Annotated in this window: 54 protein-coding genes (1 of these 54 running past the window's edge); 23 read left to right on the top strand and 31 right to left on the bottom strand. The window is 41.7% G+C overall.

The genetic code is table 11. The annotated features are described in order from the left end of the window. Positions 1-475: the 3' end of a TonB-dependent receptor gene (locus tag SJY38_RS01070; protein ID WP_377109127.1), read on the top strand. It extends 1,670 nt beyond the left edge of the window; 475 of the gene's 2,145 nt are visible here — the last part of the coding sequence; its start codon lies beyond the left edge, outside the window; it ends in the stop codon at positions 473-475. Positions 476-588: 113 nt separating this feature from the next. Beyond that, positions 589-1,695: a DUF917 domain-containing protein gene (locus SJY38_RS01065; protein WP_377109126.1), complete on the top strand. Its 1,107-nt coding sequence runs from the start codon at positions 589-591 to the stop codon at positions 1,693-1,695. Here SJY38_RS01065 and SJY38_RS01060 read toward each other — a convergent pair. Continuing rightward, positions 1,692-2,603 (bottom strand): tetratricopeptide repeat protein, encoded by a 912-nt coding sequence (locus SJY38_RS01060; protein WP_377109125.1) that lies wholly within the window; start codon positions 2,601-2,603, stop codon positions 1,692-1,694. The two genes, SJY38_RS01065 and SJY38_RS01060, sit on opposite strands and share 4 nt — an antisense overlap. A gap of 77 nt (positions 2,604-2,680) precedes the next feature. Beyond that, positions 2,681-3,865 (bottom strand): NAD(P)/FAD-dependent oxidoreductase, encoded by a 1,185-nt coding sequence (locus SJY38_RS01055; RefSeq protein ID WP_377109124.1) that lies wholly within the window; start codon positions 3,863-3,865, stop codon positions 2,681-2,683. Positions 3,866-4,193: 328 nt separating this feature from the next. Between SJY38_RS01055 and SJY38_RS01050 the strand changes: the two genes are divergently transcribed. Then, positions 4,194-6,320: a S8 family peptidase gene (locus SJY38_RS01050; RefSeq protein ID WP_138611225.1), complete on the top strand. Its 2,127-nt coding sequence runs from the start codon at positions 4,194-4,196 to the stop codon at positions 6,318-6,320. A 44-nt stretch (positions 6,321-6,364) separates the two neighbouring features. Here the strand turns inward: SJY38_RS01050 and SJY38_RS01045 are convergent, their stop codons facing one another. The 7 genes from SJY38_RS01045 to rplU form a co-directional block, all read right to left on the bottom strand. Then, complete coding sequence (locus SJY38_RS01045; RefSeq protein WP_377109122.1) at positions 6,365-6,838, bottom strand: peroxiredoxin; 474 nt, start codon at positions 6,836-6,838, stop codon at positions 6,365-6,367. A gap of 70 nt (positions 6,839-6,908) precedes the next feature. After that, positions 6,909-8,834, bottom strand: coding sequence for a methyl-accepting chemotaxis protein (locus SJY38_RS01040; protein WP_377109121.1), 1,926 nt, complete (start codon positions 8,832-8,834; stop codon positions 6,909-6,911). A gap of 324 nt (positions 8,835-9,158) precedes the next feature. Then, positions 9,159-9,536, bottom strand: a complete 378-nt coding sequence (locus SJY38_RS01035; protein WP_004587925.1) for a DUF3718 domain-containing protein — start codon at positions 9,534-9,536, stop codon at positions 9,159-9,161. 78 nt (positions 9,537-9,614) lie between these two features. After that, complete coding sequence (folA, locus tag SJY38_RS01030; protein ID WP_377109120.1) at positions 9,615-10,106, bottom strand: type 3 dihydrofolate reductase; 492 nt, start codon at positions 10,104-10,106, stop codon at positions 9,615-9,617. 72 nt (positions 10,107-10,178) lie between these two features. Next, entirely contained in the window at positions 10,179-11,330 is a 1,152-nt protein-coding gene (cgtA, locus tag SJY38_RS01025) for an Obg family GTPase CgtA (protein ID WP_004587923.1), read from the bottom strand. A gap of 136 nt (positions 11,331-11,466) precedes the next feature. Then, positions 11,467-11,724, bottom strand: coding sequence for a 50S ribosomal protein L27 (rpmA, locus tag SJY38_RS01020; protein WP_004587922.1), 258 nt, complete (start codon positions 11,722-11,724; stop codon positions 11,467-11,469). Between the two features lie 16 nt (positions 11,725-11,740). Beyond that, positions 11,741-12,052, bottom strand: coding sequence for a 50S ribosomal protein L21 (gene rplU, locus SJY38_RS01015; protein WP_004587921.1), 312 nt, complete (start codon positions 12,050-12,052; stop codon positions 11,741-11,743). A gap of 421 nt (positions 12,053-12,473) precedes the next feature. On the opposite strand from rplU, the gene ispB reads away from it, so the two are divergent. Beyond that, entirely contained in the window at positions 12,474-13,445 is a 972-nt protein-coding gene (ispB, locus tag SJY38_RS01010) for an octaprenyl diphosphate synthase (RefSeq protein ID WP_054982281.1), read from the top strand. Positions 13,446-13,539: 94 nt separating this feature from the next. Here ispB and mdh read toward each other — a convergent pair whose 3' ends face one another. Then, positions 13,540-14,472 (bottom strand): malate dehydrogenase, encoded by a 933-nt coding sequence (gene mdh, locus SJY38_RS01005; protein ID WP_004587919.1) that lies wholly within the window; start codon positions 14,470-14,472, stop codon positions 13,540-13,542. A 225-nt stretch (positions 14,473-14,697) separates the two neighbouring features. Here mdh and argR point away from each other — a divergent pair, with 225 nt between their 5' ends. Further along, entirely contained in the window at positions 14,698-15,165 is a 468-nt protein-coding gene (argR, locus tag SJY38_RS01000; protein WP_004587918.1) for a transcriptional regulator ArgR, read from the top strand. Here argR and SJY38_RS00995 read toward each other — a convergent pair. The 11 genes from SJY38_RS00995 to ampD form a co-directional block, all read right to left on the bottom strand. Then, the gene (locus SJY38_RS00995) at positions 15,162-16,061 is read right to left on the bottom strand and encodes a Dyp-type peroxidase (protein WP_377109119.1); all 900 of its coding nucleotides are present in this window, start codon (positions 16,059-16,061) and stop codon (positions 15,162-15,164) included. The genes argR and SJY38_RS00995 overlap by 4 nt on opposite strands. 43 nt (positions 16,062-16,104) lie before the next feature. Then, the gene (locus tag SJY38_RS00990) at positions 16,105-17,151 is read right to left on the bottom strand and encodes an ABC transporter ATP-binding protein (RefSeq protein ID WP_377109118.1); all 1,047 of its coding nucleotides are present in this window, start codon (positions 17,149-17,151) and stop codon (positions 16,105-16,107) included. Then, positions 17,152-18,783 carry an ABC transporter permease gene (locus SJY38_RS00985; RefSeq protein ID WP_377109117.1) on the bottom strand — a complete coding sequence of 544 codons (1,632 nt, stop codon included), beginning with the start codon at positions 18,781-18,783 and terminating at the stop codon, positions 17,152-17,154. Continuing rightward, positions 18,783-19,787 carry an extracellular solute-binding protein gene (locus tag SJY38_RS00980; RefSeq protein WP_264390570.1) on the bottom strand — a complete coding sequence of 335 codons (1,005 nt, stop codon included), beginning with the start codon at positions 19,785-19,787 and terminating at the stop codon, positions 18,783-18,785. The genes SJY38_RS00985 and SJY38_RS00980 overlap by 1 nt, the downstream gene beginning before the upstream one ends. A gap of 775 nt (positions 19,788-20,562) precedes the next feature. Then, on the bottom strand, positions 20,563-21,249 hold the full coding sequence (locus SJY38_RS00975; protein WP_029773351.1) for a tRNA-uridine aminocarboxypropyltransferase: 687 nt from the start codon (positions 21,247-21,249) through the stop codon (positions 20,563-20,565). Positions 21,250-21,627: 378 nt separating this feature from the next. Then, positions 21,628-23,055 carry a dihydrolipoyl dehydrogenase gene (lpdA, locus tag SJY38_RS00970; RefSeq protein ID WP_377109116.1) on the bottom strand — a complete coding sequence of 476 codons (1,428 nt, stop codon included), beginning with the start codon at positions 23,053-23,055 and terminating at the stop codon, positions 21,628-21,630. Positions 23,056-23,230: 175 nt separating this feature from the next. Next, the gene (gene aceF / locus SJY38_RS00965; RefSeq protein WP_377109115.1) at positions 23,231-25,141 is read right to left on the bottom strand and encodes a pyruvate dehydrogenase complex dihydrolipoyllysine-residue acetyltransferase; all 1,911 of its coding nucleotides are present in this window, start codon (positions 25,139-25,141) and stop codon (positions 23,231-23,233) included. A 10-nt stretch (positions 25,142-25,151) separates the two neighbouring features. Next, positions 25,152-27,818: a pyruvate dehydrogenase (acetyl-transferring), homodimeric type gene (gene aceE / locus SJY38_RS00960; protein WP_377109114.1), complete on the bottom strand. Its 2,667-nt coding sequence runs from the start codon at positions 27,816-27,818 to the stop codon at positions 25,152-25,154. A 90-nt stretch (positions 27,819-27,908) separates the two neighbouring features. Then, a complete protein-coding gene (gene pdhR / locus SJY38_RS00955) occupies positions 27,909-28,658 on the bottom strand; it encodes a pyruvate dehydrogenase complex transcriptional repressor PdhR (RefSeq protein WP_004588597.1) in 750 nt (249 codons plus the stop codon). A 404-nt stretch (positions 28,659-29,062) separates the two neighbouring features. After that, positions 29,063-29,914: a beta-lactamase regulator AmpE gene (gene ampE / locus SJY38_RS00950; protein ID WP_273606790.1), complete on the bottom strand. Its 852-nt coding sequence runs from the start codon at positions 29,912-29,914 to the stop codon at positions 29,063-29,065. Between the two features lie 13 nt (positions 29,915-29,927). After that, positions 29,928-30,482 carry a 1,6-anhydro-N-acetylmuramyl-L-alanine amidase AmpD gene (gene ampD, locus SJY38_RS00945; protein WP_377109113.1) on the bottom strand — a complete coding sequence of 185 codons (555 nt, stop codon included), beginning with the start codon at positions 30,480-30,482 and terminating at the stop codon, positions 29,928-29,930. A 215-nt stretch (positions 30,483-30,697) separates the two neighbouring features. Between ampD and nadC the strand changes: the two genes are divergently transcribed. From nadC to yacG, 7 genes are all read left to right on the top strand, one after another. Further along, a complete protein-coding gene (gene nadC, locus SJY38_RS00940) occupies positions 30,698-31,543 on the top strand; it encodes a carboxylating nicotinate-nucleotide diphosphorylase (protein WP_377109112.1) in 846 nt (281 codons plus the stop codon). Positions 31,544-32,017: 474 nt separating this feature from the next. After that, positions 32,018-32,464 (top strand): prepilin-type N-terminal cleavage/methylation domain-containing protein, encoded by a 447-nt coding sequence (locus SJY38_RS00935; protein WP_377109110.1) that lies wholly within the window; start codon positions 32,018-32,020, stop codon positions 32,462-32,464. Between the two features lie 46 nt (positions 32,465-32,510). After that, positions 32,511-33,731: a type II secretion system F family protein gene (locus SJY38_RS00930; protein ID WP_377109109.1), complete on the top strand. Its 1,221-nt coding sequence runs from the start codon at positions 32,511-32,513 to the stop codon at positions 33,729-33,731. Between the two features lie 130 nt (positions 33,732-33,861). Further along, positions 33,862-34,764, top strand: a complete 903-nt coding sequence (locus tag SJY38_RS00925) for a prepilin peptidase (RefSeq protein WP_377109108.1) — start codon at positions 33,862-33,864, stop codon at positions 34,762-34,764. Between the two features lies 1 nt (position 34,765). Then, on the top strand, positions 34,766-35,386 hold the full coding sequence (coaE, locus tag SJY38_RS00920) for a dephospho-CoA kinase (protein WP_377109107.1): 621 nt from the start codon (positions 34,766-34,768) through the stop codon (positions 35,384-35,386). 146 nt (positions 35,387-35,532) lie between these two features. After that, positions 35,533-37,209, top strand: a complete 1,677-nt coding sequence (gene pilB, locus SJY38_RS00915; protein WP_029773362.1) for a type IV-A pilus assembly ATPase PilB — start codon at positions 35,533-35,535, stop codon at positions 37,207-37,209. Positions 37,210-37,256: 47 nt separating this feature from the next. Further along, the gene (gene yacG, locus SJY38_RS00910) at positions 37,257-37,487 is read left to right on the top strand and encodes a DNA gyrase inhibitor YacG (protein WP_024031401.1); all 231 of its coding nucleotides are present in this window, start codon (positions 37,257-37,259) and stop codon (positions 37,485-37,487) included. Between the two features lie 67 nt (positions 37,488-37,554). Here the strand turns inward: yacG and SJY38_RS00905 are convergent, their stop codons facing one another. Continuing rightward, on the bottom strand, positions 37,555-38,046 hold the full coding sequence (locus SJY38_RS00905) for a Spy/CpxP family protein refolding chaperone (protein ID WP_004588607.1): 492 nt from the start codon (positions 38,044-38,046) through the stop codon (positions 37,555-37,557). Positions 38,047-38,221: 175 nt separating this feature from the next. Between SJY38_RS00905 and SJY38_RS00900 the strand changes: the two genes are divergently transcribed. Genes SJY38_RS00900 through SJY38_RS00890 form a run of 3 tightly spaced genes read left to right on the top strand, consistent with a single transcriptional unit; the run spans position 38,222 to position 41,254 of the window. After that, a complete protein-coding gene (locus SJY38_RS00900) occupies positions 38,222-38,911 on the top strand; it encodes a response regulator (protein ID WP_004588608.1) in 690 nt (229 codons plus the stop codon). Beyond that, complete coding sequence (locus tag SJY38_RS00895; RefSeq protein ID WP_377109106.1) at positions 38,889-40,304, top strand: ATP-binding protein; 1,416 nt, start codon at positions 38,889-38,891, stop codon at positions 40,302-40,304. Before SJY38_RS00900 ends, SJY38_RS00895 begins: the two co-directional genes overlap by 23 nt. 2 nt (positions 40,305-40,306) lie before the next feature. Further along, positions 40,307-41,254 (top strand): alpha/beta fold hydrolase, encoded by a 948-nt coding sequence (locus SJY38_RS00890; RefSeq protein WP_273610087.1) that lies wholly within the window; start codon positions 40,307-40,309, stop codon positions 41,252-41,254. Here SJY38_RS00890 and SJY38_RS00885 read toward each other — a convergent pair. Beyond that, positions 41,214-42,131 carry a cation diffusion facilitator family transporter gene (locus SJY38_RS00885; RefSeq protein WP_029773365.1) on the bottom strand — a complete coding sequence of 306 codons (918 nt, stop codon included), beginning with the start codon at positions 42,129-42,131 and terminating at the stop codon, positions 41,214-41,216. The genes SJY38_RS00890 and SJY38_RS00885 overlap by 41 nt on opposite strands. Before the next feature lie 108 nt (positions 42,132-42,239). Between SJY38_RS00885 and trmL the strand changes: the two genes are divergently transcribed. Then, the gene (gene trmL, locus SJY38_RS00880; protein ID WP_029773366.1) at positions 42,240-42,704 is read left to right on the top strand and encodes a tRNA (uridine(34)/cytosine(34)/5-carboxymethylaminomethyluridine(34)-2'-O)-methyltransferase TrmL; all 465 of its coding nucleotides are present in this window, start codon (positions 42,240-42,242) and stop codon (positions 42,702-42,704) included. A 99-nt stretch (positions 42,705-42,803) separates the two neighbouring features. On the opposite strand, the gene gpsA is transcribed toward trmL, so the two are convergent. From gpsA to SJY38_RS00860, 4 genes are read right to left on the bottom strand one after another with little or no spacing between them, the layout of a single operon-like run. Next, positions 42,804-43,811, bottom strand: coding sequence for an NAD(P)H-dependent glycerol-3-phosphate dehydrogenase (gene gpsA, locus SJY38_RS00875; protein WP_024031407.1), 1,008 nt, complete (start codon positions 43,809-43,811; stop codon positions 42,804-42,806). Between the two features lie 3 nt (positions 43,812-43,814). Beyond that, positions 43,815-44,300: a protein-export chaperone SecB gene (gene secB / locus SJY38_RS00870; protein ID WP_004588614.1), complete on the bottom strand. Its 486-nt coding sequence runs from the start codon at positions 44,298-44,300 to the stop codon at positions 43,815-43,817. A gap of 34 nt (positions 44,301-44,334) precedes the next feature. Continuing rightward, on the bottom strand, positions 44,335-44,592 hold the full coding sequence (gene grxC / locus SJY38_RS00865; RefSeq protein WP_004588615.1) for a glutaredoxin 3: 258 nt from the start codon (positions 44,590-44,592) through the stop codon (positions 44,335-44,337). A gap of 31 nt (positions 44,593-44,623) precedes the next feature. After that, complete coding sequence (locus SJY38_RS00860; protein WP_004588616.1) at positions 44,624-45,055, bottom strand: rhodanese-like domain-containing protein; 432 nt, start codon at positions 45,053-45,055, stop codon at positions 44,624-44,626. 581 nt (positions 45,056-45,636) lie between these two features. On the opposite strand from SJY38_RS00860, the gene gpmM reads away from it, so the two are divergent. The 4 genes from gpmM to SJY38_RS00840 all read left to right on the top strand — a co-directional run bounded on the left by gpmM (position 45,637) and on the right by SJY38_RS00840 (position 50,585). Further along, the gene (gene gpmM, locus SJY38_RS00855) at positions 45,637-47,181 is read left to right on the top strand and encodes a 2,3-bisphosphoglycerate-independent phosphoglycerate mutase (protein WP_004588617.1); all 1,545 of its coding nucleotides are present in this window, start codon (positions 45,637-45,639) and stop codon (positions 47,179-47,181) included. Between the two features lie 3 nt (positions 47,182-47,184). After that, entirely contained in the window at positions 47,185-48,324 is a 1,140-nt protein-coding gene (locus tag SJY38_RS00850; protein WP_004588618.1) for a murein hydrolase activator EnvC, read from the top strand. Between the two features lie 36 nt (positions 48,325-48,360). Next, positions 48,361-49,626, top strand: coding sequence for a S41 family peptidase (locus SJY38_RS00845; RefSeq protein ID WP_377109105.1), 1,266 nt, complete (start codon positions 48,361-48,363; stop codon positions 49,624-49,626). 197 nt (positions 49,627-49,823) lie between these two features. Beyond that, complete coding sequence (locus tag SJY38_RS00840; RefSeq protein WP_256851388.1) at positions 49,824-50,585, top strand: divergent polysaccharide deacetylase family protein; 762 nt, start codon at positions 49,824-49,826, stop codon at positions 50,583-50,585. Between the two features lie 153 nt (positions 50,586-50,738). Here SJY38_RS00840 and rpoH read toward each other — a convergent pair whose 3' ends face one another. The 4 genes from rpoH to ftsY all read right to left on the bottom strand — a co-directional run bounded on the left by rpoH (position 50,739) and on the right by ftsY (position 55,690). Then, the gene (gene rpoH / locus SJY38_RS00835; protein WP_004588621.1) at positions 50,739-51,602 is read right to left on the bottom strand and encodes an RNA polymerase sigma factor RpoH; all 864 of its coding nucleotides are present in this window, start codon (positions 51,600-51,602) and stop codon (positions 50,739-50,741) included. A 260-nt stretch (positions 51,603-51,862) separates the two neighbouring features. Next, entirely contained in the window at positions 51,863-52,849 is a 987-nt protein-coding gene (ftsX, locus tag SJY38_RS00830) for a permease-like cell division protein FtsX (RefSeq protein WP_004588622.1), read from the bottom strand. Then, the gene (gene ftsE / locus SJY38_RS00825) at positions 52,846-53,523 is read right to left on the bottom strand and encodes a cell division ATP-binding protein FtsE (RefSeq protein WP_004588623.1); all 678 of its coding nucleotides are present in this window, start codon (positions 53,521-53,523) and stop codon (positions 52,846-52,848) included. The genes ftsX and ftsE overlap by 4 nt, the downstream gene beginning before the upstream one ends. 232 nt (positions 53,524-53,755) lie before the next feature. Continuing rightward, a complete protein-coding gene (gene ftsY, locus SJY38_RS00820; protein WP_377109104.1) occupies positions 53,756-55,690 on the bottom strand; it encodes a signal recognition particle-docking protein FtsY in 1,935 nt (644 codons plus the stop codon). Between the two features lie 207 nt (positions 55,691-55,897). Between ftsY and rsmD the strand changes: the two genes are divergently transcribed. The 3 genes from rsmD (at position 55,898) to SJY38_RS00805 (ending at position 57,331) form a co-directional block, all read left to right on the top strand. Then, positions 55,898-56,503 (top strand): 16S rRNA (guanine(966)-N(2))-methyltransferase RsmD, encoded by a 606-nt coding sequence (rsmD, locus tag SJY38_RS00815; protein WP_004588625.1) that lies wholly within the window; start codon positions 55,898-55,900, stop codon positions 56,501-56,503. Positions 56,504-56,648: 145 nt separating this feature from the next. Continuing rightward, a complete protein-coding gene (gene rpsU, locus SJY38_RS00810; protein WP_002957797.1) occupies positions 56,649-56,864 on the top strand; it encodes a 30S ribosomal protein S21 in 216 nt (71 codons plus the stop codon). Between the two features lie 20 nt (positions 56,865-56,884). Further along, a complete protein-coding gene (locus tag SJY38_RS00805; RefSeq protein ID WP_377109102.1) occupies positions 56,885-57,331 on the top strand; it encodes a GatB/YqeY domain-containing protein in 447 nt (148 codons plus the stop codon). The last annotated feature ends 340 nt before the right edge of the window (positions 57,332-57,671 follow it).

The following is a 57,671-nucleotide window of genomic DNA, read 5'->3' as shown; positions in this document are numbered from 1 at the left end:
TGACGAAGTACAAACCAAAGGCTTAGAGCTAGAAGCCGCCTTTGCTGCCACCAGCAATTTAAGTATTAACCTCAGTGCAGGTATTGTTGATTCAGAAATTAAACGCTTTGCACTGCGCCCAGAACTGGCTGGCAGGCCACAATTTTGGGTGCCTGAGTATAACTACGGGCTGTCGGCAAATCATAACTTAGCACTAAACGGTGAGTGGTCATTGTTCTCGCGCGCTGAGCTATTAATCGAAGGCCCTAAAACATTCAGTATTGATATTCCTGATGTTGAGTCGTCGCGTTATACCTACCTAAATGCCGGTGTAGGGCTTAAATCAGAGCAGTGGAGCGTTCAAGTTTACGTAGACAACCTTACGGATGAGCGCGCTATTGAAGATATTTTTCTACTAGCCGATGGGGTTACAGACTTAGTGCGCCAACCTAATAAGCCTCGTAGTTACGGTATAGAGCTCAGTTACCAATTTTAATTTTTTCACCTTTACAGCAGGTATTTTTTTAATGCCTGCTGTTTTATACCAATCCGCTTAATTAAGTGATCTATTTTGGGGATGGGTATGAGTTAACCAATAGCGATACACACATGCAAATTCTTAATCGTGACCAACTTATTGATATTTTATACGGCTGCGCCATTTTAGGCACTGGCGGCGGCGGTGAGTTAAGTGAAGGCATTGCCTATATTGACGAAGCACTCGCACAGGGTAAAACCTTTAAACTAATTAGTGCCGATGAAGTCCCCGCGGGTGAGCTTGTTTGTACGCCTTACATGTTAGGCGCTATTTCTGCTTTAAGTGAACAAGAAGAACGCGCGTATGCAAACCTGCCCCGCAGCACTAAGCACGCTATTTTAGCTGCTTACCAGCGCACCCTTGAATACACAGGTAACGATGCTATTTATGGCACTATTTGTTGTGAGCTTGGCGGCTCAAACACCGCAGTATCGTTTTACTTAGCTGCAATGTTTGACGGCTACATTATTGATGCCGACCCCGCTGGGCGCGCAGTACCGGAGATCACCCATTCAACCTATTATTTAAATAGCTTACCCGCAGCGCCCATTATTACCGCGAATGAATTTGGTGAGTGCTTTATTTGTGAAAATGTAATGGACGACTTACGCGCCGAAACAGTCGTGCGAGCACTGGCTAAAATTAGCCGTAACGACATAGCAGCCATTGATCATATTTTACCTATTGAGCAAATGAAAAACGCTGTTATTCACGGCACTATTAGTAAAGCCCTTAAACTCGGTAAAGCAATGCGTGACGCCAACGCACAGCACGCTAACACCGCACACATAATTGCCAAGCACGGCGGCGGCTTTATTGCCTTTGAAGGCGAGGTAAGCACATTTGAATTTAACACCGTAGAAGGCTTTACCTTGGGCGAAGTAACACTTAAAGGGTTAAGCGAGTTTGTAAATAACAGTTACAAAATAACGGTTAAAAACGAAAACATGGCCGCGTTTTTAAATGACGAAGTACACGTAACCATTCCTGATTTAATATGCTGTATTAACAGCCAAACAGGCACACCCATTACTAATCCTAATTACGAGGTAGGCATGAAAGTAGCCGTTGTAATTTTACCAGCGCCAAAGGAATTTACAGGCCCTAAAGGTTTAGAAATATTTGGCCCGCGTTACGCAGGCGTTAACACCCCATATAAAGCAGCGATTGCAAATTAATTATTGCTAAGGGCGTGCTGCAGCTTGCTATACAATGCAGCATGGCCTTTACCAAACTCGGTGGCGTTTCTATCAATGCGACTAAGCCATTCTTTCGCTTGTACCTTTTTACCTATTTGTAAATATACCTGCGCTAAACGTAAGCTATAAATAGCATGGTAAATGCTTGAGGGCTCAGTAAATTTGAATGCGGTTTTATAATAATTTATAGCTTCTAAATACTCTTTATTTTGCTGATAACTGTACGCTAAGTTACCGCTAGCAAGCACTATTTTAGCAGCGTGGTTGGTGTTTTTTATGGCGTTATAGGCCATTAAATTACTTTTTACTGCGTGCTCGTATTGCTGCCACTTTAAGTAAATATGCGCTTTGTTAATGTGCAGCTCTAAATGAAAAATAGGATCGTTATTTTTTGCAAAGCGCTGCTCGGCATCTCTTAGTAATCGCATCGCTGCTTTTTTACTACCAAACACATAGTGTAGGTTAGCCAACTCCACTAATCTTAAAGGGTCACCAAAAGCATTATATATCCCGTCTAACTGGGTAAACGCTTTAGCGGCATACGTTTTAGCTTCTGCTTTTTTGCCAATATAGTTAAGTGCTTTCGCGTAATAAAAATACATTTGTAGCTTAAATACATCGGGCAGCTTATCTTGCTCTAAAAAAGGAGTAATAGCGTTGACTAAGTTTTCGAACTGTTGGTAGTCGTAGTAGTAATCAAATTGGTAGGTTTTTATTTTGTACCACTGTGCAGGGTTATCTTTGACTTCATTAAGGCGCGTTTCAATATAAGTTAAACAGTGCGTTTTGGGCTGTTGCAAGCAAAACGCTTCATGATCGCTGTAGTTTTCTGATGCTAATGCATTAAAACTTGTAGCGACAATACTTAACAGCAAAAATATACGCACCAATATTACACTCTTTAAAATCACCTTAATTAAGAGTGTAATATTTTTATCTCATCTATCACAATACGCTGAAATACTTATGCATATTGCCCACATGCAAACCCACAGCTCCACGCATACTGGAAGTTGTAGCCCCCAAGCCAGCCCGTTACATCGGTTACTTCGCCTATAAAATATAAGCCTTTGGCTTTTTTAGCTTCAAAGGTTTTAGAGCTCAGCTCATCGGTATCAACGCCGCCCAAAGTTACCTCGGCGGTACGATAGCCCTCTGTGCCATTAGGTTTTATTTGCCATGCGTGAATATAGCTTGCTAACTCATCTATTTGAGCATGGGTAAGCTGATTAATATTACAATCTGGAATAGCTTTGCTGTCGTGCAGTATGTCTATAAAGCGTTTGGGTAAAATAGTCGCAAGGCTGTTTTTTAATGATTTTTGGGCTTGTGTTTCTCGCCAATCAGCCAGTTGCTGTTTTAAATCGAGATCAGGGAGCAAGTTTATGCTTACTGCCTGCCCTGCTCGCCAAAATGAGCTTATTTGCAATATGGCAGGCCCCGATAAACCTCGGTGAGTAAACAAAATATTCTCTTTAAATACAGTGCCGTCTTCGCTAGACACTTCGCACGGTATACTAATTCCTGAAAGCCCTTCAAAGCGTTCTTTATCGTGTTGATGCAAAGTAAATGGCACAAGCGCCGCCATGGTAGGTAGTACGTTTAAGCCAAACTGCTCTGCAATTTTATAGCCTATAGGAGTGGCGCCAAGCTTGGGCATTGTTAAACCGCCCGATGCGATAACTAGCGATTCACAAGTAAGTGTTTCTTGCTCAGTGGTAACACGGTAGCCAATATCGGTTTTAGCCACATTTAACACTTCGCTGCGCAATTTAATATTAACACTAGCCCACTCGCATTCGGTAAGTAGTATATCAACTATATCTTGCGCGCTGTTATCGCAAAACAATTGGCCTAAGGTTTTATGATGGTATGCCAAGCCGTGGCGGTCCACCAGCTCAATAAAATCGTGTTGTGTATAGCGGCTTAAGCACGATTTAACAAAGTGAGGGTTACTGCATAAGTAGTTTTCTGGACTGGCATTTTCATTGGTAAAATTACAACGCCCACCACCACTTATTAAAATTTTTCGACCAGGCTTTTTGCCCATATCAAGCACTGTAACGCTACGCCCGCGATAACCTGCTTGTGCTGCACTCATTAATCCGGCTGCACCTGCGCCAATCACAATTACATCTACTTGATTCATTACTTCGCCCTACTCAAAAATTTGCCCAATTATAGCAAAGTTTGTTTAAACACTCTGAATAGAATTTATTATTAAATTTATAGCAACAAATGTAACCGAGACTAGTTATGGCTTTTCTAAACAGCTTAAAAATAACAATCCTTTATACTTATTTTTGTTTTATATGATAAATACTAAACAACGACAAAGGCACCGTACACCTAGGTTATAACTAAAAGAAATAGGTACATAAGCAATTATTATTTTAAAGAAATTAACAGATCATTTACCTTTGTTTCTGTTTCGTAATTTAATATTACAAACTAACTAATAACAACTAGGGATAATTATGACAACAAGTAAATCATTTAAGCGTTGCGCTATCGCGCTCACTATTAGTACGGTATTTGCAGCATCTGCAAGTGTTGCTCAAGATGTGTCTACCTCTATGGCAGAAACAACAGCCAAACTACAAAGCCAATCGGGTTTTGAAACTCAGTTTATTATTAAGTACAAAAATAGCGCGAACGATATGCTAAGCATCTCGTCTGCTGACGCAAGCCCTGCAAATATGAAAAAGCGCGCTCAACGCTTTGTAAAAAATTTCGCTTCTAAAAAAGGTAAAGTAAAAGCGAAGTACATCCGTGCAATGGCGCTTAATAACCACCACGTTATGCGCGCAGATAAAAAACTAAGCGCTGCAGAAGCACAAGAATTTATGCAAGAAATGGTTGATTCTGGCAATGTTGAATACATTGAAGTGGATCAAATGTTAAAACCATTTGCAACGCCTAACGACCCTCGTTACGGCGACCAATGGCACTACTATGAGCAAGCGGGCGGCCTAAACTTACCAACCGCATGGGATACTGCAACAGGCAGTGGCGTAGTGGTTGCGGTACTTGATACTGGCTACCGCCCACATGTTGATTTAAATGCTAACATTTTACCGGGTTACGATATGATCTCTAACCTATCAGTAGCTAATGATGGCGGCGGTCGCGACAGTGACGCACGCGATCCGGGCGATGCTGTAGCTGCTGGCGAATGTGGAAATAACGGCGCACAAGGCTCAAGCTGGCACGGTACGCACGTAGCAGGTACGGTTGCGGCTGTTACTAATAACGGTGAAGGTGTTGCCGGTGTGGCTTATGGCGCTAAAGTTGTGCCTGTACGTGTTCTTGGTAAGTGTGGAGGTTTAACGTCAGACATTGCTGATGGCATTATTTGGGCATCTGGCGGAAGTGTATCGGGCATTCCTGCCAACTCAAACCCTGCTGATGTAATTAACATGAGCTTAGGTGGCAGCGGCTCGTGTAGCTCTACCACACAAAACGCAATTAACACGGCACGCAGCAACGGTGCAGTCGTGGTTATTGCTGCCGGTAATGATAACGATAACTCAGCAAACTATAACCCAGGTAACTGTAGTGGCGTTGTTAATGTTGCCTCTGTTGGACGTAACGGCGGACGAGCATATTATTCAAACTATGGTAGCAATATTGATGTTGCAGCGCCGGGCGGCGCACAAAGCTTTGCAAACGACTCTGAAGGCGTTTTATCAACCTATAACTCAGGCTCGTCTACACCTTCAAGCGATAGCTATGCGTTCTCTCAAGGTACATCAATGGCAGCGCCTCATGTGGCCGGTGTTGCAGCCCTGATAAAGCAAGCTAAACCAAATGCTACCCCAGATGAAATAGAAAGCATTTTAAAATCGACCACCCGCTCATTCCCAGCAACATGTACAAGTTGTGGTACAGGTATTGTAGATGCAGCAGCCGCTGTAGCCGCAGCAAGTGGCGGTACAACACCTCCTACCGGTGGCGATAGCGAACTGACAGATGGCGAAGCTAAAACAGGCTTAAGCGGCGCTGCCAGTTCACAAGCGTATTACACGATGACAGTACCAAGCGGCGCAACGAATGTTACATTCACAATGAGTGGCGGTAGCGGCGATGCAGATTTATACGTACGCGCAGGCAGCCAACCAACTACCTCAAGCTACGATTGTCGTCCGTACAAAGGCGGTAATAGCGAGGAGTGTTCTATTGATAACCCAACCGCTGGTACATACCATGTAATGCTTCGTGGCTACTCGGCTTATTCTGGTGTTAGTTTAGTGGGTAATATTACAGGTGGTTCTACAGGTGGCGGTTCAACTACACCAGAAGCCGGTGGCGGCACGGTGAGCGATGTAACGGCTACAACAGGTAACTGGAAGCACTACACTTTAGATGTGCCAGCAGGAATGAGTACATTTACAGTCACCACCTCAGGTGGTACAGGTGATGCTGACTTATTTGTTAAGTTTGGCAGCCAACCTACCGCATCTAGCTACGATTGTCGTCCTTATAAAAACGGCAACGCAGAAACATGTACGTTTAGCAATCCGCAAGCGGGTACGTGGCATTTAAGCGTTAACGCTTACAGAACCTTTTCGGGTTTAACATTAAGTGGCCAATACCAGCCATAATTAAAAGGCCCTAAGTGCATGCACTTAGGGCTTTAATAATGCGATTATAGTTTTTCTAACACAGACTCAGCACGACTTACTGAAAACTCTTTGTCTTTTTCAACAAACAGTCCTGTTACTACATTATCGTCGACTACCATTGCATAGCGCTTAGAGCGTGTTCCACCGAAACTGCCGGTGTCTTTATCAAGCCCTAACGCTTTAGTAAAACTGCCATCGCCATCTGCTAACATGTCGATTTGTTGGGCATTTTGAGATTCTCCCCACGCTTTCATTACAAAAGCATCGTTAACCGATACACAGTAAATTGCCGCAATACCTTTTGCTTTAATTTTATCACTAAGGGTTATAAATTCAGGTAAATGCGCATTTGAACAGGTAGGCGTAAATGCACCCGATACAGCAAAAAGCACAACCTTTTTACCATTAAAAAGCTCAGCGTTAGTGTGAGTTTGCATGCCTTCGTCTGTTAGCTGCGTTAATGTAACTGCGGGTAACGTTTGACCTTGTTCAATCATGATAAATCCTTAAAGCATTTGATTAATGAGCCTACAGTATAACGCTAATTACCTTTGTGTTAGCAGGTATTTACAAGCCAAGGTTTACTTTTATGGTTTGCATTTGCTGTTGTAACTGGCTATGAATATCGTCAACAAGTAAGCTTGATTCGCTTACTTGGCCTTTCATACTTTGCATTGACTGGCTAAAGTTATCTAGCAAATTACTTTGCTGTTTAGCCAGCTCCATGGCCTCAAAGGCCACTTTGTTGGCTTGCTGAGCGTTATCGGCCACGCCCTCTGAGTTTACTTTTAGCTCTTGCGCGTTTTGTGTTTGCGACTGCGCGCCATCTGCTAAGGCCGCAATTTGTGTAGATACTGTGCCCGACTTTTCGCTCAGTAGTGTGAGTTGCTCATTAATATCGCTCAATGAGCCTTGAGTTTGGCGGGCAAGCTGGCGTACTTCATCAGCTACAACAGCAAAGCCTCGGCCATGCTCGCCAGCACGTGCTGATTCAATTGCTGCATTTAACGCTAGTAGGTTTGTTTGATCGGCAATATTGCGGATCACTTCAATAATTTGCCCAACGCCTTCAACCCCCGCAAGCAGCTCTTGTAGGTTTTGCATACTTTGCTCAACCCGTGTTTGCGTGTCTGAACTGGCACTTAGCATGCTTTGTGCAAAGCCTAAACTTTGCTCCATTGCACTAAAAGTGTGTTGGGCGTTATCAGCCACTTGGGCATTAATATTATTTACCTGCTCGCCAATTTGTTGAATATCAGCAAGCAAATGTTGGTTTTGCTCCACTTGCCCATGACTTGTAGACGCTTTTTGACTAATAGTTTGCAAATGCTCACTCATTTGCTGCATAAAATCATTTACCACTTTTAGCATTTGGGCACGCTCTTGCGCCTCTTTGCGCTGTCGTTCAATTAATAAATTAAAGTAACTGGCTATTTCGCCAACCTCTGTTTTTGGGTTCTTACTTTCAATGTTTTTAAGCTCGTTACTTTCAATTAAAAAGGCAAACCCGTCTCTGAGTTGCCTTAATGGGTTGAGCACTTGGTTACGCTGCACAATATAAACCCCTGCGGCTAGCATCACCAAAGCGCCAATAGCAAAGCAAAATACCCAAAATACGTTTTCTTTAAGCGCCCCTTGTGCGTGTTTTAGTTGCTGCTCTGCATTAATAACGGTTTTAGAGAGCAAGCTAATTTGCTCACGCAATTCATTGGTGCCCGCTTCTCGTTGCTGGGCTTGCGCTAATGTACTGGCTAAATCGCGGGGGTAGCGGTTAGGCCAGCTGGTAATTTCAGATTTTATTTCATCGGCCAAATCTTCAGCTTCTTCGTCAAAAAATAAAGCATCTTCGTCAACCTCGCTCATAACACCTAAATTAGGGAGTTGCTCTATTTTGCCTGCTAACGCATTTAAATTAGCAATACTTTGCTGCAAACTTTGTTCAGTATTGCTGTCGTAACTTACGATTAGTTGATAAGTAAATAAGGCAAGGTTGGTCACCTCGTTATAGTAATCAGCGCCAAGTGTGTAATAAGCTTGCGCATCGCTATTTTGATTAGGGGATTTTTTTGCATAACCAATCAGTGACGAGGCTGAGCCGGCCATTTGGCGAATTGCATTATCAAGTAACGCCGTTTCGTTGCCCGACAATTTACCCAGCGCTCTGTACTTACCTTTAATATCGGTATCTAACGTGCTGAGCTGCTCATTTAATTGCTCGGCAAGTACCGAGGGGAGTACTGCGAGTTGCTGTGTTTTTACTTGTTCAATTAGGGCTGATGATTGATTTAAGTATTGGCTATCACCTTGTTCTAGATAACTGCCTAAGTCACCGGCTAAATCCACTAAAATCGTGTTTTTTAATTTACTGTATGCGCTGTCTTGTTGCTCAAGCTTAAGTAAAGTTTGGCTTGCCCAAAATAGTGTGATGGCTAATAAAATACTTGCCAATGTTAACAGTATGGCTAACAGCCGAGTAAAAGATGATACGCGCATAAATAACAACCCCTATTGTTTAAGCGCGTAGACTATTAACTATTTATGACAATTTTATGTAACTCAGGGAAAACACGTATATTTGCCCCAAATATACGAGTAAAGGCTTAGCGAATACAGCGCCTTTATTAAACCAAGCAACTTAATTTATATGCTATTAAAGATAAGAAACGCGGGTTAATTACAAAGTGAGAGTTTCATCACTTGGGTGTGCAAATTAAAATAGGCTTAATACAGCTATCACCATTACTAAAGCGCTGCGTATTAGCTAACGCCAGGCACAAAAAAACCGCGACCAGCGCGGTTTTTATTTTATTGTGTTAATTAAAGGCCTGCACGGTCTTTAATTACAGCAATTAACGGTGAGCCACCGTGGCCATTGCCTTCAGCCCATGCTATATCAGCGCCATCAGACAGTGCGCTTTTTGATAAGTTTTTAACTATGTACTCGCCCGAGTCAACAGCGTTACTAACTACAGCATGGCGAAGTAAATTATTACCATTACATTGAATAGCATCGTAAATATTGCGAATTTTTACGCGTGAGCTTTTTAGTTTACTACGTAAACGGTTTTTATCATCAGCTGCGATATATTCACAAATAGATACTGCTAATTGATCATTGGCTTTAGCAGGCACGGTATACATTAACGAACCAGCAGCAACGGCTGTAATAACAATTAGCTTTGACAATTTAAACATGAAACACCCTTTATGGTACTTTTTACCTATGTTGATTGTCTAATATTGTACCAACCTGCTGTAAGTTTCGCAATAATGTTAATCTTTTTTATATAAAGTTACGAATTTATAACTATATTGATTCTTTTCGTCGGGTTTATTTGCCTGTTCGTCGACGTTTTCCCACGTTGCTACCGCTTGGTAATCTGGGAACTGCGTATCCCCTTCAACCTCTAAATCTATAAAGGTTAAATATAAACGATCGGCACTTGGTAAAAACTGCTGATAAATATTACCACCGCCAATTATCATCACCTCTTCTTCGGCTTTAACCAGCTCTAGCGCAGCCTCTGGGGTGGTGACCGTCTCAATACCTTGAGCGCTATACTGGCTATTACGGGTAATAATTATGTTGCGACGTTCAGGTAAAGGACGACCTATCGATTCAAATGTTTTACGCCCCATAACGACAGGTTTGCCTGTTGTTACCTTTTTGAAATGCTGTAGATCGGCGGGTAAATGCCACGGCATTTTATTATCAAGACCAATTACACGGTTATTTGCCATTGCGGCGATCATTGAAATTATCACATCAAATACCTAGTACTTTATTCTTAAAAAATAAAAAAGGAGCTTATGCTCCTTTTTAAAATATGTTTTTTATTAACGCTCGTAGACCACTTCTACATCGTAGTCGTCTTCATCCCAGTCGTCCCAATCATCATCATCGCCTTTGGTTGCTTTTTGATGGTAGGTATCCCACTTGAACTCAACTTCTTCGTCTTCAATCTCAACGAACTTCTCTTTAGGCATGCTATCAAGTAATGCCATAATATCGTGAATTAATGGCTGAGTATTAAGCTTATTGACTGCTGAAATACGGTAAACGTTTTCTTCTTCACCTAGCTCTTGCGCAATTTGCTCACACAAAGCTTGCGCTTCATCTTCTGGTAATAAGTCTATTTTATTAAACACTAACCAGCGTGGCTTTTCAGCAAGCTTAGGGCTGTATTGGTGTAACTCGTTAATAATGGCAAATGCATTATCAACAGGGTTTGAACCATCAACAGGCATAACGTCAATCACGTGTAACAATACACGACAACGCTCTAAATGCTTCAAAAAGCGAATACCTAGGCCTGCGCCGTCTGAGGCACCTTCAATTAAGCCCGGAATATCGGCTATTACAAACGATTTGTTAGCCTCTGGGCGCACAACCCCTAAATTAGGAATTAGCGTGGTAAACGGGTAATCAGCTACTTTTGGCTTTGCTGCCGATACACTGCGAATAAACGTTGATTTACCTGCATTTGGCAACCCTAACAGGCCTACATCGGCAAGTAGCATAAGCTCTAATTTAAGGTTACGAACTTCACCTGGAGTACCTAACGTTTTTTGACGTGGAGCACGGTTAGTACTTGATTTAAAACGTGCATTCCCCAAGCCATGGAAACCACCTTTTGCAACCACAATTTTTTGACCATGCTGCGTTAAATCGCCTAACGCCTCTTGAGTGTCAACGTCGGTAATACGTGTACCAACAGGTACTTTTACTACCAAGTCTTCGCCCTTTTTACCTGTACAGTTACGGCTTTGACCATTAGTACCACGCTCTGCACGGTGAAAACGCTCAAACTGGTAATCAATTAGGGTATTTAAGTTTTCATCAGCTTGTAGATAAACACTACCACCGTCTCCACCGTCACCGCCGTCCGGGCCACCGTCTGGTACATATTTTTCTCGACGGAAAGACACGACACCGCTGCCGCCGTCACCAGCTTCTGCGCGAATTTCTACTTCATCTACAAACTTCATGATTACTCACTTTAGGGATTGGCTTTAATTTAACTATTATATACCCAAGCCAACGTAAATGCAGGCTTGGGTATATATTTGACGTTTCTGAAAACAAAAAACCCCGCAAAGGCGGGGTTTTTTACTACCTTACTGATTACTCAGCTACGATAGTTACGTATTTACGGTTTAAAGGACCTTTTTGTTCAAATTGAACTTTACCATCTGCTTTTGCGAAGATAGTGTGGTCTTTACCGATACCTACGTTTGCGCCAGCGTGGAAACGAGTACCACGTTGACGAACAATGATGCTACCCGCTAGAACTGATTCGCCACCAAAACGCTTAACACCTAGGCGTTTGCTTTCTGAATCGCGACCGTTACGAGTACTACCAGCTGCTTTTTTATGTGCCATTTCTAAGTACCTCTAATTAAGCGCTAATGCCAGTGATTTTAACTTCAGTGAACCATTGACGATGGCCCATTTGCTTACGAGAATGCTTACGGCGTCTAAATTTAACAACCTTAATCTTCTCACCGCGACCATGTGAAACAACCTCAGCTGTTACTTTACCACCGTTTACGAACGGTACACCGATCTCGATTTTCTCACCATCAGCAACTAAAAGTACTGAATCAAATTCAACTGCTGCACCAGTTTCAACGTCTAATTTTTCAAGACGAATCGTTTGACCTTCAGTCACACGATGCTGTTTACCACCACTTTGGAAAACCGCGTACATAATTAACTCCGTCTGTGCGCCCTCAAATCGACGCAACTAAAATATTCTTCGATAGGGCGCGAAGTTTACGCTAATGCATAAAAACTAGCAAGCCTATTTTGTAATTAAAATGAATAAAAAGTAGCTGCATTGAGAGCAATTCAATATTTCCCCCATTTTATATTAAATTGCCCTGTTGCCAAGCGCTTTTTAGTGCAAAGACAAAATAAATTTGCGTGTCGCTATGCCTACTCCAGAACCCATTAACTGCGCAATAAATAGCCGCCCTTTGAGTGTGAAATATACAATTAAATACCCTAATTAAGCGCTAATTAAGGTTTTTAACTCGGTTTTTTTAATGAATCGTCACAAAATATCGAGCTAGTGCTTTTTTTGTTGTACAATCGGCGCCGTTCACACATAAAAATTGGCTCGGAGATCAATGGATATAAAAGCTATCCAGGCGTTAATCGAAAGCGATATGAATGACGTCAATCAACTTATACACGCGCAAATGCGCTCAGATGTGGCGTTAGTCAATCAACTTGGTTTGTACATCGTTAACAGCGGCGGCAAACGCGTACGCCCGATGCTGGCAATATTGGCAGCAAGAGCTTTGGGTTACCAAGGTAAAGATCACATTACTTTGGCAACGATTGTTGAATTTATTCATACTGCAACACTATTACATGATGATGTTGTTGATGAATCTAACCTGCGCCGTGGTACACCGACTGCAAATGCCGAATTTGGTAATGCTGCCAGCGTGCTGGTTGGGGATTTTATTTACACCCGCTCGTTTCAACTTATGGTGGGGCTTGGCAAAATGCAAATTATGCAAGTGCTTGCTGATGCCACCAACGTGATTGCTGAGGGTGAAGTATTGCAACTTATGAATTGCAACGACCCTAATACCACCGAAGCAAGTTACATGCAGGTTATTTACTCTAAAACGGCTAAATTATTTGAAGCCGCTACAGGGCTTGCAGCTATTATTACCGAGCAAGATAACAGTGTGTTAGATGCGCTTAATTTATATGGTATGCACTTAGGTACTGCTTTTCAGTTAGTTGATGACGTGCTTGATTACAACGCAGACGCTGACCAATTAGGTAAAAATATTGGTGATGATTTAGCAGAAGGTAAGCCAACCTTACCGCTAATATATGCAATGAAGCACGGCAGTGATCAGCAAAGAGCCCTTATTCGTGATGCCATTGAGCATTGCAATGGTATGGATAACCTTGAGGCTATTTTAACGGCACTTAAACAAACCAACGCACTTGAATTTACAATGCAAAAGGCGCAGCAAGAAGCAGACAAGGCCATTGCCTGTTTAGACTTTTTAGCAGAGTCGCAGTACAAGCAAGCGTTAATCAGCTTAGCGCGTATAGCTGTAGAGCGAGATCACTAACTTTGCAGCCTCCCTTAATTAGTATTTAAGGGCCATAATTTTCGAGCAATAAAAAAGCCTGCATAAGCAGGCTTTTTTGTGCATAACTTGGCTATTACGCCATGAAATCAACACCTTCTTTGATGTCTTTTTTCAGAGTTTCAAGCATGTCGTTTTTAGCTTTTTCTTCAAATGCGCTTAGCTCGCCGTAAGAAAGAATTTCTTCTACGCCGTTTGTGCCTAAACGTACTGGGTGAGCAAAGTACTCTGCATCGCCATTTTCAACAGCAACGTATGCGTAATCTACTACGTCTTCACCTTGTAGGCCTTTAACTAAAGACATACAAAAACGTGCTGCAGCAGCACCCATAGATAATGTAGCTGAACCACCGCCCGCTTTAGCATTTACTACTTCAGTACCTGCATTTTGGATGCGTGGAGTAAGTGTAGCTACTTCTTCTTCAGTGAAGCTTACGCCTTCAACTTGAGAAAGTAGAGGAAGAATAGTTGTGCCAGAGTGGCCACCAATTACTGGTACTTTAACAGTTGCTACGTCTACGCCTTTAAGCTCAGCAACAAATGCTTCTGAACGAATTACGTCAAGCGTAGTGATACCGAATACGCGCTTAGCGTCGTAAGTACCTGCTTTTTTGAATACTTCAGCAACAATTGGCACAGTGCCGTTTACTGGGTTAGTGATAACACCCACTAACGCTTTAGGACAGCTAGCAACAATGCCTTCTGCTAATGTTTTGATGATACCTGCGTTTACGTTAAATAAATCCGCACGATCCATACCTGGTTTACGTGGCATACCCGCTGGGATAAGTACGATATCACACCCTTCAAGCGCTTTATTTAAATCGTCTGCGCCAAAACCTGCTACTTTAACATCTGTAGGGATGTGAGATAGGTCAACCGCAACACCTGGTACAACTGGTGCAACATCGTAAAGTGATAATTCAGAACCAGCTGGTAAGCCTGTTTTTAATAATAAAGACAACGCTTGACCGATACCGCCTGCAGCACCTAATACAGCAACTTTCATTGGAATTCTCCGTAATTTGAGGTAGGAAATATTTGTGGCTCTTAAGATAATGAAATTAGCGACTAAAAACAAATTTATCCTGCTTATTTCAGGTATATTTTCGACCATAGTTGTAAACTTTGTTGGTTTATCGCAGCAAACTGGCAAGTTAACTAAACAACTGCTGCATAATTATTCATTTTTGTGTAGAATTTGCATTATAAATAACAAAAATGAATAAAGACTATGCAACCACAAGACAAACAAGAAGCGCTGGTAAAAGCGTTTAAAGCACTTTTAAAAGAAGAGAACTTTGGCTCGCAAGGCGAAATAGTCGAAGCATTAAAAGAGCAAGGCTTTGACAATATAAGCCAAAGTAAGGTGTCGCGCATGCTTAGCAAGTTTGGCGCTGTGCGTACCCGTAATGCTAAACAAGAAATGGTTTATTGCCTACCCGCAGAAATGGGCGTACCGACTGCTAAAAGCCCACTACGTCAGCTTGTTATTGATATTATGCATAACGAAATGATGATTATTATAACCACCAGCCCAGGCGCTGCGCAGTTAATTGCCCGCTTATTAGACTCACTAGGCAAAGCTGATGGTGTATTGGGCACAATTGCCGGAGATGACACTATTTTTATTGCGCCAGCAAAAATATCTGAAATAGACATTACACTAGAGCGCGTACGTATTTTATTTGATACGGTTTAAAGCTGTTTTAAAAAACTAACTGACGGCGCAAAAAACGCTGAGCCCATATCGGCTTGAGTAAAATCAAGCCAGTGGTCGTAACACTCCCCTTTTCCTATGCGGCTGTTAAGTACCTTTTCAAACGCACTTCCCGATGCTGAGCATGTAATACCTAGCATGCCTTGCTCGTAAACATCGCCATACGGCATGCTTTGGTTAAGCAGTATAGCTTGGCCGCTCTCATCTTTTAGCTCACTTCTAGTCGCGTGGCTAGTATCTACCTTAGGCTCAATTAAAGTGTTATCTAAACGCGTGCGCCCCATAATATGCTCTTGCTCGCTTAGTGATAAATGCTGCCATACGCTCAGGTCATGCTTATAACGCTGTACATGAATATAGCTGCCTTGGTGTTCAAAGCTGTCGGGGTTATTAACCAGTGCCGTGATTCGTTTTTGGCGTCCATGCGGGGTGTCGCCTGCATAAATAAAGCCGTTAAAGTCTCGCCCATCTAAAAACCTAAAATTGCGAATTTGTTCAACCAGCTCTACATCGGGCGAAAACAACTTTAATATTTGCAATGCAAAAAGGTGATTAACATCTTCTCGGTCTGAGCGAATTTGTATGAATAAATCACATGGCTGTACGCGCATAACAAAATCACTGTGATTTATATTAGGAAAGCTTTGCAGCTCGCTTGGGATATATTCAGGTAGTATATGCGGCCAATATTGCGCGCCTATAGCCACCATGCAAGAGAGCATGGCTTCGGAAAACTGATCACTGAACTCTTCTTCAATTGCGCTTACGCGCTTAAGCTTTGCGCGCAATGACTCGTCTTGACCATCAAATACATTAAAAAATAAATGCAAACCGTGTAAGTTTGCTTCAGCACAAATCCCAGATTGCGCTTGCGCCATTGTTATTCCTTAGCTTTATAAAACACAGCGAATAACACATTTGTTATGATTCGAAAAAATTCACCGTGTGAGGTTTTATTTTTATTATAACCTGCTCATTTATTTCAAATGACTGGCCATATTGTGCGGCAACTTCAATCTCTTGCTCTGCAATTACAACAGTGTAAACATAAGCCGAGCCTATAAACCGACGGCTTAAAATGCTCACACCTTGAGGGTTATCGGCCTGCGTATTTTGCGCAAGCTCAATATGGTGTGGACGAATATACACCTGCCCTTTCATTGCACTGTGCGTATGCTCATGCTGCGATTGCACGACACCAAAAGGCGTTGTGTATTCAGTTGCCGTTAACACTTCTGCGCCTAAGTATATGCCCTGACCCAGAAACTCTGCAACCTCCTTTGTCTTTGGCACGGCAAAAAGCTGCTCTGGTGTACCTTGTTGGGCTATTTTTCCTTGGTGCATAATGGCTAGCGTGTCTGAAAACGCAAAGGCTTCTTCTTTTGAGTGGCTAACAAATACCGCAGAAACCTGCTGCGCTTTAATAATGCGCCTAATATCAGCAATTAACTCAAAACGTACTTGTGTATCTATGTTCGAAAAAGGCTCATCAAGAAGCAATAAACTAGGCTTATAAGCCAAAGCCCGCGCAATAGCCACGCGTTGCTGCTGGCCGCCCGAGAGCTGATGAGGGTAGCGTTTTGCACACCCCGTTAAATGCACTAGCTCTAGCATTTCCTCTACCCGTTGCTGTTTTTGCGCTTTGCTTATTTTACCCAGCCCAAACGCAATATTATCGGCCACACTGAGGTGCGGAAACAGGGCATAATCTTGAAACATCATCCCTATATTACGATGCTCTGGTGATACAAATGTATGCTTATCGCTTACACATTTACCGTCTATAAATACACTACCTTCATTTATTTCAATAAGGCCTGCAATTGCTTTTAAAGTGGTTGTTTTACCGCAGCCGCTGGCCCCGAGCAAACACACAATTTCGTCTTGACCCACCGTTAAATCTAAATTGTGTAGCACGTGCGTGCCACTGTAGTGATAACCCACACCTTGTAAATTTAAACGGCTCATTTAACTGCGTTGCTCCATAGAACGATTAATAAAATACAAGGGGATCAACCCAACCAAAACAATAAATAAAGCGGAAATAGAAGCAAGCTCAAGCTGCTCATCGCTCACATATTGAAATACATGTGTGGCTAAACTTTCAAAGTCAAAAGGCCTTAATAGTAATGCGGCTGGCAGCTCTTTCATACACTCAATAAATACAAGCAATGCAGCTGTTAAAAGACCTCGACGTAATAAAGGAAGGTGCACTAAGCGCAGTGTTTGCCCTTGGCTTTTACCCATAGATTGGCTAGCCATATCCAGTGATGGACTAATACGTACAAAGCTCGATTCTATAGCACCGTGCGCAATGGCATAAAAGCGCACTAAGTAAGCCAGTATAATAGTGATAATGCTACCGGTTAGTAATAAACCTATATCTAGGTTGTAGCTCTCAAGGGCTGTATTTATTGAGTTTTCTAATGCGCTAAGCGGTAATAACACAGCAATAGCCAGTACCGTACCTGGCAGTGCATAGCCGGTGCTCGCTAAGCGACCAGGTATTAAAGAATAGCCTTGCTTTGCCACACGCTGATAAAAAACAATGAGTGTAGCGAGTATTATGCTGACTACGCTTACAATAATAGCTACTTGTAAACTTTGCCACGCGTAACTAAAAAATGCCGTGTTCCACGCTTTATCAAAGTAAGTTATTGCATAATTTAGCAATACCAACATAGGTATAATAAAAGCAATGAGCAAAATAACACTGCAAAATGACGTAGCCAGCCATGCATGTTTACCTTTAAGTTTGTATAACGACTCGCTATTAACACCTGATTGACGCTCAAACACGGCTTGGTTACGCCGACTAAAGCGCTCGGCCATTAAAGCTAAAAACAGTAGTAACAACATAACGCCCGATATTTTCGCTGCAGCCGTGAGTGAGTAATAACCAAACCATGTATCGTACACCGCGGTGGTTAAGGTGCTCACTGCAAAGTAACTTACCGTTGCATAGTCGGCCATGGTTTCCATGCTTATGAGCGCAAGGGCTGCCACAATTGAGCCACGAGAAAGCACTATACTTACCTTAAAAAAGCTTTGCCAAGGCGATAAACCCATTAATTGACTAGCTTGCACTAACTTAAATGACTGCTCTCGCAATGCGGTTTTAAAAATTAAAAATAAATACGGATACAGCACAAGTGCAATCATTACAATAGCGCCGGGCAAAGTGCGAATATCAAAAAACCAATAATCCGTTGGCGAGTGCCAATCAAACCAGTCTCTTAGGGCTATTTGCACAGGGCCAGCGTAATCTAGCAAATCGGTATACACATAGGCTATTAAATAGGTAGGCATTGCAAGGGGCAGCATAAGCGCCCATTCAAATTGCTTTTTTCCGGGGAAGGAGCAATATGCACTGAGCCAACCAAGCGGTAGCGCAATTGCACAGCTAAGCAGGCATACGCCAAAAATCAGCAGTACGGTGTTAGTAATATAATCCCACAGCACGGTATCCCACAGATGAGAAAATACCTCTGAGTCGCCTTGTAAAGATTCATATATAAGAAAAAACAGCGGGGCCGACAATAAAAGCCCTGTCGACCAAGCAAAGAGCTGCCATTTAGACAGCTTAAATATAAAATTCATTAAAGGTCGAACTTCACCTCATCTATTAGCTTAAGGGCTAACGGACGATATTTACTGATCTCATCAAGTGCCAGGCCATCTTCTTTAAAGCTTCCCCAAGAGGCGACTAAACTTGATAGCTCAACGCCTTGCTTAACCGGGTACTCCATATTTACAGAGGCATACATATTTTGTGCTTTGGTTTCGCTCATAAACTCAATAAGCTTAAGGGCATTATCAGGGTTTTTTGCATATTTAGTAATGACAGCACCCGAAACATTTATGTGTGAGCCGCGGTTTTGCTGATTAGGAAAATTAATATAAACAGACTCAGCCCACGCTTTTTGCTCGTCGTCTTGAAGCATTTTGCCAAGGTAGTAACTATTACCTAAAGCAAGATTACACAAACCTTCTTTTACTGCTTTTACTTGCGCGCGATCGTTACCTTGTGGCTTACGTGCTAAATTAGCTTTAACACCTTCTAACCATATTTTAGTTTTTGCCTCGCCGTGATGAGCAATCATCGAAGCAACTAAGCCAAGGTTATAAGGATGCTTGCCAGAGCGTGTACAAATTTGTCCTTTATACTGTGGGTTAGCCAAATCTTCATAGGTGAGTTTAGGTAATGCACCTAGGCGCTCTTTTGATGAATACACATTACGAACCCGCTTAGTTAATGCCACCCACTGCCCGTCGCTATCTCTATACGACGCAGGAATATTGTTTTTAATGCGATCACTTTTAATACTTTGCGTTAAATTTAGGTCTTCTAGCTGAATAAGCGCACTAAAGTTAGATGTTAATACTAAATCGGCTTTACTGTGTTTTCCTTCACGCTTAACACGCTCTATTAACCCTTTTTTTGCAAAAACCACATTCGTTTTAATGCCTGTTTGCTTAGTGAAGTCAGTTAAAATAGGTTGAATTAAAAACGGTTGACGAAAAGAGTAAATATTAACAACATCGCTCGCAAACGCAGGCGAAGCGCTAATAATACAAGTAAGTATAGCCAGTGCAGTTCTCATATCAATTTACCTAAATAGTAATTATTTACAGGGGATTTTATCGTGATAAGTGAAAATATACACTCTTTACATAAATGTAAATAAGTAATTAATGACCAAAAGGGAAATACCGCGTAAGACATCTCTTACAGAGCTGACAGCTAATGAGTAAAAAAACCTATAACAACCCAGCAAAAACAATGTAAGCATCTGTTTTTATTTAATTTGTTATAAACACTCATTTTTTATAAGTAAATCCATAGCCGTTTTAACCTATTTTAGTTGCACCAGCACGCTACAATTACTACATCAACCAAGCAGTGATGCTTATCGAGTAAAAGGAAATGGACTGCTTACTCGAACAACCAATGATTAGGTTACTACGGACAACACGGAAATTAGGACAGGCTCAGGATGAGTATCGCAATGGATTGTTGCACAAAGGAACGTATCAGGACGATACAGCAAGGATAACAACAGCGGATAGTTGTTTAACTGGATGTGACAGGAATTAAATGGACAGGCCCTTGAGGCAACACAATGGAATTGTAAATTAATGGACTGCACTAGGATGTGCCAAAAGGAATAGGTAATAGTTTTTACCACTACAGGATGTACAGGGATTTAAAGGAGATAGGCCCGGATAGCCTAAATTACATAGAACTAAAAAGTAATATCGTAATCACATGGATAAGTAAAAATTGGAGTTGATTAAGTTCAATTGCAGGATGCAAAATTAGAAGATTCCGCAAGCGCGCCTAGAGATAGAGCGCGCTTTTCTTTGCCTAAAATTAAGTTACTGCGGCCTGCCCTTATTTCGCTTACCAAGTAAGTACGCATCACGAAATTTTATAAAGTGCTGTTCAAGCTTTAAGGCGGCATCTTGCTCACCTGCGAGCGCTAACACCATAATGCCTACCTCAGCAGTGCCTAACTGGTATGCGTGAGGTGCAACGCGTAAACGGTAATCTGATAGTTTATCAGCGGTGATCGACAACACCGGTAAATTATCTAGATACGGGCTTTTGCGGATCATTTTTTTAGCTTCGCGCCAGGTGCCATCTAAAAATATAAATAATGGCTTTTTGCCAGGTTCAATGTTTACTTCGGTGGTTGCCCTGCCCGGCTCTACATCTTCAGCTGGAAATATCACCATAGGTTGATAATCAGCGTTGTTTAATAAAGCTAATAGCTCAGCGCTTGGCTCTGTTCTGTCCCATCTAAATGCATAGTTGTCAGGGACTATTTCAGCAATTAAACGCCCTGTGTTTGACGGTTTAAAACTTTCATTATGATACATTAATAAACACACGCCAGCATCGCACTGCGCTTGTTCTACCCCCTCACATATACAGTAATGCTTAGCAATTAAACACTGCTCACAGCGATCCATTTTGCCGCCACGGGCATTAAATTCGCGGCGCGATTCGCTGATTTGCTGAGCACGCAAAACTAATACTGAGTTATGTTGGGGATTTTTCAAGGGGGCTATTACCTAAAATTTGTTCGGCGCGTATTGTAGCTAAAATAAAAGGGAATAGATATCAGCTATCAGCTATCAGCTATCAGCTATCAGCTATCAGCTATCAGCTATCAGCTATCAGCTATCAGCTATCAGCTATCAGCTATCAGCTATCAGCTATCAGCTATCAGCTATCAGCTATCAGCTATCAGCTATCAGCTATCAGCTAGAAATTTTGCTCATATTAACTTACGTGTCAAGACGAGCTTCTCTTAAACTGACCGCTGACGACTGACGACTGACGACTGACGACTGACGACTGACGACTGACGACTGACGACTATAAAAACAAAAAACCCAAGCCGAGGCCTGGGTTTTTAAACAGTTAACTAAAAGAGTTTACTTCTTCTTTTTAACTGCTTTTTTGTTTGGTAAATCAGTGATTGAACCTTCAAAAATTTCAGCTGCAAGGCCAATAGACTCGTTCAATGTTGGGTGAGCATGAATAGTAAGCGCTAAGTCTTCACCGTCTGCGCCCATTTCAACTGCTAAGCCGATTTCGCCAAGCATTTCGCCTGCGTTAATACCAACCATAGCACCACCGATTACACGGCCACTGTCTTTATCAAAGATAAGCTTAGTTTGACCTTCTGTACGTGCAGATGCAATTGCGCGACCTGATGCAGCCCACGGGAATACCGCAGTTTCAATGCTTAAGCCTTGCTCTTTTGCTTCTTTCTCAGTCACACCTACCCATGCGATTTCTGGATCAGTGTAGGCAATTGAAGGAATACATTTAGGGTCGAAGAAGTGCTTCTGACCAGAGATAACCTCTGCTGCAACATGGCCTTCGTGTACCGCTTTATGCGCAAGCATAGGTTGGCCAACTAAATCACCAATTGCAAAAATATGGTCTACGTTAGTACGTAATTGCTTATCAACATTAATAAAGCCACGCTCATCAACATTAACACCTGCTTTATCAGCATCAAGTAAGTTACCGTTAGGCGTACGGCCTACAGCAACAAGTACTTTGTCGTAACGTACTGGCTCAGCTGGTGCGTTTTTGCCTTCAAAAGTAACGTATAAGCCATCATCTTTCGCTTCAACGCCAACAACTTTAGTAGAAAGCATAACATTGAATTTTTTGTTTACGTATTTTTGGTAAACCTTGATGATATCTTTATCCGCAGCCGGAACTAACTGATCTGCAAATTCAACTACATCAATATCAGAACCTAGTGCGCGGTAAACCGTACCCATTTCAAGGCCGATAATACCACCACCTAAAACAAGTAGTTTCTCTGGTACGTCTTTAAGTTCTAATGCGCCAGTTGAATCAATTACACGGTCATCTTCTGGGATGAACGGTAAGCTAACTGGTTGAGAACCTGCAGCAATGATTGCGTTATCAAATGTAATAGTTGTAGTGCCGTCAGCACCTTCAACGTCTAAAGTGTTGCTGCCAGTGAATTTACCGTAACCTGGTACAACTTTAACTTTACGCATCTTAGCCATGCCGTCTAAGCCACCTGTAAGCTGGCCAACAACCGACTCTTTCCAAGAGCGAATTTTGTCTAAATCAATTTGCGGAGCGCCAAAAGTAACACCGTGAGATGACATTTCTGCAGCGTCATCAATCACTTTAGCCACGTGTAAAAGTGCTTTTGAAGGAATACAACCAACATTAAGACATACGCCGCCTAATGTTTCACGCGATTCTACTAATGTAACTTCTAAGCCCAAGTCAGCAGCACGGAAAGCCGCAGAGTAACCACCAGGACCACCGCCTAGTACAACAACTTGAGTTTTTAATTCGTTGCTCATGCTATTACCTTAATTGTTTGAACGGGACACTGCCCTAAAATTTAACTGCCATGTTTCTGCATGGGCAGAAAATCAGAGCAATTCACAAATAGTGCAAAGATTGTATCATTGCATATAGTAAAAATCCCAGCTAAAAACAACTGGCTGGGATTTGATTTTGTTCATATTGTAGTGATTACATCACTAGTTGACGTATGTCGCTCATGTAGCTAGCAAGCGTTGCGGTAAAGCGTGCAGCTAGAGCACCGTCAATCACACGGTGATCGTACGACATAGAAAGCGGAACCATTAATTTTGGTTCAAAGTCTTTACCATTCCACTTAGGTTTCATTTCAGATTTAGATACACCTAAAATAGCCACCTCTGGTGCATTAACAATCGGCGTAAATGCCGTACCGCCAATACCGCCTAGGCTTGAAATAGTAAAACAGCCGCCTTGCATATCAGATGACGTTAACTTACCTTCACGCGCCTTTTTAGAAATATCCATCAGCTCGCGAGATAATTCAATAATGCCTTTTTTGTCCACATCTTTAAATACTGGAACAACTAAGCCATTTGGAGTATCTACTGCCACACCAATATTGATGTACTTTTTAAGGATAAGGCTTTCACCGTCTTCAGACAATGACGAGTTAAACGTTGGGAACTCAGCAAGTACTTTCGCTACCGCTTTCATCACAAACACAAGTGGTGTGATTTTAACGCCAAGCTTTTTCTTCTCGCTTAACACGTTTTGTTCTTTACGGAACACTTCAAGGCTGGTGATATCAGCTTCGTCAAACTGTGTAACATGTGGGATTTGCAACCAGTTACGGTGTAGGTTTTTACCCGACAGCTTTTGAATACGCGATAGTTTTTTCTCTTCAATTTCACCAAATTTAGCAAAATCTACTTTCGGCCAAGGAATTAAGCCAAGCTCACCACCGCCCGCATTGCCTTTACCAGCAGGTAATTGGCCTGATTCAACTTGCTTAACTAGGTTTTTAACATAGTTTTGCACGTCTTCTTTAACTACGCGGTTTTTACGCCCTGAGCCTTTAACGTTTGCTAAGTTAATACCAAACTCACGCGCTAAACGACGTACAACTGGCGATGCATGAGCATACGCGCTGTTGTTTTCAAAGCTTTCGTTGCTTGCTTTAGCCGCAGGTGCTGCTTGAGCTGGCGCAGACTCGGTTTTTGCAGGTGCAGCCGCTGGCTTTTGCTCAGCCGGGGCTGCTGCTTTTGCTGGCGCACTACCTGCAACTTCAAAAACAAACACAAGTGAGCCAGTTTTGACTTTATCGCCAGCGGCCACTTTAATTTCTTTAACGGTACCAGCGAACGGGGCTGGTACTTCCATTGCCGCTTTGTCGCCTTCAACGTTTAAGATAGATTGCTCTTCTTCAACCGTATCGCCAACAGCAACCATGATTTCAGTTACTTCAACTTCATCATCGCCAATATCAGGCACGTTTACTTCTTTTGTGCTTGGCTCGGCGCTTTGAGTAGTCTCTGCTGGCGCAGATTCTTGCTTTGGCGCATCTGATGCAGGTGCACTTGAGCCAGCTACTTCAAAAACAAACACTAAAGAGCCTGTTTTTACTTTGTCGCCTTCGGCTACTTTAATTTCTTTTACAGTACCGGCAAAAGGAGCTGGTACTTCCATAGATGCTTTATCGCCTTCAACACTTAAAATTGACTGCTCTTCATCTACGCTGTCACCAACAGCGACCATGATTTCTGTTACTTCAACTTCGTCGTCACCAATATCTGGTACGGTTACTTCTTTAGTTGAAGAACCTGAAGCTTCTGCAGGTGCAGATGCCTCAGTTTTAGCTGGCGCTTCTGGCTCACTTTGTGAACCTGACTCTTCGCCTTCAAAAATCATGATTAACGACCCTGTTGTTACCGTGTCGCCTTCGCTTACTTTAATTTCTTTGACTGTACCTGCTTGCGCAGCAGGTACTTCCATTGATGCTTTATCGCCTTCAACGGTTAGTAGCGATTGATCAACATCTACTTTGTCGCCAACGCTTACTAAGATTTCGGTTACTTCTACGTCATCGCCACCGATATCTGGTACATTAATTTTAATACTCATTGCAAACCTCTTATGCGTACAGTGGATTTAGTTTGTTTGTGTCAATGTCGAACTTTTTAATTGCTTCAACAACCACTGACTTTTCAACATCACCACGTTTAGCAAGTTCAGATAACGTAGCAACAACCACGTAGCTTGCATTAACTTCAAAGTGACGACGTAAGTTTTCACGGCTATCAGAGCGTCCGTAACCATCTGTACCAAGCACTTTATAGTTGCTGCTTGGAATAAATGAACGCGCTTGCTCTGCGTAGTTTTTCATGTAGTCGGTCGCAGCAACAGTCACTGAATCCTTTAATACGCTAGTGATGTAAGGCGTTTTTTGCTCGCTTTCTGGGTTAAGCATGTTGAAACGCTCAACGTCTTGACCGTCACGGGTAAGCTCATTGAATGATGTTACTGAGTAAACATCAGAAGCAATACCGTACTCTTCGCTTAAAATGGCTGCAGCTTTGCGCACTTCAGTCATGATAGTACCTGAGCTTAATAGCTGAACGTTGGCTTTTTTACCTTCGTAGCTTTCAAGCTTGTAAATACCTTTACGAATACCTTCTTCAGCGCCTTCTGGCATTGCTGGTTGATGGTAGTTTTCGTTCATAAGCGTTAGGTAGTAGTAAATGTTTTCTTGGTTTTCACCGTACATACGACGAATACCATCTTGAATAATTACCGCTACTTCAAATGCGTACGTTGGGTCGTAAGAAATACAGTTAGGAACCGTATTTGCAAGAATATGGCTGTGGCCATCTTCGTGCTGTAGACCTTCACCATTTAGTGTGGTACGACCTGCTGTTGCACCTAATAAGAAACCACGTGCTTGCTGGTCACCCGCCATCCATGCCATGTCGCCAACACGTTGGAAACCAAACATAGAGTAGTAAATGTAGAATGGGATCATAGGTAAATCGTTAGTGCTGTAAGATGTTGCAGCAGCTACCCATGATGACATTGCACCTAGCTCGTTAATACCCTCTTGAAGTACTTGGCCTGATGTAGCTTCTTTGTAGTAAGAAACAATATCGCGGTCTTGAGGGGTATAGTTTTGGCCATGTGGATTGTAAATACCGATTTGACGGAATAAACCCTCCATACCAAATGTACGTGCTTCATCAGCAATAATTGGCACAATGTTTTTGCCAATGCCTTTGTCTTTTAGTAACACGTTAAGTGCACGTACAAAGCCCATTGTGGTAGAAATATCACGTTTTTGCTCTTCAAGTAGCGGCTTAAATGCGTCTACTTCTGGCAGTTTTAGCTCTTCAGTAAATTTAGGAATACGTGTAGGTGTGTAACCTTTAAGTGCATCACGGCGTGCGTGTAAGTACTTGTATTCTTCCGAACCTTCTTCAAGCGTTAAGTATGGAAGATCTTTAATTTGCTCTTCTGATACTAAATCTTGTAGGCCTAAACGGTCACGTAAGTGTTCAACATGGCTCATGTCCATTTTTTTCACTTGGTGCGCAATGTTTTTACCTTCAGCCGCTTCACCCATGCCGTAACCTTTTACAGTTTTAGCAAGAATTACGGTAGGACGGTCGTTGGTTTGCTCAGCTTTTTTAAATGCAGCATAAAGTTTTGATGGCTCATGACCACCACGCTTAAGCGCAAAAATTTCGTCATCAGTCATATCTGCAACAAGTGCAGCTGTTTCTGGATAACGGCCAAAGAAGTGCTCACGTACGTACGCGCCATCTTTCGCTTTGTATGTTTGGTAATCACCATCAATTGTTTCGTTCATCAATTGTAGTAATTTACCTGATGTATCTTTAGCTAGCAGAATATCCCATCCGCTACCCCATACAACTTTAATTACGTTCCAACCAGCGCCTTTAAATAGGCCTTCTAGTTCTTGAATAATTTTACCATTACCCATTACTGGGCCATCTAAACGCTGTAAGTTACAGTTAATTAAGTAACATAGGTTGTCTAGCTTTTCACGTGCAGCAAAAGAGATTGCGCCGCGTGATTCTGGCTCGTCCATTTCACCGTCACCTAAAAACGCGTATACACGTTGGTTTTTAGTGTCTTTTAAGCCACGGCCGTCTAGGTATTTTAAAAAGCGTGCTTGGTAAATAGACGCAATTGGACCTAAGCCCATTGATACCGTTGGGAACTGCCAAAATTCAGGCATTAGTTTAGGATGCGGGTATGACGGTAAACCTTTGCCATCGACTTCTTGACGGAAGTTATCAAGCTGCTCAGCCGTAAGACGACCTTCAACAAATGCACGCGCATAAATACCCGGAGAAATATGACCTTGGTAGTAAACTAAGTCACCGCCGTCTACCTCATTTGGCGCTTTGAAAAAGTGGTTAAAACACACTTCATAAAACGCAGCTGATGATTGGTAAGACGCCATATGGCCGCCTAAGTCGAGATCTTTTTTCGATGCACGTAATACAATCATGATTGCATTCCAACGAATAATCGAACGAATACGACGCTCAAGGTTTACATCCCCTGGGTACGCCGGTTCTTGATCTACTGGAATAGTATTAACGTAGTTAGTTGTTGTGCCAGTTGGCATATCAACGCCGTCTAAACGGGCTTGCTCTAACACTTGCTCAAGTAAATATTGAGCTCGTTCAACACCTTCTTCGCGCACAACTGATTCAAGAGCTTGTAACCACTCTTGTGTTTCTAGCGCGTCTACGTCAATTTTATTGACTTCAGACATATGGAGGTTTCCTTATGTTTAAAATACGAATGTTGTTAATTTAATACCACGTATACCTAATTTAGTGTGTTCTAAGTACAGCGTATTAGCTTAATTTTGTTTTGTGCGTCTTAAACTACGTTCAATTCGCGAATGCTCTTTACCCGCTTCAAGTAATGCTTCTTCAATAAAGGCTAAATGGGCATTACTTGCTAAACGGGCTTGTTCTGGATTGCCCTCAATTACGGCATCCATTAATAAGCGCCTGTGCTGGGCTAATTGATTGCTAATATCTGGTTTTTTTAATAAAACCGTTAAGTTTTGCAATACATTTTGCTCCAGTAGCGCTTGCATGCCTCGCACTAAGTGAAGTAAAACCACGTTGTGTGAGGCTTCGGCTACACTAAAGTGAAACGCATTAATTGCTTTGGCTTTTAATTGTAAATCGTTATTAACTTGAGCAATTTTATCAAAGCTTTGTTTAACCTTGGTAAAATCGGTGCTGGTACCACGAAGCGCCGCATAATATGCAGCAATCCCTTCAAGTGCATGACGAAATTCAAGTAAATCGAACTGTGATTCAGGATGCTTACTGATCAAATCAAACAGCGGATCAGTGAGTCCCTCTTCAAGCTGATTTTTTACAAACGTGCCACCGCCTTGCCTGCGAGTGACCAATCCTTTTGCTTCTAGCTTTTGGATAGCTTCACGCAGTGAGGGGCGAGACACCTCAAACTGTTTTGCTAGTTCGCGCTCTGGCGGCAGTTTTTCACCTGGCGCTAATGAGCCCTCAAGAATCATATTCTCAAGTTGCTGTAAAATAACATCAGATAATTTTGCTGCTTTAATCTTTAAAGACATTAATCAACGTCCACGTTGCATAAATACTAAAAAGCCTAATTTTTAAGGCCTAGAGCTTGACGATTTACCCAAAAGGTAAATTGGTCATACCAAAAATTTTCAATAAGGTATCAAAAAGGCAAATAACTGTCAATTTACGGGTTATTTGAGCAATTAGAGTAGCGTAACGCATTTTGAACGAAGTTCAAACAATGCACAATTGAGGTTGTTTTATTCAAACGTTAACAAGATGAAAACAAATGGTCTGACCAGAGCGAATTAGAATATTCGCTCTAGTTGAATTTATTGAAGAAATTAATTTTTGAATCAAAGAAGGTCGTAGCTGCGGGTTTACCCCGCGACTAACACCCTCACCCCGAGACTCACCCTAAGCGCGGCGTACATTGCGCGATGTAAAATCGCGACTACGATAAACCGCCAAATAAAGTAAGCAGTGCAATCAGTACTAAATAAAAAAGCACGTTGCGTTTAACTAATTTAATCATACAAGTGGCTTCAATAGCACATCCGTAATAACGCTGTTCTACTTGTTCAGCCGCAAGCGCTGTACACGTAACTACTTTGCGGTTTGGTGTTTTAAAATCCAATACATAATGCAACCAGCAGCTTGTACCTTTATTAAAATTACCAATAACTAAGTAGCCAAAGCTTGCAACACGCGCTGGTAGCCAATCTAGCCAAAATAATAATTTATGCAGCAGCGTAAAACGATTTGCAAACACCACTTTATGGTTTTCTTTAACTAAATCGGCCAACGTACGCACTATTGCATACAACACGGCCCCTGGGGCGCCAAGTATTACAAACCAAAAAATAACGGCGCAATAAAATCTAAAATTAATCCAGGCTAAGGTTTGCCCAAATGTTTCTCCGCCCTCTTCATCCTCTAGGTGTTTTTGCCCCATTTGTAGTGCATATAATGAGGCCGCGGTTTTATCATCCCGCGTTAGTGCATTTAAATACGACTTATATAAAGCACGATGCTTAGCACAACCAAAACAAACTAATAAAACCGCAACATTTATAGCTAACTGCCACAGTACAAAGTCAGAGAGTACATATATAAGCGCAACAGCCACTACCGGCAAAACTAACCAAATTAAAAAGCCAATTGCCGAGCCAAACAACCCGTTTTCACTAAGTAATTTACCCGAGCGATTTAAATAACCATTAACGTAATGACTTATTTGCCAATACTGTGAGCGCGCACCTAAACGCTCAAGTATTAGTGCAATAATTATAGAAACTAAAATCATGATAGCGACTCACTTAATTTGCTTGTTCTAGCCTGCTTATATAAGCAGGCCAATTAAAACTTTCCCCAGGGTCGGTTTTTCGCCCTGGTGCTATATCGCAATGCCCTACTACTCGCTTAGTGGTGATAAGCGGGTAACGAGTCATAATTGCCTTTGTTAGGCTATGTAAGCTGGTGTACTGCGCCTGAGTGTAAGGTGTGGTATCTGTACCCTCAAGTTCAATGCCTATACTAAAGTTATTACATGCGCTTTGCCCTTCATATTCAGATTGCCCGGCATGCCACGCACGTTTATTAAATGGCACATATTGAATAATCTCGCCAGTACGTTTTATAAAACAGTGCGCTGACACTCTAAGCCCATTTAAATCACAAAAACTGGGGTTCGCATTACAGTCAATCTCACCCATAAACAGTGCATCAACGTATTCGGTGCCAAATTGCCCAGCCGGCAAGGAAATATTATGAATTACCAACAGCGAAATATCGGTATTTTCAGGGCGCTCATCAAAATGCGTACACGGCCGCTGTGTTATATTAGCGACAACTCCGCTTGAATCTATCTGCATTATTTTAATACCACGGTATACATAAACTTGATGCTAAAGGATTTATATAAAGAATGATAGCCATTGCGGCTAGCTAACATTCAGCTGCTAGTATTACTTTTAGCAGCCATGCTATATATGTAGGTGTAATAACCCCTGCTCATTTAAAAGCACTTCTATTAGTTATTTAAACATAGTAAAATTTGCTTAATTTATTAACACTTATGAGCCTTCATATGTCAATTTCGCACACGCTTATTACTCAACTTGTCACCCTCGCCTTAGATGAAGATCTAAATTATCAATCAGCACAAGACGGCGACATTACCGCGCAGCTTATTCCACAAAACGAGCACGCAAATGCTAAAGTAATTACCCGCGAAGACTGCGTTTTTTGCGGTAAAGACATCATTATAGAAGTGTTTAAGCAAGTAGATCCAAGCGTTGAAGTAAACGTATTATTAAATGATGGCGACTTTGTGCCAGCAAATAGCACCTTATTTACAGCTAAAGGTTCTGCCCGCGCTATTTTAACTGCAGAGCGTACCGCGCTTAACTTTGTACAAACGCTTTCGGGTACCGCAACCACAACTGCAAATTATGTAAAAGAGCTTAGCGGCACCACAACCCAGCTGCTCGATACCCGTAAAACAATACCAGGACTCAGAGCTCTGCAAAAATACGCTGTTAAATGCGGCGGCGGTGCAAATCATCGTATAGGCTTATTTGATGCGTTTTTAATTAAAGAAAACCACATAGCAGCGTGTGGCGGAATTGATAAAGCAGTCACACAAGCCAAGCAAAACCACCCTACAAAACCCGTAGAAGTAGAGGTTGAATCGTTAAGTGAACTTGAGCAGGCTATTGATGCCGGCGCCGACATAATCATGCTCGATAATTTTAGCGTTGAACAAATTCAGCAAGCTGTGGTCACTACTAATAAGCGCGCTAAATTAGAGGTTTCTGGCAATATGACGCTAGAAACGCTTAAAACTTACTCGCAGGCAGGTGTCGACTTTATATCCAGCGGTGCACTTACAAAAAATTTACAATCAATCGATTTATCGATGCGTTTTGTATAAAAGCACGACAACAATTTAGTTTTATTGATGCTAATTAATTGACAAAACGCATGAAAAGACTTTTAATAATCCAAAAGGCTTACTTTGTAACATTTTGTTAAATAAAGTATCTTTTTTAGAAAATTTTGTGTGCTTTAAGCATAAAAAAAGTGTTAGACTAACCCTGTTGTATTACTTTCTTGAAAAATATAGTAATAAGTAACTGCTTTTTGTTTTAATCTTCAAAAAACACCTAAAAGATTAAAGCAAATGGTCTGTATGTTTCCTATATTTAGTCTACTTTGTGTTTAGGTAGCCTACGCAAGTTGCAACATAATGAACTCACATTTAGCTTTTGTGTTTCATACCTAAGGCTAAAAGTACGTGAAAATTTATTTTTAAGTAAATCTGTAAAGTTAATCAGGTAAATTAAACTTGGCATTTTCGCCACTAATCTGACTATCTTGCAAAACATTATCCTTTAGGAGAGGAAACATGAAAACAATGACTCAAAAACAACAGGGTTTCACCCTAATCGAATTAATGATTGTTGTAGCAATCATCGGTATTCTTGCTGCAGTAGCGTTGCCTGCGTATCAAGATTACACATTAAAAGCGCGCTTTGCTGAAGTAAAAACCTCTGCTGCTTCTGTAAAAACAACCATGGCGCAATGCCTTCAAGAAAACAACAACATCATAGCCTCTTGTGACACATTTGCTGACTTAGGTATTGCAGCACCTGCGGCTAACGATAATTTAGCATCTGTAGCAATCACAGAAGCAACTGGTGTAATTACTGCTACAGGGACTGCTAGCGCTGGCGCTTATACTTATACCTTAACGCCACCAGTAATTGCAGCTGGTGATCCGCCTCCTTCAACTTTTGTTTTCACAGTAGGCGGTACTTGTAGCACTCAAACAAGAATTCCTAACCTTTGTTAATCGCAAATTTATAAAGGGCTTTCAGGCCCTTTATATTTGGTAAAACATGAAAAAAGACAATACTCTACATACTTTTCAGTGGATCGGTGTAAGTGCCCGAGGGAGAAAGCTCGAAGGTGAGCTAACAGGCTCAAGCATTGCTCTTGTCAAAGCACAGCTTAGAAAGCAAGGTATAACCCCATCAAAAGTTAAGCGTAAGCCTAAGCCATTATTTGGTATACAAAGCACTCAAAAAATCACCCCAAAAGACATTGCGTTAGTTACTCGACAAATTGCCACTATGTTAATGGCGGGCGTACCGCTTATTCAAGCCATTGAGATGATAGGTACAGGCTCTACTAATAAAAGTGTAGCTAAGTTAATGGAAACCATTGGCGATGAAGTTAAAGCAGGTCAACCGCTTAACCAAGCGCTAAGAAAACACCCTCGTTACTTTGATGACCTATATTGTGATTTAGTCGCATCAGGAGAGCAATCAGGTGCGCTTGATAAAATATTCGACCGTGTTGCCCTTTATAAAGAGAAGTCTGAAGCACTTAAATCTAAAATCAAAAAGGCGATGTTTTACCCTATCGCGGTTTTGGTCGTGGCGCTTATAGTTACTTCAATACTACTTATATTTGTAGTACCACAGTTCCAGGATATTTTTAACGGCTTTGGTGCACAACTACCTGCCTTTACCTTATTTGTTATTGGTATATCTGAATTTATGCAAGAGTACTGGTGGGTCGCACTAATTACTGTTGTTGTCTCAGGCTATATATTTAAAGAAGCAAGTTTAAGAAGTTTAAAACTCAGAGATGCCACTGATAGAGCTATCTTAAAACTCCCTGTAATTGGTATGATTTTAAATAAAGCCGCTGTAGCCCGTTACGCTCGTACGCTTTCGACCACCTTTGCTGCAGGTGTACCACTTGTTGATGCACTCGACTCAGCTGCTGGTGCATCCGGTAATGCTGTGTATCGTTATGCTATTTTAGATATTAAAGCAGAGGTGAGCTCGGGTAATCAAATGAACTGGGCGATGCGTAACTCTAAAATATTTCCAGACATGGTTATTCAAATGGTGGCCATTGGTGAAGAATCTGGTTCGTTAGATGGCATGCTAGCCAAAGTAGCAACAATTTACGAACAAGAGGTTGATGATGCAGTTGATGGCTTATCTAGCTTATTAGAGCCGCTTATTATGGCTGTGCTTGGTGTGCTCGTCGGTGGCTTAATTGTTGCCATGTACTTGCCAATTTTCCAGTTAGGCTCTGTAATTTAAAAGCATAGCTGTAAGCTGTAGCAAAATTTCAAACGCTAATTAATAGCTTGCAAGATAAATTGAATAGTAAAAACTATTCAACACAGCGAAATAAAATTGGCCTATAAATGGCCTGAAGTTAGGTATTTTAATGGACAATTTTTTTCTTGATATAACCACTGCGATGCAAAGTCAGCAGTGGTTTTATTTAACCACGGTTGGCTTAATTAGTTTATGTGTAGGTAGTTTTTTAAATGTAGTTATTTATCGATTGCCGTTAATGATGCAGCGAGAATGGCAAAGTGAATGTAGATTATTATTAAAAGATGAAATAACAAACAAAACTACACAAGCTAGTAACAGTGAGCCATTTAATTTAGTAAAACCTAATTCTACCTGCCCTAAATGCAAAACCGCGATTAAGCCTTGGCAAAATATTCCTATTATTAGTTGGATCATGCTTAAAGGTAAATGTGCTAATTGCAGTAACCCAATATCAGCGCGTTACCCGATAGTTGAAGCTATTACCGCACTATTAAGTTTAGTTATTGCCTACAGCTTTGGCGCTACTGAGCACGCCCTTTTATATATTTTTGTTACCTGGATTTTAGTAGCGCTCACTTTTATTGATATTGACCACATGCTACTGCCCGATCAGCTCACTTTACCTTTAGTATGGCTTGCGCTCATAGCCGCTGTAATGGGTATAACAATAAGCCCTGGCGATGCGATAGTAGGGGCCGCATGCGGCTATTTAAGCCTGTGGAGTGTATTTTGGTTATTTAAGCTATTAACTGGTAAAGAAGGCATGGGCTATGGCGATTTTAAGTTATTGGCCGTGTTTGGCGCACTGCTTGGGTGGCAGTCGCTATTAACCATTATTTTGCTTTCAAGCGTGGTGGGCGCCATTATTGGTATTGCCCTTTTAAGTATTCAAGGTAAAGACAAAGCAACCCCCATTCCATTTGGCCCCTACTTAGCCATAGCGGGTTGGATAACACTGCTGTGGGGCGCTCAAATTCAAGCTGCGTATTTTAATTTAATTGGTTATTAGTATGAATAAGCCAGCAACTAAAATAAACAATTGGGTATTGGGTTTAACAGGCGGTATTGGCTGCGGTAAAACGGCTGTTAGTTATATGTTTGAAGAACTGGGTATTTGCGTTGTTGATGCCGACATTATTGCCCGCCAAGTAGTAGCGCCTAATAGCACAGGGCTAAATGTAATCATTGAACACTTTGGCGAGGGTATTTTACTACCCGATGGCACATTAAACAGAGCAGCGCTGCGCACTAAAATATTTACCAACAATGATGATAAAGAGTGGCTTAACGCACTATTGCACCCGCTTATTCGGGAAAAAATACTCACCGATTTAAATAATGCAAGCAGTGCTTATGTTGTATTGGTTGCACCATTATTGTTTGAAAATAAACTTAACAAATACTGCAACCGTACTTTATTAATTGATGTACCACAGCCTGTGCAGATTGAACGTACTATAAAACGCGACAATATTAGCCTTGAGCAGGTAAATAGCATTATAGCGTCACAAATGCCACGGGAAGAAAAACAACAAAAAGCCGATGATATTCTAAATAATGACCGCGATTTATCACTTGTTCATGCAGAACTTGTTGTTCTTCATAAAAATTACCTACAATATGCAGTATAAAATACAACTAATGCCCCTTAATGCGGTCATAACAACATAAACTCGTAATTTGGTTAGCAAAAAAGGTGTTGATAAGCACAGCGAATTTAATCACCTGCTTTTTTCTGATAAATTGTTAACTATTGAAGGACTAAAATAGGTGCGCAATGAATATTAACTCACCGTTATTGAGAAAATTTATAACGCTTGGCCGCATTGATGCCGATACCGTAAAAGCAAAACAGCAAGAGTTTGCCTCAACCGCCGAGCTTATATCTAAATGTGGAAAAATTGACAGCAACGACTTAGCTGAACAATGTATAGACTTATTTCGCGTACCGTATTTTGATTTAAAAGACTTCGACCCTGCACAAATTCCCGAAGACTTAGTTAAAGAAAAGCTAATACGTAAACACCACATTTTACCGCTGGTTCAAAAAGGCAGAAAAGTATACATTGCCGCCTCAGATCCAACTGACTACGGTGCCTTTGAAAACTTTGAATTTAGCACCGGCTTATCGTGCGAAATAGTCGTGGTTGACTATATTCAGCTAGATAACAAAATTGAGCAACTACTTGATGCTGCAGGCAGCTTAGATTTAAGCGCCGATGAATTTAAAGAGTTTGCCGACCTAGATAGTGAAGGCCCTAAAGAAACCACACCTAAAGATGATGATAAAGACGATGCGCCAATCATTGTTTATATCAATAAAATTTTAATGGATGCCATTAAAAAAGGCGCTTCTGATTTACACTTTGAACCTTACGAACACAAATACCGTATTCGCTTTCGTATTGACGGTATTTTGCATGAAGTTGCCAACCCACCAAATACATTAGCAAGTAAGCTATCGGCGCGTATCAAAGTAATGTCGAGGCTCGATATTGCTGAAAAACGTAAACCACAAGATGGCCGTATTAAATTAAAAATTACCGAGCGTAAAAGCATCGATTTTCGTGTAAGTACTATGCCTACATTATGGGGCGAAAAAATAGTAATGCGTATTCTTGATTCATCAAGCGCTATGCTAGGTATTGATGTATTAGGTTACGAAGAGGATCAAAAAAAGCTCTACATGGATGCGCTTGGGCAACCGCAAGGCATGATACTAGTTACCGGCCCAACGGGCTCTGGTAAAACCGTATCGCTTTATACAGGTTTAAATATACTTAACCAGCCAGAGCGTAACATTAGTACCGCCGAGGATCCGGTAGAGATAAACCTTGAAGGGGTTAACCAAGTACAAATTAACCCTAAAGCTGAAATGACCTTTGCTAACGCCCTGCGTGCCTTTTTACGTCAAGATCCAGATGTAGTGATGGTAGGTGAAATACGTGACCTAGAAACCGCAGAAATTTCAATTAAAGCGGCGCAAACAGGTCACTTAGTGTTATCTACACTACATACCAACTCAGCGCCCGAAACCATAACGCGTTTATTAAATATGGGCGTGCCTGCGTATAACGTGGCAAGCTCTATAAGTTTGATTATTGCCCAGCGCTTAGCAAGGCGTTTATGCCCTAAGTGTAAAACTCCAGAAACACTGCCAGCAGAAGAATTGGCTCGTCAAGGATTTAGCACAACACAAATTGAAGACATGACACTATACGCACCCAAAGGCTGCGAAAATTGCACCGATGGTTACAAAGGCCGTGTGGGTATTTACGAAGTCATGCAAATTACCCCTGAAATTGCACAAATTATTATGCGCGGTGGCAACTCGCTCGAAATCGCAGAGGTATCGCTACAAGCGGGGTTTAATAACTTGCGATTATCGGGTTTACGAAAAGCCGCCGATGGTTTAACGTCTCTGGCTGAAATTAATCGCGTAACCAATATGTAAAAGTGATAGCCCTAATTAGGGCTAAAACACATTGTAGAGAGTAAAGTATGCCAACAATTGTTAACTGTCCAACCTGTAAAAACAAAGTTGAATGGTCACAGCAAAGCCCACATCGTCCTTTTTGTTCTAAGCGCTGTCAGCTTATTGATTTAGGTGAATGGTCTTTTGAGAACAATAAAATATCAACGCCTATTACCTCGGCTAACCAAATTAGCCAAGATATGATAGAAGATATTGAAGAGATGATGGCTAAAAACGATGACGACTTTTTTAAATAAGCGTTTTTCAACCTCTTAAACGACAAAAGCCAGCATTAAGCTGGCTTTTTAGTGTTTAATCTATAAATTAGTCTCTTTGCTTACGGTGTTTTTTACCCATACGCTTTTGCATTTTTGCAAACTTTTCTTGCTGCTCTGCGTTAAGTACCTGCATTACTTGATGCTGTGTTTTTAGCTTAATTAAGCCAAACTCAGTGCCTTTTTCGTGGCGTGCAGCTAATAGCTCTTTTGCAGCGTTTTCGTCAAATGTTGGTGCGCTAAGTAGAGCATCCATTTTCTCTTTTTGAGCCTTACGCTGTGCTTTACGGGCTTCTTTATCATCGCCGCGCAGTGCTTTCATCTGTGTTTTTTGCGCTTCAAAAATAGCTTCAAGCTTAGTTTGCTGTTCTTGCGTTAAATCAAGCTTGTCGGCACCGCGCTCAGATAATAAAAAACGCGCTTGAGAATGGCCTTGCTTATCGTGCATGCCGCCTTTTGCTAATACGCTACCGGCGCCAAGTGTAGCCGTTGCTAGACCACAAATAAGTACTAATTTTGAAAGTGTATTTACTTTAGTCATAATCATCACCTTAATATTGGATGGATTGAATTTGGTTGTGGCTGCTAAGCCAGTGAGTTAACTATACCTCTTGCAACGCAAAGTAACGCAAAGCAGTGTAAAGGTTGTGTAAAGATTCACTTTTGCACAATTTAAGAAGTAAAATAACCATATAGAAATTGCCTAAGGGTTTGAAATGAAGCTATTAATGATTGATGACGACACAGGTTTGTGCGAACTACTCACTGAATATTTAGCCGCGCAAGGTTTTGACGTACAAAGCGTTCACGATGGCGAGCAAGGCTTAAAGCTTGCTCTATCAAATGACTACGCGCTGATATTGCTTGATGTCATGCTCCCCACCCTTGATGGCTTTGAAGTACTTAAACAACTTAGGCAAACAAAGTTAACACCGGTTATTATGCTTACTGCAAAAGGCGAAGACTTTGATCGCATTTTTGGCTTAGAGCTAGGCGCAGACGATTACATACCCAAACCCTTTAATCACCGCGAGTTACTTGCCCGTGTAAAAGCTATTACCCGTCGTATAGAGCACATAAATAGCCTAAATGTTGCAACACCTAGCAAAATGAATATAAATGGCATTACGGTTAATTTGGCAGCCCGAGAGGCCGCTATTAACGAGCACACCCTCACGCTTACTGGCACAGAGTACGAAGTACTGGTGTTATTAATTAAAAACGCCGGCGAAGTTGTCAGTAAAGAGCAAATAAGTGAAGAAGTATTAGGCAGGCGCTTAGCTTCGTTCGACCGCTCAATTGATATGCACGTTAGCAATATTCGAAAAAAAATAGCTGAGCATATTCAAGGCGAGCGAATAAAAACAATGCGAGGTACAGGTTATGTCTTCATCCAAGGTGAGTAATAAACATTACTTTGCATGGCTAAAGCACCCTCGACATTATTTATTTTTTAAAATATTTATTTGGTTTTGGCTAACAATAACGGGCACGGTGGCTGCGCTTATATTCTTAAGCAACATTACGGCAATTAATGCAGTAAGCACCGAGCCTTTGCGTGGGCCAATGAAAAAAAACCTAATTTATACTGCCAAAAGTATTGAGCGAAGTGCCACTAAGCACAAGCGCACCCTTGCTGATGTTTTATCGCACCCTAGGCTTTCAAAACGAAAGATTTTATTTTTAGGCGCAGCACAACCCGAAGACGCATTAAGTAATAAAGAGATCCCCGCTGAAATAGATTTAAACTTACTTAGCTTTAGTCAAAACTTGGCACCACAGGTCATTTTTACCGAAAAATACCAAGCTTTCGGCCCTGTCAATATTAGCGTGCCAGAGGGGCAGTTTTACCTCTACGAAATAGACATTAACCACCAACCTCCTTTGCTCATGCGCTTTAAGTTAATGCCAAATTGGATGAAAGTACTCGTGGCTATTTTTGCCTCTTTAATCCTGAGTTTTATTTTTAGTCGCAATTTAATCGCCCCAATTAACAGCCTTAAAAAAGCAGCTATAAAACTTTCATCAGGCGATTTATCAGCGCGAGTTGCCATACCTGCAAGCAGAAAAGACGAGTTAGGGGTGCTTGGGCGCGACTTTAACAGTATGGCTAATCAGCTTGAGCAACTTATTAGCGCCCAAAAGCGCTTACTGGCTGATATATCTCATGAGTTGCGCTCCCCGCTTACGCGTTTAAAAATGGCAACGGGGCTTGCACAAATGCAAGCCAACGAGGCAAGCCAATCGTATTTATTACGTATAGAAAAAGAAGCAAACCAGCTTGATAAAATGATTGCAGACGTGCTGCAAGTGTCGCGTTTAGAAGCGCAAAGCCAAACACTGTCACTACAAAAGCAATCGTTAAAAGATATAGTAGAGCACGTATTAAACGATGCGCAGTTTGAAGCCAAGCAAAATACTAAAACACTTACTTTTAGTGGCAATGCCGATGTAATGCTAAGCTGCGATGAATCATTAATTGCCAGCGCACTCGAAAACCTATTACGTAACGCAATAAAATACGCGCACAGCAACATTAGCTTTAGCGTACACTACAACAACCAAATCTATATAGAGATTTGCGACGATGGCCCTGGCGTTCCAAATGAGCAACTTAGCAAGCTTTGTGAGCCCTTTTTTAGGCAATCTGACGCTCGCGACAGAGTAAGTGGCGGCACAGGGCTTGGCTTAGCTATCGCTAAAAATGCTATTATTGCCCACGGCGGTAGTTTAGCGCTATCTAATAAAGAAAAAGGCGGGCTTTGTGCCAATATCACCCTGCCACTAATTAAAGAGTAAGCATGTTTTACAGTACCGAATCAGCGCTTGAAAGTAACCAAGCACGCATTAATCACTTTTACGAAAATGTACTTAATAAAAACTATTTTAATGCATCTGAAGGTAAACTGTTTTTTGCTTACGCAGTGCCAGAAACAGCTAACACTGCCATAGTAATTAGCTCTGGGCGCATAGAAGGGCTTGAAAAATACAAAGAGCTGCTGTGGGAGCTTTACACTAATAATTATGCGGTATTTATAGCCGACCACCAAGGGCAAGGCCGCTCGTATCGACCGTTAAAAAATAAGCACAAAGGGTATGTAAAACGCTTTAGTGACTACAGTGCCGACTTAGATTTATTTAATCAACATATTGTAAATAAACACTGGCAAGGCAAAAAAATATTATTAGCCCACTCTATGGGCGGCGCTATAGCGTACGATTATTTTGCAAATTACCCGCATACTTTCAGCGGCGCGTTTTTATCTGCGCCCATGTTTGATATTTACACTAAAGGTATTCCTAAACCGGTAGCTAAATTTATAGCCAGCGCCGCCACAAAGCTCGGTTTTGGCTACAGTTATGCGCTAGGGCAAAACGATTACAACCCAGAAGAATTTGCGCTTAATACTTTAACCAGCAGCCAAGTGCGGTACAACCTATTTAGGCTCACTTATCAACAACAGCCACTTTTACAGTTAGGCGGCGTTACATATGGCTGGTTAAATGCAAGCTTTGCTTTTATGTCTGCCGTGGATACCCACACAATCAACCTCCCTATTTTTATTGCCAGCGCACAAAACGATGAAGTGGTTGATAACAACGCGCAACAAAAGCTCGTAAATAGGCTCCCTAATGCCGAGCTAAAAAGCTTTGCTGAGGCTAAACACGAGTTATTGTTTGAACGCGACGAAATTAGAAAACCTGTACTTATGCGCTTGTATCAGTTTTGTTCTTCGTTTGATACTTAGGTACCACGGAGAGCGGATCTAGATGAATTAAAATATCAACCTCAGAGTCAAAGCGCTCGGCAAGCGCCTTTTCTACATCGTCAGCCACATTGTGGGCACGTATTAAACTTAAATGATCATCAAGCTCTAAGTGCATTTGCATAAACTTAATTTTACCGCCTTGGCGAGTGCGGATATCATGTACACCGTGTACATCTTTATGTGCGTTAGCAATATCTAAAATACTTTGCTTTTCATCATCTGGGAGTTCTTTATCCATTAGATGATCGGCACTCTCACACGCAATATCCCAACTGTTATAAAGTAAGTAACCGGCTACGCCTATGGCAAACAGCGGATCTGCGTATAACACCCCATAGTACGAGAGCAAAATAGCAAGTAATACCGCCGCATTTAAAATTAAATCCCCTTTGTAATGCACCGAGTCTGCTTTAATAGCGATGGATTCGGTATGCTTAACCACTTTGATCTGAAAAAACACAATCACTAACGTACAAGCAATAGCAAATATACTCACCCACACACCTAACAGTGAATGACTAAGCACAATTGGGTTAAATAATCGCTCAATACCGTGAAACGCCAATAAGCACCCCGACCCTGCTATAAACGCAGCCTGACCAAGTCCGGCTAGGGCTTCAGCTTTGCCATGACCAAAACGGTGATCGTCATCTGCTGGGCGCAGTGCATACCCTAGCACTAAAAAGCTCATGGCCGTGGCGGTAATATCCATTAATGAGTCGGTTAATGAGCCAAGCATAGAAGCTGAACCCGATGCCAACCACGCCCAGGTTTTAGCGGCTATCATTAAGCTAACCATAACCATGGTAACTATGCTTGATGTTTTAACCCAAAATTCGTAACTACGGTGATGCACGTTAATATTCACTACTTGCGGTATTCAATGGCGCGAGTATATCATTTTTTTTACCGGTTTCGTGTATACTGCCACTCGTCAAATTATAGATTAATAGAAAGGCGCATTATGCTGGATATCGTTTTATATCAACCTGAAATTCCACCAAATACAGGAAATATCATACGCTTGTGTGCAAACACAGGTTACTCATTGCATTTAATTGAGCCATTAGGTTTTGAGTGGGACGATAAGCGAGTAAAACGTGCCGGGCTAGATTACCACGAGTTTAGTAACGTACAGCGCCATGCCTCGTTTGAAGCCTACCTTGAAAAGTGCCAACCTAAAAAAGTGTATGCATGCACTACTAAAGGCAGCCAGTTTCATCACGAAGCCAGTTATGAAGCCGGTGATTGCTTGGTATTTGGGCCAGAAACTCGCGGTCTCCCCGATGAGATGATTCAAGCGCTACCTAACGATCAGCGTGTGCGCATTCCTATGCAGCCCAATAGCCGTAGTATGAACCTATCTAACGCTGTGGCGGTATTCGTTTATGAATCATGGCGCCAGCTAGGCTTTCCTAACGCGCAATAAGCACCTTGTACCAAACAATAAAAAAACCGACATAGCGTCGGTTTTTTTAATAACAAAGCATGTTCATGCTTTTAATAAAGTGAGCATTATATGCTCACTTTATTCAGCGCGCTGCTCTCGGCCTAATAACGCCATGGCTGCTTCTTTCATATCTTTATTTTCATAAAGTACTTTATAAATTTGCTCAGTAATAGGCATTTCTACACCGGCGCGTTGCGCTAATAAATACACTTCTTTTGTGTTTCTAAAGCCTTCAACAACTTGCCCGATAGACTCAATAGCAGCATCAACCCCTTCACCTTTACCTAAAGCCAAACCAAAGCGACGGTTGCGCGATTGATTATCGGTACATGTTAAGATTAAATCGCCAAGTCCGGCCATACCCATAAAGGTTTCTTGCTTTGCACCTAAGGCACACCCTAAGCGCGTTAGCTCAGCTAAGCCGCGAGTGATCAGTGCAGTACGTGCATTAGCACCAAAGCCCACCCCATCAGACATACCTGCACCAATGGCTATTACGTTTTTAACCGCGCCACCTAACTGAATGCCAATAAAGTCATCGTTGTTATACACGCGGAACGAGCGCCCACAATGGAGTAAATCTGCAAGTTGTTGCGCAAACTCCGTTGAGGTAGACGACACCGATATCGCAGTAGGTAGCCCCATTGCCATTTCTTTTGCAAAGGTTGGGCCTGATAAAACCGCAAGCGGCATCTCATCACCTAGTTCCTGCAGGGCAACCTCTTGTAACAAGCGACCAGTATTTGGCTCAAGCCCTTTTGTTGCCCACGCAACTTGCGCACCTTCAACCAGCGCAGGTTTAATTTGCTGCAATGTATCTGCAAAGGCATGGCTTGGCACAACCACAAGTACAATGGCACTGCTGGCTACTGCTTGTTGTAAATCGGCTTGTAATAAAAGAGTGTCAGGGAATGGTACATCAGGAAGGTAACGTTGATTTTTCCGCTCAGCTGCAAGCGTGGCAACGTCGTCGCTATTGCGGCCCCAAAGTGTCACTTGGTGACCATTTCGGGCTAAGCAAATAGCAAGAGCGGTGCCGTAAGACCCCGCTCCTAATACAGTAACAGCTGAAGTTGCTGTACTCATAAATTATGCGTCTGCTGAAACCTGCTCAGCTTGCGCAGTACGTTGTTGCATGTATTGTGCAAATAACGCATCAAAGTTCACTGGCGCAAGGTTAAGCTGTGGGAAAGTACCACGGTTAACAAGATTAGATACGGCTTCACGCGCGTATGGGAATAACACGTTAGGGCAGTATGCACCTAGCATATGTGCTAGTTGTACTTCTTCAAGCTCACCAACTGTAAAAATACCGGCTTGCTGAATTTCACATAAAAACGCAGTTTCTTCACCGATAGAAGCAGTAACCGTTAGTGCTAAAACCACTTCAAACACACCTTCGTCTAGCTTATTAGAGCGCGTGTCTAGGTCTAGCTTAACTTCTGGCGTCCATTCTTTTTGAAAAATCGCAGGCGAGTTAGGCGTTTCAAACGATACATCTTTAGTGTAAATACGTTGAATAGTAAATTGTGCGCCACCTTCTTGTGCTGCTGCGTTTTGATTTTCTTCGTTCATTGTGCTTCCTACGTGTTAGTTTTTATAATTAAAATTAAGCATTTAGCTTAGCGTCAAGTTTACCTTGCGCTTCAATAGCCATCATGTCGTCGCAGCCACCGATATGTTCATCATTAATAAAAATTTGCGGTACTGTGCTTGCACCACCTGCTTTAGCAATCATTTCATCGCGAAGCTCTGGTTGAACACCAATATCAATATTTGTGTACTCAACGCCTTTACTGTTTAAAAGTGCAAGAGCACGTTGGCAAAATGGACAGTACGCTTTGGTGTATAAAACAACATTACTCATAATAAATCCTCTATCGGTACTACTAAACTGATTAGCGACCTGTTGTAGTTGGAAGGCTGGCAGATTGCCACGACCCCATACCACCTGATAATACATAAACCGATTCAAAGCCTGCTTTATGCATTGCATTAGCAATACCTTGAGCAGTCATGCCTGTGGCACATACTAGTATAATGGGTTTGCTCTTGTGCTTTTCAAGGCTTGAAAAATCAGATTGTTTTGCTTTTTCAGGGCTTAAGTGTTCAGCACCCGCAATACGACCTGCGTTAAATTCTTTTTGAGCACGAATATCAACTACTTTGCCATCTTCACGATTAATAAGAAGTGTTAATTGCTGTGGGTTTATTTCTCTCACTGCTGAAAACTTGCTCTTTATCCAGCCGCTTACAATAAGGAATACAAGACCAACCCAAGCTAGGCTTAAAATAGGATGATTTGTAATAAATTCAATATATTGATCCATTCTACTTCCACTATGAAATTATGTTCTAAATCTAGGGGCGTGTTGGCCTTTGTGGATTGAAATTTGTTCAATCTAGGGGCGATTAAATCGCGGCGCGAGATTTGTAACCTAGTGGGCTAAGTAAAAACCTAGCAAAGCTTCCGCGTCCTGCTCACGCCCCTTACCTACATCCATGTAGGCAACAAAAAGGTAATAGTCCCTAGAAAGAACCCAACGGGCAGCGCATGCTTGGTGTTTATGCTACGTTATCGCCTATTTATGGGGGGTAACCACACTTCATAGGCTCTGTTTTACCTAAAAACCAAACATACTGCTGCAAATTCAGCCACCAAAGTGCAACACGCCCTAATATTCTAGGTATTTTGTACTTTAGCCACGCAAGTATACCCAAACCAAGTTAAAATGCGAGTTTGCTGCGCTTTAAAAACACATAAAGCCCCCCATATATGAAAGTAAGTAAAAAATTTAATATCTTGTTCTCAGTGCTGATTCTGGCGCTAAAACACGGTATGCTAAAACTAACCAGGTAACCTTTTCGGTGCACAGTACCCATCAACAGGTGCTAATTTTCAGGAGCTATTATGACAGAGCATAAAAAACCACTGGTATTAATGATTTTAGACGGTTGGGGATACCGCGAAGATGAGCAAAGCAATGCGATTCTTGCAGCCAACACCCCCGTTTTAGACAACCTATGGGCAACCCGTCCACGCACATTAATTTCAGGCTCAGGTTTAGATGTAGGCTTACCTGAAGGGCAAATGGGTAACTCAGAAGTAGGCCATGTAAATTTAGGTGCTGGTCGTGTGGTTTATCAAGACTTTACTCGCATTACCAAAGCAATCAACGATGGCGAATTTGACTCAACTCCTGCACTTGTTGAAAACATCGATAAAGCAGTCGCTGCAGGCAAAGCCGTGCATATTATGGGTTTATTAAGCCCAGGTGGTGTTCACAGCCACGAAGATCATATTGTCGCAAGTATTCAATTAGCCGCTAAACGCGGTGCAAAAGAAGTATATTTTCATGGCTTTTTAGATGGCCGTGATACACCACCACGCAGTGCTAAAGCATCAATAGAGCGTATAGAAGCCTTATTTGCCGAGCTAAATTGTGGCCGCTTAGCGTCTCTTGTGGGCCGTTATTACGCCATGGACAGAGACAACCGTTGGAACCGTGTAGAAAAAGCCTACAATGTAATGGCATTAGGTGAAGGCGAATTTAATTATGCTGATGGTGTGTCGGCATTAGAAGCCGCCTATGAGCGCGACGAAAACGATGAATTTGTAGCTCCAACCACCATCACGCCACAAGGCACTGAAGCAGCACAAATTAATGATGGCGACACTATCATCTTTGCTAATTTTAGAGCCGACCGTGCCCGTGAAATCACCCGTGCCTTTGTAGAGCCAGGCTTTGACGGGTTCGAAAAGAAAAAATCACCACAGTTAAGCGCATTTGTAATGATGACAGAATACTCAGCCGATATTGATGCCCCTGTCGCATTTGGCCCTACGCCATTGGTAAACGTATTAGGTGAATGGCTTGAAAAAAATGGCAAAACGCAGCTACGTATTTCTGAAACAGAAAAATACGCTCATGTTACGTTTTTCTTTAGTGGCGGACGCGAAGATGAATTTGAAGGCGAATCACGCGAATTAATTCCTTCTCCACAGGTTGCCACTTATGACCTTCAGCCAGAAATGAATTCTGAAATGCTAACCGACAAACTTATTGAAGCCATTAAAAGCGGTAAGTTTGATGCCATTATTTGTAATTACCCGAATGGCGATATGGTGGGTCACTCTGGTGTGTTTGAAGCCGCGGTTAAAGCCTGTGAAGCTGTTGATGCATGTATAGGCCGCGTGGTAGAAGCGCTAGATGAGTTTGGCGGTGAAGCACTTATCACAGCTGATCACGGTAATGCAGAGCAAATGGCAAATACTGCCACGGGCCAAGCTCATACCGCTCACACTAGCGAGCCAGTGCCATTTATTTATGTAGGACGCGATGCAACGCCAAGTGAAGGCAAAGCATTAAGTGATGTAGCACCTACTATGCTACACCTTATGGGCATGGAGCAACCAAGCGAAATGACCGGCACGCCAATCATGACGTTGAAATAACACATGAGCAAACCAGTAAATTGGTTTAGTGTTTATACATTTGTATTGGTTTCGTTAGTGGTTGCCCCTGCAACCGCTAACGAAAGCCGCACTAAAAAAGACCTATCTGAAGTGCAATCTGCATTAGAACAAAGCCAAGCAGAGTACAACGCACAGCGAAAAAAAATTGCCGCACTGCAAAAAAACTTAAAAAAACACGAGCTAGAAATAGCTAAAAATGCCAAAGCCCTCAATATGGCTGAGCAATCAGTAAAAGAAACCGAGCAAAAACAACAAACGCAGCAACACAAAGCACAGCAATTAAAAGCGCAACACGCGCAATTTCAAGCCATTTTAGCCGCCCAGCTAAAAAGTGCTTACATGGCTGGGGGCGACGACTACCCAAAAATGCTTTTAAATCAGCAAGACACAGCTAAATTTGAGCGTACCTTAAGCTATTACAACTATTTAAATAAAGCGCGCATAGAACAAATTGAAGAGCTTAAAGTACTACAACAACAAATTGCAGAAAACCAAGCCGCACTTGCCAAAACCAAACAAAAATTAGCCGCCTTATTTGAAGAACAAAAAAGACGCCAAAGCGCGCTAGTAAATGCCCAAAGCGAGCGCCAAACTAACCTTAAAAACTTACAAGCACAGCTTAATAGCACTAAAAGCTCGATTAATTACTTAAAAGACAACGAGCAAACATTAATCACCACCATTGAAGAACTTGAGCAAGAGAAAACTCAAAAAATTGAACTGCTCGGCCTTAATAAAAGTAAAGGCAAGCTTAATTGGCCCAGCAAAGGAAAGCTAAAACACACATTTGGTCAGCGCAAACATGGCGGCATAGACTGGAAAGGCGTGTTAATTGGTGCAAAAGAAGGCACTAATGTAAACAGTATTAATAATGGCCAAGTTGTATTTGCTGATTGGCTTAAAGGCTTTGGCTGGGTTATTGTGGTTGATCATGGTGAGGGCTTTATGAGCCTATACGGCCATGCTCAAACATTATTAAAAGATGTGGGCGACATGGTTCGAGAAGGCGAAACGCTGGCATTAGTAGGTCAAAGCGGCGGACAGTCGAGTTCTGGTCTATACTTTGAAATACGCCACAAAGGACGCGCAGTAAATCCTGTTAAATGGTGCAGACGTATTTAAGTGAATAAAACAGCTGCACCGCATTAGGAGCAGCTGATGACTCAAAAAATACCACAAACACGCTCATTTCCCTCTTCCCGTACGCGCTATTTGTTTTTATTGTGCGCATTGACCTGTATTGCTATTTTTTGTTTTAGCAATTCATTACTTGCCAGCTCAGTTAAAGATCTTAAAAGTCAGCAAATTTCTGAAATACTCTTCAACATTAAAGCCTATTATGTTGATGACTTATCACTGACAAAAGGTGCACAGGGTGCCTTTAATAATCAGCAAGTAGAAATTTTACTCGACCAGCTAGACCCTTATTCTAAATACCTCAATGAAAATGACTTAGACGCTTTGTTTAACAATACAAATGGCCATTACACTGGCGTGGGCATTGAAGTGAAAGACATTGACAGTGACATTACTATTGTTGGTGTTGTTAAAAACTCCCCAGCCAAAAAGGCCGGTATTTTAGCGGGCGATATTATAGTTAGTGTTAATGATATAAACACGCAAACAGGTAGCTTAGAGCAAGTAGCTGCGTTGATAAAAGATACCCGCTTTAACGCGGTTAAACTAACAATAAAGCGCGCAGGGCAGCAGCAACCAATTAGCTTTGCGGTAAACCGCAAAGAAATAAACTTAGAAAGCGCCACTAGCCAATTACTCGACTCAGGCACTGGGTATTTAGCCATAAATAATTTTTCTAATCACACCTTACATGAAGTGGCGCTGCAGGTAGCTGCACTTAAAAATGATTATCGCACACCCCTTAAAGGGTTAGTCATTGATTTACGTGACAACCCAGGTGGTACTTTACAAAGCGCAGTGGCGGTAGCGGATCTATTTTTACAAAGCGGCACTATAGTCACCACTAAAGGGCGCTATTACGACGCTAATCAAGCCTACTACGCTAAACGAGGCGACATACTTAAAGGCTTGCCTATTGTGGTGCTTATTAATGAAAATTCGGCCTCTGCGGCAGAAATACTCGCAGCCGCTTTAAAAGATAATAAGCGTGCTACAGTGGTTGGTAATCAGTCTTATGGCAAAGGCTCGGTGCAATCTTTGATCCCACTTGGTGATGGTAATACAGCGCTAAAATTAACAACTGCTAAGTACTTTACACCTGCGGGCGTATCGATTGAAGGCGTAGGAGTTACCCCCGATGTAGCAATTGCGCAAGCAACCCTTCCACAATCAAATAAAGCCGCTATAATAAAAAATGAGCAGAACAAAAATGCACCACAATTTGAACATGAAATACTGGGCGACTTGCAGTTAGTAAAAGCTAAGCAATTACTTAGCATGCAATAGTAAATAATCTGAATTCTAGGTAAGCGATTTAATAACAGAATAAATATTAACACTATTAAATTCTGCTATTCTTTAGCTATAAGTTTTAAGTAAATTCAACGCAGTTAGCGCTAAAAACAGCTGCTGAGATAGCTTTATTACCCGGCGCTGAGATTAAGTACTCTTAATAAATTAAAAAGATAATAAAAACTATAAACGTGAAAATAATAAAATGGCTGTTGTTGGCTATCTGCTTTGTATCTAGCGCTACTTGGGCAAAGCAAATAGCCATCGTAATTGATGATATTGGCTATCATCAGCGAGATTTAGAATTTCTTACCTTACCAGGGCAATTGTCGTATTCAATTTTGCCCCACACACCCTACTCTCAAATTTTTGCCACGCTTGCCAGCCAAGCAAATAAAGAGCTTTTATTGCATGTACCTATGCAAGCCTTAAACGGTAAAGCACTCGGCCCTGGCGGGCTCACCGTAAATATGGATAAAGAACAGCTACAAAAAACTTTAGGCACTGCATTGGCAAGCTTACCGCAAGTAAAAGGGGTTAATAACCATATGGGGTCGGCACTCACTCAACAAAGCCAAGCCATGAAGTGGACTATGGAAGTACTTAAAAAACGTAATTTATTCTTTTTAGATAGCCGTACTACCGACTTAAGCCAAGCGCAAAATGCGGCAAATTTTATCGGGGTTGAAAATATTGGCCGCCATGTATTTTTAGACAATATAACCACGCATGAGCAACTGCAGCAAAGGCTGGATGAGCTAAAATATAAAGCGACTAAACATCACTTTGCCATAGCGATTGCCCACCCCTACCCAGAAACCATCGACTTTTTACGCCAAGCGCTACCTGAGCTCACCGAGCAAGGCTTTGAGTTAGTTCCGGTATCGCAACTAGTGCATAAAAAATACATACAATTAGCGCAGGCGCAAGGTAAAGGGATCAACGCTAGGTAGCTTTAGGCGGTATTTTAAATATATTTAAGCCATACAACTAAGCTAATAAAAGCAATATTAATAGCTAAAACGTTGATTAAAATACTTATAGCCACAAAGCAAAAGCCCCGCATATTAATGCAGGGCTTTTTAAGTTTTACTATTTTTGCGCTATTAGCTCATAGCACTTTGCAGCTTTTTCATCGCTGTTTTTTCTAGCTGGCGAACACGCTCAGCAGATACACTGTATTTTTCAGCAAGCTCTTGTAGTGTTGCTTTGTCATCAGACAACCAGCGTGCACTTACAATGTCTTGTGAGCGTTCGTCTAGCGTTTTAAGCGCGCTAAATAAACGAGTATGTGACTGCTCTTGCCATTGTTGCTGCTCAATATCGTCAGCTAAATCAGCTGAGCCGTCTGTTAAATATTGTACTGGTGAATATGTACTTGTTGGCGCGTCGTCGTTATCGTCGCCCGTTAAGTCAAAGCCCATGTCTTGGCCGCTCATGCGCGATTCCATTTCACGAACTTCTTTTTCACTCACACCTAGCTCATTCGCTACAGTGCTTACTTCAGCTTGGTTAAACCAACCTAAACGTTTTTTGTTTTTACGAAGATTAAAAAACAATTTACGTTGCGCTTTAGTGGTCGCAACTTTTACGATGCGCCAGTTTTTAAGCACAAACTCATGAATTTCTGCTTTAATCCAATGAACAGCGAAAGACACTAAACGTACACCCACACTCGGGTCGAAACGCTTAACCGCTTTCATCAGGCCTATATTGCCCTCTTGGATTAAGTCGGCTTGCGGTAAACCATACCCCGAGTAGCTTTTAGCAATATGTGCTACAAAGCGTAAATGCGACATAATGAGTTGCTTTGCAGCACTAAGATCGCCTTCTTCTTGAAGTCGTGTTGCTAGCTCTTTCTCTTGCTCAGCTTTAAGCATAGGAATTGTGCTAACCGCTTGAAGGTAGCCGTCCATACTTGCGCTTTGTTGCCCAACTGTAAGTGCCATTGCGTATAAATCTTTACTCATTTTTCACCTCGGTGATAAACATTTGAAACCATCTTAGCACTCTTTCTCTAAGAGTGCTAACCCCAATTTAAAACTTTTTTTAAGCGTAAATCAAGCGGTTTTTTAGTGTATGTTAAGTCTACTACATGCGACTGAATAAGTGATGAACTAAGGGATTGCAAGAGATTAGCGCAAGCGTAACAGCGCATTTACAACTAATCTCATTTGAGGATAATAATATACAAACATGACATTTTTGAGTCAGCCATTAGCAGCCGTACTTATACTTTATCAGGCTCAATTTCTTTAATATATCGGTTAACCGATAAGTAAGAACCAATAAAACCTAAGCTGGTTGCTAGTAATACTAATGCGCCAAACTCATTAAGCGTTAAACCAATTAACGAAAAGCTTGTTTGATACACGCCTGCAACGCTGCTTACTGCGCTAGTTAACCACCACATCATTAAGGCAATACAAATAAATGCAAACAAGCCCCCTATAACGCCATACCAAATGCCGGTCCACAAAAACGGAGCGTGTATAAACGTATTGGTAGCACCTACTAACTTCATTACTTGTATTTCTTCTTTTTTGTCCATAATCGATAAACGAATCGTATTACCAATAATAAGCGTGACAGAGGTAAGAAGTAATAAAGCAATTGTGATAACGCTTTCTTTTAATAAGTCTAATAATGCATTTAGGCGCTCAAGCCAAGCAATATCAAGCTTACCAAAATCTACTTCGCGCTCGTTCTCAAGCTTTGTAAGCAGCGCTTTAGCCGCATTAGGCTGGCGATGCCGCTTAGTAGGTGTCACTAATACAACATCGGGTAGCGGGTTGCTATCTAGGTACTCTAAAGCTTGCCCAAACCCCGACACATCTTTAAATTCAGTTAATGCTTGCTGCTTAGAAATAAATTCAACACTTTCTACCTCGGCGTAAAGTGCTAAACGCTTTACTAAGGTTTGTGTTTCTTGTTCGCTCATACTTTCTTTTACAAAAAGCGATATTTCACTGGCTTCTTCAAACCCGCTACTGACTTGCTGTACGTTTTTTACGACTAAATAAAGCGTTGCAGGCAATGTTAAACTTAGCCCAAGTACAGCAATTGTCATTAATGATGCAAGTGGCGTACGCCACATTTCACCTAAACTGTGCACCCCTTGGCGAAAAATATTTATAATAAAAAAATAACCGCCAGCTATGGCTGATTTTTTTTGTTTATCGTTTGAGTTTTGGCGTCCTTTAAATAACAAGCTCACAGCGTGCCCTCCGCAAGTGGGTCTTCAAGCATACGGCCATCTTTTAAAGTCAGGCTACGGTATTTTAAACGCGACACCAGACCAAGGTCGTGTGTTGCTATAAGTACTGTCGTACCATGTTTATTAAAATCTTCAAATAGCCTTAATATTTCCATAGAGAGCTCGGGGTCAAGGTTACCCGTTGGTTCATCAGCTAATAAAATAGGCGGAGAATTTACAATCGCTCTGGCAATACCTACGCGTTGCTGCTCACCACCAGAGAGTGTAGAAGGATGGCATTTAACTTTATCTAACAGCCCTACTTTATCTAGCGCACCATGAACTCGTTTAGCGATTTGTTTATGATGAGTGCCTTCAATAATCAACGGCAGTGCAACGTTATCAAACACAGTGTAACGCTCTAACAAACGATGATTTTGAAAAATAATACCAATATCGCGGCGCGCATAAGGAATTTGCCGAGAATTAACTTTATTTAAATCAACACCATTAATTAGCACGTTGCCTGCAGAGGGGCGCTCCATTAAGCTAATGAGCTTTAATAAGGTACTTTTACCCGCACCACTGTGGCCTGTTAAAAAAGCCAGTTCGCCAGGCTTAATATGAAATGTAACTTTTTCGAGAGCGCGATGCCCACCCGGATAGGTTTTACTTACTTGCTGAAAATTTATCATTTTTTATTATGCCAGTCCCATATTAGTAAAATGGAATTCCTTAGCTAGGGCCTGTTGACCTTTGAGGATTGAAATTTGCTCTACCTAGAGGCTATTTAATCGTGGTGCAAGGTTTATAGCCCAGAAGGCTAAGTAAAACCGAGCAATAAAAAGTAAATAGCCCAAAGGGCAGCGCATGTTTAATCTCAAAAGATAAGCAGACCAAAAAAGGGAGCAAGCTCCCTTTTATGTATTAAGCGTCATCCTCATCTTGGCTAAATAAAGCGTCAATAAAGTCATCGCTTTTAAATGCGCGTAAATCATCAATACCTTCGCCAACACCAATGTAACGAATAGGAATATTAAATTTATCTGCAACCGCAAATATAACCCCACCTTTAGCAGTACCATCAAGTTTTGAGAGGGTAATACCGGTTAAACCAACACATTGATTAAATAAGTTTACTTGGCTAATTGCATTTTGACCTGTACCCGCATCAATGGTTAGCATAACTTCATGCGGTGCATCAGGGTCAATTTTCTTCATTACGCGGGCTATTTTTTCAAGCTCTTGCATTAAGTTATCTTTATTTTGCAAGCGCCCTGCTGTATCAGCAATTAATACATCTACATTACGCGCTTTAGCGGCTTGAAATGCATCAAACACCACCGAGGCACTATCTGCACCAGTGTGCTGGGCAATAACAGGAATGCTGTTACGCTCTCCCCACACTTGCAGCTGCTCTACGGCTGCTGCACGAAAGGTATCTCCTGCGGCCAACATAACCGACTTACCTTCATTTTGAAATTGCTTAGCTAACTTACCAATGGTTGTCGTTTTACCTACGCCGTTTACACCGACCATTAATATAACAAATGGTTTTTTATCAGCATGTATCTCAAGCGGTTGCTCAGCTGTTTTAAGCATTGCGGCCATTTCTTGCTTCATTAAGTCATAGAGCGCATCGCCATCTTTAAGCTGCTTGCGATCGGCTGCATCAGTAAGGCTATCAATCAGCTTCATGGTGGTATCAACACCTAAATCGGCGGTAAGAAGCTGTGTTTCTAAATCTTCAAATAAATCATCGTCTATTTTTTTACCACTAAAAATAGATGCAAAGCCAGAGCCTATATTTACACGGGTTTTTAATAACCCTTTTTTAAGACGTGAAAAAAAGCCTTCTTTTTTAGGCTTTTCGGCAAGTTTAGCTTCTTCTTTTGCAAGCTCTGCCGTAATGCGCTCTTGCTCTAAACGATCAGCTTCGGCCTCTGCTGCAATGCGTTCTTGCTCTGCACGTTCAGCTTCTGCCTGTTCTTGTGCAATACGCTCTTGTTCTAAGCGCACAGCTTCTGCTTGCTCTGCTGCAATACGCTGTTGCTCTAAACGCTCAGCTTCTGCTTCTGCTGCAATACGCTCTTGCTCTAAACGTTCAGCTTCTGCTTGTTCTGCAACAATTCGCTGTTGCTCTAAACGCTCAGCTTCTGCTTGTTCTGCTGCAATACGCTGTTGCTCTGCACGTTCAGCTTCTGCCTGTTCTTGTGCAATACGCTCTTGTTCTACACGTTCAGCTTCTGCTTGCTCTGCTGCAATACGCTCTTGCTCTACACGTTCAGCTTCTGCTTGCTCTGCGGCAATTCGCTGTTGCTCTACACGTTCAGCTTCTGCTTTTTCTGCTGCAACACGCTCTTGCTCTAAACGCATTTTCGCTTCTTGCTCTACTAAACGAGCGGCTTGTGCTTGTTGTTGCGCCTGTGCTTCAGCTTGCTCTTTCGCAAGCAACTCAACGTTGGCTTTTTCAATTGCTAATTTTTCATCTTGCTCAGCTTGCTCACGCTCTGTGTCTAAACGTTGTTGCTCAGCTCGCTGTGCAGCCATGCGCTCTTGCTCTAAACGCATTTGCGCTTCTTGCTCAGCTAGACGCGCAGCTTGTGCTTGTTGTTGCGCCTGTGCTTCTGCTTGCTCTTTTGCAAGCAACTCTGCATTAGCCTTTTCAATTGCTAAACGCTCTGCTTGTGCTTTTTCAGCAGCAATACGCGCTTGTTCTTCACGCTCTGCTTCGGCCTTTTCTGCCGCTAAGCGCTCAGCTTCTTGTTGCTGAGCTAATGCCTGTTGTTTATCAGCTTCTGCTTGTTTTTTATCTGACTTACCAAAACCGAGCCAAGACATGAATTTACTTTTTTTTGCCATACTTGCTAATAACCACTTATAAAAATCTGATAAACTAAAATTTGAAATAGCTTGGTGTGGCTCAGCAAAGCGTGCCGGCCAAACAACCGTTCAAAACGTAAGTGCTAAATAGTAACACTTTTAATGCGGTTGAAAAATGAAGCTAAACGTAAACTACGCACAATATTATCTGAGCTAGATCCCTTATACCATTTTTTAGTGACCTAAATGAGAAAAAAAACAACGAAAAATAAAGCAATTAGCAAATCTACTGACGGCTTTATTAGAGTAATCAGCGGGCAATTTCGTGGCCGTAAACTGCCGGTAAAAAATGTAGAAGGGCTACGCCCAACAACAGACCGCATTAAAGAAACCGTGTTTAATTGGTTAATGCAAGATACGCGCGATGCAACAGTACTCGATTGCTTTGCAGGCTCTGGCGGGCTTGGCTTTGAAGCGCTTTCTCGGTTTGCTAAAAGCACCACGTTTATCGAACTAGATGCCTCGGCTGCTAAGCAAATTGAGCAAAATATTAGTACCTTAAAGCTTGAAAATGCACAGGTAAAACACACTAATTCACTCTCATATTTAGAGCAAAAGAATACAAATTCACCATTTAATTTAGTTTTTGTTGACCCACCATTTCGTAAAAACTTAGCGCAAAGTAGCTGTGATTTATTAGAAAATAACCAATGGCTTAGCGAAGACGCGCTCATTTATGTTGAGGTAGAAACCGAACTAAGCAGCTTTTCACAACCAGATAACTGGCTGTTAATTAAAGAAAAAAAAGCAGGGCAAGTATTCTGTAGGCTATACCAACGCCAGCCAAATTAACACTATTTAAGCCGCTGCATTTCTGTTAATATTATCCTTTACATGTGGTGTTGCTTCGGATTACAATACCGCACCATTTTTGAACCACTTGATCAATGTTTGATCAACTTGAGCAACGCTCATAATTTAGGTAGGTGAATTTTTAATGCCAGTAATTAAAGTAAGAGAGAACGAACCGTTTGACGTAGCACTTCGTCGCTTCAAGCGTTCATGTGAAAAAGCAGGTATCCTTTCAGAAGTTCGTCGTCGCGAGCACTATGAAAAGCCAACAGCTGAGCGTAAGCGTAAAAAAGCTGCAGCGGTTAAGCGTCACATGAAGAAGCTTTCTCGCGATAACGCACGTCGCGTTAAATTATACTAATAGTATTAGGTCTTGTATAAATGAGCCTTTTAATAACGCTAAAAGATGCGCAAAAAGATGCGATGAGAGCGAAAGACAAACAACGTCTTAACCCTATTCGCATGGTGCTTGCCGCAATCAAGCAACGTGAGATTGACGAGCAAATAATACTAGACGACGCAGGTATTACCTCCGTTATAGTGAAGCTTGTTAAACAACGTCGTGATTCTTACACTCAGTACAAAGATGCTGGGCGTGAAGATTTAGCCGAAATTGAAGCCAATGAGATCGCAGCACTAGAAACTTTTTTACCTCAACAATTGAGTGAAGAAGAAATAGTTGCCCTTATTGATGCGGCTATTGCTGATACTAATGCAGCAGGTATGCAAGACATGGGTAAAGTAATGGGCATAATCAAAAGCAAAGCCGAAGGACGTGCCGATATGGGCAAGCTTTCTGGTTTAATTAAGCAACGATTAACAGCCTAATACTCCCACATACACAAAGTATGATTAAAGCAAACCGAGCCTAGTGCTCGGTTTCTTCGTTTAAGTAGACGAACAAAACGCTTTTAAGTAATGCTCGTGCATGTAATTAAGTGATTTATTGTGTAGCTACAAAAGCACATCGAGGGCTAGGTAAAATAGGTTATTTAGGGCTATCACTTACTGCGCCTGCACTGCTCTACCTTCAATATCCTAGCTTTGCACGCTGTTAGCGTCAGGTTTAGTACCTGAAAATGATTAAGTATTATTGCCCATGGATATAATGTAGCTTTTTAGCTTACCAATACCCCTTTTATAAATGCGCGCATTGTGTTGAAATTAC

Source organism: Pseudoalteromonas sp. R86517, assembly GCF_042466295.1.
In the GTDB taxonomy this organism is placed as follows: Bacteria; Pseudomonadota; Gammaproteobacteria; order Enterobacterales; family Alteromonadaceae; genus Pseudoalteromonas; species Pseudoalteromonas atlantica.
This window is presented reverse-complemented; position numbering and strand designations above follow the sequence as displayed.

Excerpts from the sequence above, each read along its gene's own strand:
- SJY38_RS00925 (WP_377109108.1), top strand. The coding sequence starts at position 33,862 with ATGGACAATTTTTTTCTTGATATAACCACTGCGATGCAAAGTCAGCAG.
- aceF (WP_377109115.1), bottom strand. The coding sequence starts at position 25,141 with ATGAGTATTAAAATTAATGTACCAGATATCGGTGGCGATGACGTAGAA.
- pdhR (WP_004588597.1), bottom strand. The coding sequence starts at position 28,658 with ATGTCTTTAAAGATTAAAGCAGCAAAATTATCTGATGTTATTTTACAG.
- SJY38_RS00985 (WP_377109117.1), bottom strand. The coding sequence starts at position 18,783 with ATGAATTTTATATTTAAGCTGTCTAAATGGCAGCTCTTTGCTTGGTCG.
- SJY38_RS00990 (WP_377109118.1), bottom strand. The coding sequence starts at position 17,151 with ATGAGCCGTTTAAATTTACAAGGTGTGGGTTATCACTACAGTGGCACG.
- SJY38_RS01065 (WP_377109126.1), top strand. The coding sequence starts at position 589 with ATGCAAATTCTTAATCGTGACCAACTTATTGATATTTTATACGGCTGC.
- SJY38_RS00930 (WP_377109109.1), top strand. The coding sequence starts at position 32,511 with ATGAAAAAAGACAATACTCTACATACTTTTCAGTGGATCGGTGTAAGT.
- SJY38_RS00860 (WP_004588616.1), bottom strand. The coding sequence starts at position 45,055 with ATGGATCAATATATTGAATTTATTACAAATCATCCTATTTTAAGCCTA.
- SJY38_RS00900 (WP_004588608.1), top strand. The coding sequence starts at position 38,222 with ATGAAGCTATTAATGATTGATGACGACACAGGTTTGTGCGAACTACTC.
- SJY38_RS00805 (WP_377109102.1), top strand. The coding sequence starts at position 56,885 with ATGAGCCTTTTAATAACGCTAAAAGATGCGCAAAAAGATGCGATGAGA.
- rpoH (WP_004588621.1), bottom strand. The coding sequence starts at position 51,602 with ATGAGTAAAGATTTATACGCAATGGCACTTACAGTTGGGCAACAAAGC.
- pilB (WP_029773362.1), top strand. The coding sequence starts at position 35,533 with ATGAATATTAACTCACCGTTATTGAGAAAATTTATAACGCTTGGCCGC.
- grxC (WP_004588615.1), bottom strand. The coding sequence starts at position 44,592 with ATGAGTAATGTTGTTTTATACACCAAAGCGTACTGTCCATTTTGCCAA.
- gpmM (WP_004588617.1), top strand. The coding sequence starts at position 45,637 with ATGACAGAGCATAAAAAACCACTGGTATTAATGATTTTAGACGGTTGG.
- rpsU (WP_002957797.1), top strand. The coding sequence starts at position 56,649 with ATGCCAGTAATTAAAGTAAGAGAGAACGAACCGTTTGACGTAGCACTT.
- rsmD (WP_004588625.1), top strand. The coding sequence starts at position 55,898 with ATGAGAAAAAAAACAACGAAAAATAAAGCAATTAGCAAATCTACTGAC.
- ampE (WP_273606790.1), bottom strand. The coding sequence starts at position 29,914 with ATGATTTTAGTTTCTATAATTATTGCACTAATACTTGAGCGTTTAGGT.
- rpmA (WP_004587922.1), bottom strand. The coding sequence starts at position 11,724 with ATGGCACATAAAAAAGCAGCTGGTAGTACTCGTAACGGTCGCGATTCA.
- nadC (WP_377109112.1), top strand. The coding sequence starts at position 30,698 with ATGTCAATTTCGCACACGCTTATTACTCAACTTGTCACCCTCGCCTTA.
- SJY38_RS00995 (WP_377109119.1), bottom strand. The coding sequence starts at position 16,061 with ATGGCGCAAGCGCAATCTGGGATTTGTGCTGAAGCAAACTTACACGGT.
- ispB (WP_054982281.1), top strand. The coding sequence starts at position 12,474 with ATGGATATAAAAGCTATCCAGGCGTTAATCGAAAGCGATATGAATGAC.
- cgtA (WP_004587923.1), bottom strand. The coding sequence starts at position 11,330 with ATGAAGTTTGTAGATGAAGTAGAAATTCGCGCAGAAGCTGGTGACGGC.
- SJY38_RS00850 (WP_004588618.1), top strand. The coding sequence starts at position 47,185 with ATGAGCAAACCAGTAAATTGGTTTAGTGTTTATACATTTGTATTGGTT.
- argR (WP_004587918.1), top strand. The coding sequence starts at position 14,698 with ATGCAACCACAAGACAAACAAGAAGCGCTGGTAAAAGCGTTTAAAGCA.
- coaE (WP_377109107.1), top strand. The coding sequence starts at position 34,766 with ATGAATAAGCCAGCAACTAAAATAAACAATTGGGTATTGGGTTTAACA.
- gpsA (WP_024031407.1), bottom strand. The coding sequence starts at position 43,811 with ATGAGTACAGCAACTTCAGCTGTTACTGTATTAGGAGCGGGGTCTTAC.
- SJY38_RS01035 (WP_004587925.1), bottom strand. The coding sequence starts at position 9,536 with ATGTTTAAATTGTCAAAGCTAATTGTTATTACAGCCGTTGCTGCTGGT.
- SJY38_RS00980 (WP_264390570.1), bottom strand. The coding sequence starts at position 19,787 with ATGAGAACTGCACTGGCTATACTTACTTGTATTATTAGCGCTTCGCCT.
- lpdA (WP_377109116.1), bottom strand. The coding sequence starts at position 23,055 with ATGAGCAACGAATTAAAAACTCAAGTTGTTGTACTAGGCGGTGGTCCT.
- SJY38_RS01055 (WP_377109124.1), bottom strand. The coding sequence starts at position 3,865 with ATGAATCAAGTAGATGTAATTGTGATTGGCGCAGGTGCAGCCGGATTA.
- secB (WP_004588614.1), bottom strand. The coding sequence starts at position 44,300 with ATGAACGAAGAAAATCAAAACGCAGCAGCACAAGAAGGTGGCGCACAA.
- SJY38_RS00895 (WP_377109106.1), top strand. The coding sequence starts at position 38,889 with ATGTCTTCATCCAAGGTGAGTAATAAACATTACTTTGCATGGCTAAAG.
- yacG (WP_024031401.1), top strand. The coding sequence starts at position 37,257 with ATGCCAACAATTGTTAACTGTCCAACCTGTAAAAACAAAGTTGAATGG.
- mdh (WP_004587919.1), bottom strand. The coding sequence starts at position 14,472 with ATGAAAGTTGCTGTATTAGGTGCTGCAGGCGGTATCGGTCAAGCGTTG.
- SJY38_RS01040 (WP_377109121.1), bottom strand. The coding sequence starts at position 8,834 with ATGCGCGTATCATCTTTTACTCGGCTGTTAGCCATACTGTTAACATTG.
- ftsY (WP_377109104.1), bottom strand. The coding sequence starts at position 55,690 with ATGGCAAAAAAAAGTAAATTCATGTCTTGGCTCGGTTTTGGTAAGTCA.
- SJY38_RS00890 (WP_273610087.1), top strand. The coding sequence starts at position 40,307 with ATGTTTTACAGTACCGAATCAGCGCTTGAAAGTAACCAAGCACGCATT.
- rplU (WP_004587921.1), bottom strand. The coding sequence starts at position 12,052 with ATGTACGCGGTTTTCCAAAGTGGTGGTAAACAGCATCGTGTGACTGAA.
- trmL (WP_029773366.1), top strand. The coding sequence starts at position 42,240 with ATGCTGGATATCGTTTTATATCAACCTGAAATTCCACCAAATACAGGA.
- ftsE (WP_004588623.1), bottom strand. The coding sequence starts at position 53,523 with ATGATAAATTTTCAGCAAGTAAGTAAAACCTATCCGGGTGGGCATCGC.
- SJY38_RS01050 (WP_138611225.1), top strand. The coding sequence starts at position 4,194 with ATGACAACAAGTAAATCATTTAAGCGTTGCGCTATCGCGCTCACTATT.
- SJY38_RS01045 (WP_377109122.1), bottom strand. The coding sequence starts at position 6,838 with ATGATTGAACAAGGTCAAACGTTACCCGCAGTTACATTAACGCAGCTA.
- ampD (WP_377109113.1), bottom strand. The coding sequence starts at position 30,482 with ATGCAGATAGATTCAAGCGGAGTTGTCGCTAATATAACACAGCGGCCG.
- aceE (WP_377109114.1), bottom strand. The coding sequence starts at position 27,818 with ATGTCTGAAGTCAATAAAATTGACGTAGACGCGCTAGAAACACAAGAG.
- SJY38_RS00935 (WP_377109110.1), top strand. The coding sequence starts at position 32,018 with ATGAAAACAATGACTCAAAAACAACAGGGTTTCACCCTAATCGAATTA.
- SJY38_RS00845 (WP_377109105.1), top strand. The coding sequence starts at position 48,361 with ATGACTCAAAAAATACCACAAACACGCTCATTTCCCTCTTCCCGTACG.
- SJY38_RS00905 (WP_004588607.1), bottom strand. The coding sequence starts at position 38,046 with ATGACTAAAGTAAATACACTTTCAAAATTAGTACTTATTTGTGGTCTA.